At 67.3% G+C, this 57,331-nt stretch carries 45 protein-coding genes, 3 tRNA genes and 1 pseudogene (1 of these 49 cut by a window edge); 20 read left to right on the forward strand and 29 right to left on the reverse strand.

The features are described from left to right. Positions 1 to 562: 562 nt before the first annotated feature. Positions 563 to 1,465, forward strand: coding sequence for a peptidoglycan-binding domain-containing protein (locus B5G02_RS06985; protein ID WP_206383749.1), 903 nt, complete (start codon positions 563 to 565; stop codon positions 1,463 to 1,465). Positions 1,466 to 1,519: 54 nt separating this feature from the next. After that, positions 1,520 to 1,593: transfer RNA gene (locus tag B5G02_RS06990), tRNA-Gln, on the forward strand. Positions 1,594 to 1,642: 49 nt separating this feature from the next. On the opposite strand, the gene B5G02_RS06995 is transcribed toward B5G02_RS06990, so the two are convergent. The 3 genes and pseudogenes from B5G02_RS06995 to B5G02_RS07005 form a co-directional block, all read right to left on the reverse strand. Next, positions 1,643 to 1,924, reverse strand: a complete 282-nt coding sequence (locus B5G02_RS06995) for a DUF2442 domain-containing protein (protein WP_019239933.1) — start codon at positions 1,922 to 1,924, stop codon at positions 1,643 to 1,645. A gap of 9 nt (positions 1,925 to 1,933) precedes the next feature. After that, positions 1,934 to 2,191: pseudogene (locus tag B5G02_RS10315) on the reverse strand (DUF4160 domain-containing protein). A gap of 87 nt (positions 2,192 to 2,278) precedes the next feature. Beyond that, positions 2,279 to 3,100: an ATP-dependent sacrificial sulfur transferase LarE gene (locus tag B5G02_RS07005; protein ID WP_094335711.1), complete on the reverse strand. Its 822-nt coding sequence runs from the start codon at positions 3,098 to 3,100 to the stop codon at positions 2,279 to 2,281. Between the two features lie 152 nt (positions 3,101 to 3,252). Between B5G02_RS07005 and B5G02_RS07010 the strand changes: the two genes are divergently transcribed. Then, complete coding sequence (locus B5G02_RS07010) at positions 3,253 to 3,918, forward strand: HAD family hydrolase (RefSeq protein WP_094335712.1); 666 nt, start codon at positions 3,253 to 3,255, stop codon at positions 3,916 to 3,918. A gap of 83 nt (positions 3,919 to 4,001) precedes the next feature. On the opposite strand, the gene B5G02_RS07015 is transcribed toward B5G02_RS07010, so the two are convergent. Next, complete coding sequence (locus B5G02_RS07015) at positions 4,002 to 5,120, reverse strand: LacI family DNA-binding transcriptional regulator (RefSeq protein WP_094335713.1); 1,119 nt, start codon at positions 5,118 to 5,120, stop codon at positions 4,002 to 4,004. Positions 5,121 to 5,285: 165 nt separating this feature from the next. On the opposite strand from B5G02_RS07015, the gene B5G02_RS07020 reads away from it, so the two are divergent. Then, entirely contained in the window at positions 5,286 to 6,068 is a 783-nt protein-coding gene (locus B5G02_RS07020; protein ID WP_094335714.1) for a type III pantothenate kinase, read from the forward strand. Positions 6,069 to 6,086: 18 nt separating this feature from the next. On the opposite strand, the gene B5G02_RS07025 is transcribed toward B5G02_RS07020, so the two are convergent. Both B5G02_RS07025 and nifJ read right to left on the reverse strand, forming a co-directional pair. Beyond that, positions 6,087 to 6,743, reverse strand: a complete 657-nt coding sequence (locus B5G02_RS07025; protein ID WP_094335715.1) for an NUDIX domain-containing protein — start codon at positions 6,741 to 6,743, stop codon at positions 6,087 to 6,089. Between the two features lie 427 nt (positions 6,744 to 7,170). Further along, positions 7,171 to 10,719 (reverse strand): pyruvate:ferredoxin (flavodoxin) oxidoreductase, encoded by a 3,549-nt coding sequence (gene nifJ / locus B5G02_RS07030; protein WP_094335716.1) that lies wholly within the window; start codon positions 10,717 to 10,719, stop codon positions 7,171 to 7,173. 750 nt (positions 10,720 to 11,469) lie between these two features. On the opposite strand from nifJ, the gene B5G02_RS07035 reads away from it, so the two are divergent. Both B5G02_RS07035 and B5G02_RS07040 read left to right on the forward strand, forming a co-directional pair. Continuing rightward, positions 11,470 to 12,945: an SHOCT domain-containing protein gene (locus B5G02_RS07035; RefSeq protein WP_241146190.1), complete on the forward strand. Its 1,476-nt coding sequence runs from the start codon at positions 11,470 to 11,472 to the stop codon at positions 12,943 to 12,945. Between the two features lie 83 nt (positions 12,946 to 13,028). Beyond that, positions 13,029 to 13,859: a hypothetical protein gene (locus tag B5G02_RS07040; protein WP_094335718.1), complete on the forward strand. Its 831-nt coding sequence runs from the start codon at positions 13,029 to 13,031 to the stop codon at positions 13,857 to 13,859. A 163-nt stretch (positions 13,860 to 14,022) separates the two neighbouring features. On the opposite strand, the gene B5G02_RS07045 is transcribed toward B5G02_RS07040, so the two are convergent. The 6 genes from B5G02_RS07045 to B5G02_RS07070 form a co-directional block, all read right to left on the reverse strand. Further along, positions 14,023 to 14,631 carry a YczE/YyaS/YitT family protein gene (locus B5G02_RS07045; protein WP_094335719.1) on the reverse strand — a complete coding sequence of 203 codons (609 nt, stop codon included), beginning with the start codon at positions 14,629 to 14,631 and terminating at the stop codon, positions 14,023 to 14,025. A 52-nt stretch (positions 14,632 to 14,683) separates the two neighbouring features. Then, a complete protein-coding gene (locus tag B5G02_RS07050) occupies positions 14,684 to 14,953 on the reverse strand; it encodes an HPr family phosphocarrier protein (protein ID WP_019239943.1) in 270 nt (89 codons plus the stop codon). 121 nt (positions 14,954 to 15,074) lie between these two features. After that, positions 15,075 to 16,514 carry a glycoside hydrolase family 1 protein gene (locus B5G02_RS07055; protein WP_094335720.1) on the reverse strand — a complete coding sequence of 480 codons (1,440 nt, stop codon included), beginning with the start codon at positions 16,512 to 16,514 and terminating at the stop codon, positions 15,075 to 15,077. 178 nt (positions 16,515 to 16,692) lie between these two features. Continuing rightward, positions 16,693 to 17,037, reverse strand: a complete 345-nt coding sequence (locus B5G02_RS07060; protein WP_019239945.1) for a PTS lactose/cellobiose transporter subunit IIA — start codon at positions 17,035 to 17,037, stop codon at positions 16,693 to 16,695. Between the two features lie 27 nt (positions 17,038 to 17,064). After that, the gene (locus tag B5G02_RS07065) at positions 17,065 to 18,345 is read right to left on the reverse strand and encodes a PTS sugar transporter subunit IIC (protein WP_019239946.1); all 1,281 of its coding nucleotides are present in this window, start codon (positions 18,343 to 18,345) and stop codon (positions 17,065 to 17,067) included. Between the two features lie 96 nt (positions 18,346 to 18,441). Further along, positions 18,442 to 18,759, reverse strand: coding sequence for a PTS sugar transporter subunit IIB (locus tag B5G02_RS07070; RefSeq protein ID WP_019239947.1), 318 nt, complete (start codon positions 18,757 to 18,759; stop codon positions 18,442 to 18,444). A gap of 231 nt (positions 18,760 to 18,990) precedes the next feature. Between B5G02_RS07070 and B5G02_RS07075 the strand changes: the two genes are divergently transcribed. Beyond that, positions 18,991 to 20,949: a BglG family transcription antiterminator gene (locus B5G02_RS07075; RefSeq protein WP_094335721.1), complete on the forward strand. Its 1,959-nt coding sequence runs from the start codon at positions 18,991 to 18,993 to the stop codon at positions 20,947 to 20,949. A 156-nt stretch (positions 20,950 to 21,105) separates the two neighbouring features. On the opposite strand, the gene recR is transcribed toward B5G02_RS07075, so the two are convergent. The 4 genes from recR to B5G02_RS07095 form a co-directional block, all read right to left on the reverse strand. After that, a complete protein-coding gene (gene recR, locus B5G02_RS07080) occupies positions 21,106 to 21,702 on the reverse strand; it encodes a recombination mediator RecR (RefSeq protein ID WP_019239949.1) in 597 nt (198 codons plus the stop codon). 12 nt (positions 21,703 to 21,714) lie between these two features. Further along, positions 21,715 to 22,035, reverse strand: a complete 321-nt coding sequence (locus B5G02_RS07085) for a YbaB/EbfC family nucleoid-associated protein (protein WP_019239950.1) — start codon at positions 22,033 to 22,035, stop codon at positions 21,715 to 21,717. Positions 22,036 to 22,176: 141 nt separating this feature from the next. After that, positions 22,177 to 24,594, reverse strand: a complete 2,418-nt coding sequence (dnaX, locus tag B5G02_RS10260) for a DNA polymerase III subunit gamma/tau (RefSeq protein WP_094335722.1) — start codon at positions 24,592 to 24,594, stop codon at positions 22,177 to 22,179. 55 nt (positions 24,595 to 24,649) lie between these two features. After that, entirely contained in the window at positions 24,650 to 24,877 is a 228-nt protein-coding gene (locus B5G02_RS07095) for a hypothetical protein (protein WP_019239953.1), read from the reverse strand. A gap of 150 nt (positions 24,878 to 25,027) precedes the next feature. Between B5G02_RS07095 and B5G02_RS07100 the strand changes: the two genes are divergently transcribed. Genes B5G02_RS07100 through pknB form a run of 6 tightly spaced genes read left to right on the forward strand, consistent with a single transcriptional unit; the run spans position 25,028 to position 34,832 of the window. After that, complete coding sequence (locus tag B5G02_RS07100; protein ID WP_162609757.1) at positions 25,028 to 26,914, forward strand: serine/threonine-protein kinase; 1,887 nt, start codon at positions 25,028 to 25,030, stop codon at positions 26,912 to 26,914. Then, positions 26,911 to 28,023 (forward strand): FhaA domain-containing protein, encoded by a 1,113-nt coding sequence (locus B5G02_RS07105; RefSeq protein WP_094335724.1) that lies wholly within the window; start codon positions 26,911 to 26,913, stop codon positions 28,021 to 28,023. Before B5G02_RS07100 ends, B5G02_RS07105 begins: the two co-directional genes overlap by 4 nt. Positions 28,024 to 28,028: 5 nt before the next feature. Then, positions 28,029 to 28,442: an FHA domain-containing protein gene (locus B5G02_RS07110; RefSeq protein WP_019240196.1), complete on the forward strand. Its 414-nt coding sequence runs from the start codon at positions 28,029 to 28,031 to the stop codon at positions 28,440 to 28,442. After that, a complete protein-coding gene (locus B5G02_RS07115; protein WP_241146191.1) occupies positions 28,439 to 29,992 on the forward strand; it encodes a Stp1/IreP family PP2C-type Ser/Thr phosphatase in 1,554 nt (517 codons plus the stop codon). Before B5G02_RS07110 ends, B5G02_RS07115 begins: the two co-directional genes overlap by 4 nt. After that, complete coding sequence (locus B5G02_RS07120) at positions 29,992 to 32,943, forward strand: FtsW/RodA/SpoVE family cell cycle protein (protein WP_094335725.1); 2,952 nt, start codon at positions 29,992 to 29,994, stop codon at positions 32,941 to 32,943. The genes B5G02_RS07115 and B5G02_RS07120 overlap by 1 nt, the downstream gene beginning before the upstream one ends. Before the next feature lie 59 nt (positions 32,944 to 33,002). After that, positions 33,003 to 34,832 (forward strand): Stk1 family PASTA domain-containing Ser/Thr kinase, encoded by a 1,830-nt coding sequence (pknB, locus tag B5G02_RS07125; protein ID WP_094335726.1) that lies wholly within the window; start codon positions 33,003 to 33,005, stop codon positions 34,830 to 34,832. 149 nt (positions 34,833 to 34,981) lie between these two features. Here the strand turns inward: pknB and B5G02_RS07130 are convergent, their stop codons facing one another. From B5G02_RS07130 to B5G02_RS07150, 5 genes are all read right to left on the reverse strand, one after another. Beyond that, a complete protein-coding gene (locus tag B5G02_RS07130; RefSeq protein ID WP_241146192.1) occupies positions 34,982 to 35,239 on the reverse strand; it encodes a hypothetical protein in 258 nt (85 codons plus the stop codon). Positions 35,240 to 35,420: 181 nt separating this feature from the next. Continuing rightward, positions 35,421 to 35,496 (reverse strand) — tRNA-Arg (locus tag B5G02_RS07135). Positions 35,497 to 35,880: 384 nt separating this feature from the next. Beyond that, positions 35,881 to 36,324: an aconitase X swivel domain-containing protein gene (locus B5G02_RS07140; RefSeq protein ID WP_019239959.1), complete on the reverse strand. Its 444-nt coding sequence runs from the start codon at positions 36,322 to 36,324 to the stop codon at positions 35,881 to 35,883. Further along, positions 36,324 to 37,676 carry an aconitase X gene (locus B5G02_RS07145; protein ID WP_094335728.1) on the reverse strand — a complete coding sequence of 451 codons (1,353 nt, stop codon included), beginning with the start codon at positions 37,674 to 37,676 and terminating at the stop codon, positions 36,324 to 36,326. The genes B5G02_RS07140 and B5G02_RS07145 overlap by 1 nt, the downstream gene beginning before the upstream one ends. 90 nt (positions 37,677 to 37,766) lie before the next feature. After that, entirely contained in the window at positions 37,767 to 39,821 is a 2,055-nt protein-coding gene (locus B5G02_RS07150; protein WP_094335729.1) for an FAD-dependent oxidoreductase, read from the reverse strand. Positions 39,822 to 40,038: 217 nt separating this feature from the next. On the opposite strand from B5G02_RS07150, the gene B5G02_RS07155 reads away from it, so the two are divergent. Then, the gene (locus B5G02_RS07155; RefSeq protein WP_094335730.1) at positions 40,039 to 40,671 is read left to right on the forward strand and encodes a TetR/AcrR family transcriptional regulator; all 633 of its coding nucleotides are present in this window, start codon (positions 40,039 to 40,041) and stop codon (positions 40,669 to 40,671) included. Positions 40,672 to 40,939: 268 nt separating this feature from the next. Here B5G02_RS07155 and B5G02_RS07160 read toward each other — a convergent pair whose 3' ends face one another. Next, positions 40,940 to 41,149 carry a hypothetical protein gene (locus B5G02_RS07160; RefSeq protein WP_094335731.1) on the reverse strand — a complete coding sequence of 70 codons (210 nt, stop codon included), beginning with the start codon at positions 41,147 to 41,149 and terminating at the stop codon, positions 40,940 to 40,942. Positions 41,150 to 41,298: 149 nt separating this feature from the next. Further along, on the reverse strand, positions 41,299 to 43,917 hold the full coding sequence (clpB, locus tag B5G02_RS07165; RefSeq protein WP_094335732.1) for an ATP-dependent chaperone ClpB: 2,619 nt from the start codon (positions 43,915 to 43,917) through the stop codon (positions 41,299 to 41,301). Positions 43,918 to 44,222: 305 nt separating this feature from the next. Between clpB and B5G02_RS07170 the strand changes: the two genes are divergently transcribed. Together B5G02_RS07170 and B5G02_RS07175 are read left to right on the forward strand one after the other, a co-directional pair. Further along, positions 44,223 to 45,062, forward strand: coding sequence for an alpha/beta hydrolase (locus B5G02_RS07170; RefSeq protein ID WP_094335733.1), 840 nt, complete (start codon positions 44,223 to 44,225; stop codon positions 45,060 to 45,062). Between the two features lie 167 nt (positions 45,063 to 45,229). After that, on the forward strand, positions 45,230 to 46,126 hold the full coding sequence (locus B5G02_RS07175; RefSeq protein WP_019239966.1) for an alpha/beta hydrolase: 897 nt from the start codon (positions 45,230 to 45,232) through the stop codon (positions 46,124 to 46,126). Between the two features lie 462 nt (positions 46,127 to 46,588). On the opposite strand, the gene B5G02_RS07180 is transcribed toward B5G02_RS07175, so the two are convergent. From B5G02_RS07180 to glmS, 5 genes are all read right to left on the reverse strand, one after another. After that, on the reverse strand, positions 46,589 to 48,517 hold the full coding sequence (locus B5G02_RS07180) for an ABC transporter ATP-binding protein (protein WP_094335734.1): 1,929 nt from the start codon (positions 48,515 to 48,517) through the stop codon (positions 46,589 to 46,591). A 2-nt stretch (positions 48,518 to 48,519) separates the two neighbouring features. After that, positions 48,520 to 50,460 carry an ABC transporter ATP-binding protein gene (locus B5G02_RS07185; RefSeq protein ID WP_094335735.1) on the reverse strand — a complete coding sequence of 647 codons (1,941 nt, stop codon included), beginning with the start codon at positions 50,458 to 50,460 and terminating at the stop codon, positions 48,520 to 48,522. Between the two features lie 105 nt (positions 50,461 to 50,565). Next, positions 50,566 to 51,042: a MarR family winged helix-turn-helix transcriptional regulator gene (locus B5G02_RS07190; protein ID WP_094335736.1), complete on the reverse strand. Its 477-nt coding sequence runs from the start codon at positions 51,040 to 51,042 to the stop codon at positions 50,566 to 50,568. 356 nt (positions 51,043 to 51,398) lie between these two features. Further along, positions 51,399 to 51,704 (reverse strand): hypothetical protein, encoded by a 306-nt coding sequence (locus B5G02_RS07195; RefSeq protein WP_019239971.1) that lies wholly within the window; start codon positions 51,702 to 51,704, stop codon positions 51,399 to 51,401. Between the two features lie 288 nt (positions 51,705 to 51,992). Beyond that, positions 51,993 to 53,852 (reverse strand): glutamine--fructose-6-phosphate transaminase (isomerizing), encoded by a 1,860-nt coding sequence (gene glmS / locus B5G02_RS07200; RefSeq protein ID WP_094335737.1) that lies wholly within the window; start codon positions 53,850 to 53,852, stop codon positions 51,993 to 51,995. A 346-nt stretch (positions 53,853 to 54,198) separates the two neighbouring features. Between glmS and B5G02_RS07205 the strand changes: the two genes are divergently transcribed. The 3 genes from B5G02_RS07205 (at position 54,199) to B5G02_RS07215 (ending at position 55,088) form a co-directional block, all read left to right on the forward strand. Then, positions 54,199 to 54,275: transfer RNA gene (locus tag B5G02_RS07205), tRNA-Met, on the forward strand. Positions 54,276 to 54,492: 217 nt separating this feature from the next. After that, the gene (locus tag B5G02_RS07210) at positions 54,493 to 54,768 is read left to right on the forward strand and encodes a type II toxin-antitoxin system prevent-host-death family antitoxin (protein ID WP_094335738.1); all 276 of its coding nucleotides are present in this window, start codon (positions 54,493 to 54,495) and stop codon (positions 54,766 to 54,768) included. Positions 54,769 to 54,770: 2 nt separating this feature from the next. After that, a complete protein-coding gene (locus B5G02_RS07215) occupies positions 54,771 to 55,088 on the forward strand; it encodes a type II toxin-antitoxin system RelE/ParE family toxin (RefSeq protein ID WP_094335739.1) in 318 nt (105 codons plus the stop codon). A gap of 500 nt (positions 55,089 to 55,588) precedes the next feature. On the opposite strand, the gene B5G02_RS10225 is transcribed toward B5G02_RS07215, so the two are convergent. Further along, positions 55,589 to 56,962, reverse strand: coding sequence for a hypothetical protein (locus tag B5G02_RS10225; RefSeq protein ID WP_241146193.1), 1,374 nt, complete (start codon positions 56,960 to 56,962; stop codon positions 55,589 to 55,591). A gap of 199 nt (positions 56,963 to 57,161) precedes the next feature. On the opposite strand from B5G02_RS10225, the gene B5G02_RS07230 reads away from it, so the two are divergent. Beyond that, positions 57,162 to 57,331, forward strand: partial view of an SLC13 family permease gene (locus tag B5G02_RS07230; protein ID WP_019239997.1) — the 5' portion only. Its footprint extends 1,039 nt past the window's final position; the window shows 170 of its 1,209 coding nt (coding positions 1-170); its start codon is at positions 57,162 to 57,164; the stop codon falls past the right edge of the window.

Consider the following 57,331-nt stretch of genomic DNA (forward strand, 5'->3'; position numbering starts at 1 on the left):
CCGGCAAGGCCCGGGAGGGACCCTTCAAAGCATTCGGTATCCGGTTCTCAAGGTGCTGGTTCCGATAGATCCGGGAATGAGAAAAGCTAGCCTTCAGGTCTTGACTTCATATAGCTGGTCTCCCTTCGCGTCACGACCCATGGTGACAAAAAGATGTCGAGATTTCGTCTACGCGCGGAGCGCGAACGCGATTTTGCGCGCGTTCGCGGCTGCGTTTGTCCCCGCCCAAACACAAAGTGAGCGAAACGAACGGTTTATCGGTACCCCCTCGAGTAGCAAGGGGGTGCGCGCCAACAAAACCGCAGCTAGTTGAGTTGCCGTTTTGGCGGCTACTCGGCCACCCCCTCATAAAACGCTCGTTTCGCGTCGTTTGTTCATCGGAGGACGGCTGATATGCGCCGCGACGTGGCCTCAGGGGTGCGCCACGCGGTTTCGACCGCACGCCGCACGTGGGTTTACCGAGGAAATAGCCGCCACGCGGCGGGGCGCGCCGCCCCATCGGGCGCAGGGCGCGCAAACTTGCTAGACTATAAGGGATATGCAGACGCTAGAAAGAGGCAGCATGGAACCAATCACCACCGGGATGCAGGGGCCGGCCGTCGAGGACGTGCAGGCTCGCTTGGTCGGGCTCGGCTATTCCATCGACGCGACCGAGCTCGATGCCCGGCAGTTCGGCCCCGCCACGGCCTCTGCCGTCGCCGAATTCCGCAGGAACGAGTCGCTCGAGGCGGGCTCCGACGTGGACACCGAGTGCTGGAGCCGGCTCGTGGACGCATCGTATAAGCTCGGCGACCGCACGCTGTACCTGCGCCTCCCGAATTTCCACGGCGCCGACGTTATGGAGCTGCAGCACGCCCTCAATATCCTGGGCTTCTCGTGCGGCAAGGCGGACGGCGTCTTCGGGCCGCACACCGAGGCGGCGCTCCAACAGTTCCAGGAGAACGTCGGGCTCTTCGCCGACGGCATGGCGTTCCAGGACACCTACAGCTACATCAACCGCCTCCACCACATCTGGGAGGGCAAGCCCACGGTGAGCGACACAGAGAACCGCACGGGCTTCGCGCGCGCCGCGAGCGTGCTCGAGCACACGCGCATCGCCGTGATCGGCCAGGATCCCATCGCGCGCAACGTGGCGTCGCGCATGTGGAACATCGCCACGGCCACCACCGACCGCAGCGGCATGGTGCTCTGCGACAGCGAGGCGCCCGAGGACGTTGACGTCATCTTCGAGATCGCCGCCTCGCCGCTCCCCACGGACGCCGCACCGCGCGCGACCATCGTCCTAGCGGACGCTCCGAACATCTCGCAGCGCATCCGCACCGCGCTCGCCGCCGCGTCGGACAAGCCCGCCGTGCTGCGCTTCGAGCTCACGGGAATCACGCATTACGGGTCGTTCACCTCGAGCGATTCGCAGGCGCTCGCGATCCTGCTGCTCGACGGCGTTTGCGATGCACTGAGCGATTAGGTACACTTAGTGCGCTGACGCGCGGCTTTCCCGCGGCGTCGGCATGTGGTTCGTTGGGGCATCGTCCAGCGGCAGGACCCCGGTTTTTGGTGCCGGTTACGGGGGTTCGAATCCCTCTGCCCCAGCCACGATGTACATGCAATTCAAAGCCTGTATATCACATTACAAGTGAGCTCGTCACGCCACGCTTTCGCAATCGGTGTACAGACGCTCAGGCGCGATATCGATATCGCCCGGCCAACAAGCAGTGAAGCCGTCTGTGTACACCTTTTTGAACTCATTTTCATCTGCGAGCGCCTGAAACGCTGGCCATCCGAGATATCCGCTCATATCAAATATGCCACTTGAACGCTTGCGTTCCTTACCAACTTCGAACTCAAGCGCAAGCCTATACCCGTCAAGCGGAGAAACGGAGATGACATTGATCGGGAATGGCAAGGATCTAACGTCAACGTTCATTGCCAGCTCCTAACGCAAAGGATCGATCTTCATGGGATTGTGCCCGCTCTCAGCCAAATCCCAGTTGGCCCTCAAATCCTCGGAATGAATCTCAACCCATGCCTGAATGAGACGCTCTTGCTTCCTGGGCATAAACCCTTCGAGCCTGTTGCCATCGAAATCATAAACAGCTTAGTGCTCCCCATACCTCGCATGGAAATGCGGCGCAGGATGATCGCCCGCATACATGGATATGACAATGCCGAAAAACAGACTGATGGTTGGCATAGCTCCCCTTCCGCTTCCCTCGCTTTGAAATAACTATACCCTGCATGCTGATTACGCCACACGCGCTTGCAACAAGCGATGTCCTTCCTACCACGCGACGGGGCAGCCGGCAAGGCGCTCGAGCTCGGCGCGGAGCTCGCTCGTAAGCTGGTCGCGCTTGCACGCGAGTTCGTCCTCCTTGAACTCCAGCCGCATCTCCCCCGCGCCCAGGCGCGCGCGGACGGAGCGGAACCCGTGCTGGTGCAGCAGGTCCTCGCAGGCGCGCACGATGCCGAGCTTCTCGGCCGTGATGGGCTCGCCGCGACGCACGCGTGTCGCGAGGCACGCCTCCGCGGGCATGTCCCACTGGGCGAAACCCCAGGCGCGCAGCAGTGCGCGCTCCTCCTCCTTGCGCCAGCCCGTCTCCATGAGCGGCGACCGAACGCCCAGTTCGCGCAAGGCGCGGATGCCGGGTCGGTCCTCGAGGGCGTCATCCGCGTTGCTGCCGTCCGCAACGACCGCGATGCCGCGCGCCCGCGCCGCCTCGACGATCCGCTCGAACCCGAAGCGCTTGCACCAATAGCAGCGGTCGGCGGAGTTGCGTGCGATCTGGGGGATGCCGAGCGCGTCGTACGGAATGCCGAGCACCGGCAGGCTGGCGAGCGCGGCGGGTTCCGGCCGCTCCGGGACAGTGCCGTTGCCCGCGCTGCCCAGCGCTCCCTCCGCCGCCGCGCGCTCGGGCGTCGTCGTGAACGGCGTCTCGAGGCGGACGAGGAGCGTCGCCTCGGGGAGCACCCGCGCGCACACCGCCGCGAGGAAGGTGCTGTCCACGCCGCCCGAGAAGCCGATCGCCACCGATCCCCACGAGCGCAGCAGCTCCTCGAGCGCCCGCATCTTCCCCGCAAGCTCCGCGTTATTCCTCAGCTGCACCGCATCCCCTTTCCCGCGCGCCCATCTGGCTCATCATGACGCGATTCTTGTACCCGCGCCGCCGCGTATCTGGCACAATATCCCTGTTGCGACCTCGGCGCCAGCCGCCGTCGCCCGAACCATCCAAACCGTATCGCACCCCGGGAGCCGCCATGATCACCGCTGTCCTCTTCGACCTTGATGGAACACTCGTCGACACCGAAACGCTGAGCGCGGAATCGTGGCGTCGCGTCGCCGACGAGATGGGCTTCACCATCGACGACGAGACGATCTACTCGTTCATCGGCCTCACGCGCCCCGTCATCATCGAGCGCTACGGCGACAAGCTCGGCGGCCACGACCGCGCCGACGCCGCCTTCGACCGGCACTACGAGATCAAGTTCGAGCTCGCGGAGACCGATCTGCACCTCATGCCCGGTGCCGAGGAGGCGCTGCGCACCCTGTCCGCTCGCGGCTTCAAGCTCGGCCTCGCCACGTCCTCGATGCGCGACGTCGCGGAGCGCGAGCTCGCGCCGTTCGGCCTCATGGACATCTTCGATGCGAGCACCTGCGGCACCGAGGCGCCCGCGAGCAAGCCGAACCCCGACATCTACCTCGTCACGGCCGAGAAGCTCGGCGTCGACCCCGCCTGCTGCGCCGTGGTGGAGGATTCCTTCAACGGCGTGCGCGCCGGCCACGCGGCGGGCATGCAGGTCTTCCTCGTCCCCGACCTCGTCGCGCCGACGCCGGAGATCCAGGCGCTGTGCACGGAGCAGCTGGAGAGCCTCGACGAGCTGCCCGCGGCGATCGAGCGCTGGAACAGCGAGGGCGCGCGGTAGCACCCCGGCGGCGGGCGAAAGGCTCGCGTCGCATCCGCACCTCGCGCTCATCCGCGAGCACCGCCCGCGCTGGAGCGGCCGCGCTAGAGGAACGACCCGATATCGAGCTCAGGCACCCCTGCCAGCGCGCCCTCGCTGCGCGCATCCGCGCCCACCGTGCTCTCCCGCTCGAGCAAAAACGGGCGGATGACCTCGTGCGTCGCGCCTTGCCGCTGCTCCACGAGCGCGAAGGCGTCCTGATGCACGTGCACGACCGACTTCTTGGTCTCGGCCTCCTCGATCGAGCGCAGGAGCAGCTGTACGCCCTTGCGACCGAGCTCGTATCCGGCGGGCGAGCAGGTCGTGAGCCTCACCCCGCTCGACCACGCGAGCGGGTTGCCGTCGCACCCGGCGACCATGATGTCGTCGGGCACCGAGAGCCCCCGGGCGCGCACGCCCTCGATGGCACCGGTCGCGAGCACGTCTGACAGGGCGATGATCGCATCCGGCCGGCTCGCCACGTCCCGCCCCGCGAGCAGGGCGCCGAGCCGCGCACCGTCCCCCGTCCCCGCGCTCCGTCCCTCCTCGATGACCTCGACGTTCTCGACCCCCTGCGCCGCGAGCGTGGCGCGGATGCCCACGAGCCGCCCTGCGCGCTGGTAGATGTCCGGCATGCCGATCACCGCGACGCGCTCCGCGCCGCGCGCGAGCACGTGCTCCGCGACGATGGCGCCCTGCGCCTCGTAGTCGGGGGTGACGGCGAGCGCGTGGTAGGGCGCCTCGGACGCGCCGAGGTAGACCGTCGGCATGGGCAGGTCGAGCTCCTCGTAGCGCCGGGGGTTGGCGATGGGCTGCATGAGCACGCCCGCCACCTGCATACCGGCGAAGAACCGCAGGTAGCGACCCTCGCACGACTCGTCGCCGTTCACACAGAGCACGATGACGTCGTAGCCGTGCCGCAGCGCCTCGTTGTGCGCGCCGTTGGCGATCTGCACGCTGCAGCCGTGCGTGAGGCAGGGCAGGATGAGGCCGAAGACCTTGTTCGTCCCGCCCGCGAGCAGCCGCGCGCTCTGGTTGGGCAGGTACCCCAGGCGGTCGATGGTCTCCTCGATGAGCTTGCGCGTATCCGGCCGCACGCGCTCCGGATGGTTGAGCGCATTCGACACCGTGCCGAGCGAGACGCCCGCCTCGCGCGCCACGTCCACGATCCGAACCCTGCCCATGCCGCCCCCCTAGCTGCCCAGGATGATGATCTGATGCGATACGGTAATGTCTTTCACCTTGGTCGCATCTGAGTATAGCAAAGCGTTGAAACGCTTCACCCCGCACGCCGCCAGCGGCGCTGATATACAATGACCGTGATTGACCACCTCGCGCAAAGGAGGGCCATGCTCCTCGCTATCGATATGGGCAACACGCAAACCGGGCTCGGCCTCTTCGACGGGGACGCGCTCGCGTACGCGTGGCGCATGCCCACCGACCGCTCGTTCACCGCCGACGAGCTGCACGTTCGTCTGCTTGGCTACCTGCACATGTACGGCCTTTCGCTCGATTGCATCGATACGGTGGCCTTCGCGGGCGTCGTGCCCCAGCTCTCGCGCGAGTGGGAGCAGGCGGCGCGGCGCATCACCGAGCGCACGATCGCCGTGGGCAGCGCCACCGCCCAGGTGACGAAGCTCCGCGCACCCAACCCCGCCGAGGTGGGCGCGGACCGCATCGCGAACGCCGTCGCGGCCGAAACATGCTACGGCGCGCCCGCCATCGTGGTGGACTTCGGCACCGCCACCAACATCGATGTCGTGGACGAGGACGGTTACTACATCGGCGGGGCGATCGCGCCGGGCCTCCGCATCTCGATGGACGCCCTCGTGGCGCGGGCCGCGCGCATCGCGAGCATCCCGCTCGACGTGCCCGAGCGCGCCATCGGCAGGACGACCACCGAGGCCGTGCAGAGCGGCGCGATCCTGGGCACGGCTGCCATGGTGGAGGGGCTCGTCGCGCGCATACGCCGCGAGCTCGAAGCCCCCGAGGCATGCGTCATCGCGACGGGCGGGCTCGCCGGCCTCGTCGCCAATGCCACCGACGCCTTCGACGTGGTCGACCAGCAGCTCACCCTCAAGGGCATCGCCGAAATCGCCCGCCGCATGGGCATGTTCGAATCTGCTGAATAGGAGCGCGGCGGCGCGCCGTTACGCCTGGGCCGCCTCCGCGGCGAGGCGGTGCGCCATGACGTCGCAGGCGAGCGCGCCCACCACGGTCTTGGCGTCCTCGATCTTGCCGTCGAGCACGGCGTCCACGAGTTCCTGCACATCCACGAGGTCGACGTTCAGGAACTCGTCCTCATCCGGGTTGGCGCCCTCGAACGAGAGCTGCGTGGCCAGGTAGAGATGGATGAGCTCGTCGGAGAAGCCGCATGAGCTCGCGATGGTGGTGAGGTAGGCGATGCGCCCCGGCACGAAGCCCGTCTCCTCCTTGAGCTCGCGCTTCGCGCAGTCGAGCGGATCCTCGCCCGGCTCGAGCTTGCCGGCGGGGATCTCCACCGTCACGCGGTCGAGCGCGGTGCGGTACTGGCGCACGAGCGCGATCTTCCCCGATTCGGTGAGCGCGACGATCGCGACCGCCCCGTGGTGGCGCACCACATCACGGCGCGACACGCGGCCGTTCGGCAGCTTCACCTCCAGGCATTCGACGTCGAAGATCTTGCCGCTCCACGCCGTCTCCTGCGAGAGGATCTCCTCGTGCAGGTCCGCGTCGCGCTCGTCGTCGTCACCGAGCACGAGCTGCGTGTCCTCGGCTTCCGCGATCTCCTCGATATCCTCGATCGGCTGGTCGTCCTGCTCCGCCATCGTGCCTCCCTTTCGTCGCTGCACAGTCAAACGCCTTATACCCAACATGTCGTGCAACGACCCGCGCCGCGCCCGCGCGAACCCGGAGAGCCGATGATAAAATCCAGCCTGTCTGGTTTTTATCATGTCGGAGTGCCTGCAACCTGGTTCGAGCCTCGATACTGTGTGGGATTCTCGATGCGTCGAGTAGACGACCCCTCGGCGCTCGCGTTTCCTGCGGTTTTCCTCGCCAAAACCCCGGTCTACTCGCGCCTTTCAAAATCCCACACAGTATCGAGGCTCGAACGTGCCGGCCGCCCGTCCGACGCGCCCAAATCCTCGCATAACTGCGACCCCTAAACACGAAAAGGGGCTCCCGATCGCTCGGGAGCCCCTTCGAAGCGCTTCGTGCGCTCTCGCTCAGGCGGAACGGCGTCCGCGCGAAGCCTTAGACCTCGGCGTAGAGGTCCTTGAGCTTGAGCAGGTGCTGGTAGCGGGCCAGGGCAGCGTCCTCGTTCTCCTTGAAGAGCTTCTCCACCTGGTCCTCAGGAAGCACGCGCGCCAGCGAGGCGTAGCGGGCCTCGTTCATGAGGAACTCCTGGTACCCGCCCTTCGGCTCCTTGGAGTCGAGGGTGAACTTCTTGCCCACCTCGGCAGCGGGGTTGAAGCGGAAGAGGTTCCAGTACCCGCAGTCCACGGCCTTCTTCATCTCGGACTGGCAGTTCTGCATGCCGCCCTTCTTGATGGAGTGCATCTCGCAGGGCGCGTAGCCGATGATGAGGGACGGGCCGTCGTAGGCCTCGGCCTCCTGGATGGCCTTGAGCGTCTGGGCCGGGTTCGCGCCCATGGCGACCTGCGCCACGTACACGTAGCCGTAGCTCATCGCGATCTCGGCGAGGCTCTTCTTCTTGGTGCGCTTGCCCGCCGCGGCGAACTGCGCCACCTGGCCGAGGTTCGACGCCTTGGAGGCCTGGCCGCCGGTGTTGGAGTACACCTCGGTGTCGAACACGAAGACGTTGACGTTGTGGTCGGAAGCCAGGACGTGGTCCAGGCCGCCGAAGCCGATGTCGTACGCCCAGCCGTCGCCGCCGAAGATCCAGAAGGACTTCTTGGTGAGGTAGGACTTGTCGGCAAGGATCTTGCCGGCCACCGGGCAGCCGTCCTGCTCGGCCTGCTCGAGGGCAGGGATGAGCGCGGCGGCAGCGGCCTTGGAGCCCTCGGCGTCGAAGCGCGCGTCGAGGTAGGCCTGGATGAGCTCCTTGGTGGCCTCGGGGGTCTTGTCGCTCTCGAGCATGCTGTTCAGCTCGACGACGATCTTGTTCTGGACCGCCTCATAGCCGAGGAACATGCCCAGGCCGTGCTCGGCGTTGTCCTCGAAGAGGCTGTTGTTCCACGCCGGGCCGTGACCATCCTTGTTGACGGTGTAGGGCGAGCGCGCGGCCGGGTTGCCCCAGATGGAGGAGCAGCCGGTGGCGTTGGCGATGAACATGCGGTCGCCGCAGACCTGCGTCACGAGGCGCGCGTACGCGGTCTCGGCGCAGCCGGCGCAGGAGCCGGAGAACTCGAGCAGCGGCTGCTTGAACTGGCTGCCCTTGAGGTTCGCGGTCTGGAGCACGGGCTTCGGCGCGACGTGCTCGACGCAGTAATCGAAGGTCTTCTGCTCCTCGAGCTCCTGCTCCTGGGGCACCATGGTGAGGGCGCCCTTCGGGCAGACCTTCGCGCAGTTGGTGCAGCCCATGCAGTCGAGCGGGCTGATGGCCATGGTGAACTTGAGGCCGGTGTCCTTCGGCATCTTGATGTCGAGCGTGCGCATGCCCTCGGGCGCCGCGGCGATCTCTTCCTCGGTGAGGCCGAACGGACGGATCGTGGCGTGCGGGCACACGTAGGCGCACTGGTTGCACTGGATGCACTTCTCGGCGTCCCAATGCGGCACCATGACGGCCACGCCGCGCTTCTCGTAGGCGGAAGCGCCCTGCTCGAACTGGCCGTCCTCGTGGCCGGCGAACGCGGACACGGGGAGCTCGTCGCCCTCCATGCGGTTGATGGGCTCCATGATGGTCTTGACCTGGGCGATGAGCTCGGGGCGACCCTTGAGCTCGGGCGCGGCGTCCTCATCGGCGGCGTCGGCCCACTCGGCCGGGACCTCGACCTTCTGGAAGGCGGTGGCACCGGCGTCGATGGCCTTCCAGTTGGCCTCGACCACGTCCTGGCCCTTCTTGGCGTAGGACTTCTCGGCGGCGTCCTTCATGTACTTGATGGCGTCCTCCTGCGGCAGCACGCCGGCGAGCGTGAAGAACGCGGACTGGAGGATGGTGTTGGTGCGCTTGCCCATGCCCACCTGCACCGCCAGGTCGATGGCGTTGATGAGGTAGAGCTGGATGTCGTTCTGGGCGATGTAGCGCTTCTCAGCGGCCGAGAGGTGCTTCGACAGCTCGTCGAAGTCCCACTGGCAGTTGATCATGAGCGTGCCGCCGGGCTTCACGCCCTGGGCGATCTTGAAGTGCTTCGTGATGTAGCTCGGGTTGTGGCACGCCACGAAGTCGGCCTTCGTGATGTAGTACGGGCTCTTGATGGGCTTGTCGCCGAAGCGCAGGTGCGAGATGGTCACGCCGCCCGTCTTCTTGGAGTCGTACTGGAAGTAGGCCTGGACGTACTTGTCCGTGTGGTCGCCGATGATCTTGATCGAGTTCTTGTTGGCGCCCACGGTGCCGTCGCCGCCGAGACCCCAGAACTTGCACTCGATGGTGCCCTCCGCCGCGGTGTTCGGGGCGTCCGGGTCCATGGGCAGCGAGAGGTTCGTGACGTCGTCCACGATGCCGATGGTGAACTCGCGCTTGGGCTCGTCCTTCTTGAGCTCCTCGTAGACGGAGAACGCGGCCGCGGGCGGCTCGTCCTTCGAACCGAGGCCGTAACGGCCGCCGACGACGGTGATGCCGGTCTTGCCCGCCTCGTAGAGCGCGGCGACGACGTCCTCGTAGAGCGGCTCGCCGATGGAGCCGGCCTCCTTGGTGCGGTCGAGCACGGCGATCTTCTTGACGGTCTCGGGGAGCGCGGCCACGAAGTGCTCGACGGACCACGGACGGTACAGGCGCACCTTCACGAGGCCGACCTTCTCGCCCTGGGCGTTGAGGTAGTCGATGACCTCCTCGAGGGTGTCGCAGAAGGAGCCCATGCACACGACGACGCGGTCAGCGTCCTCGGCGCCGTAGTAGTCGAACAGGTGATAGCTCGTGCCGAGCTTCTCGTTCACCTTGTTCATGTAGTCCTCGACCACCGCGGGCAGGTTGTTGTACGCGGTGTTGCAGGCCTCGCGGTGCTGGAAGAAGACGTCGCCGTCCTCGTGCGTGCCGCGGTTGTGCGGGTGCTCGGGGTTGAGCGCGTGATCGCGGAAGGCCTGGACGGCGTCCATGTCGCACATCTCGGCGAGGTCCGCGTAATCCCACACGGCGACCTTCTGGATCTCATGCGAGGTGCGGAAGCCGTCGAAGAAGTTCAGGAACGGCACCTTGCCCTCGATGGCGGCGAGATGCGCCACCGCGGAGAGGTCCATGACCTCCTGAACGTTGGTCTCGGCGAGCATGGCGAAACCGGTCTGGCGGCAGGCCATGACGTCGGAGTGATCGCCGAAGATGTTGAGCGCATGGCTAGCGACGGTACGCGCGGACACGTGGAACACGGCCGGTAGGTGCTCGCCTGCGATCTTGTACATGTTCGGGATCATGAGCAGAAGACCCTGAGACGCGGTGTAGGTGGTGGTCAACGCGCCCGCGCAGAGCGAGCCGTGGACGGTGCCCGCGGCGCCGGCCTCGGACTCCATCTCGATGACGTTCACCTTCGTGCCAAAGATGTTCTTCTTGCCCTGAGCTGCCCACTGGTCGACATGGTCGGCCATGGGGCTGGACGGCGTAATCGGGTAGATACCCGCAACCTCGGTGAACGCATACGATACGTACGCGGCCGCCTCGTTGCCGTCCATGGACTTGAACGAACGCGCCATATACCCCTCTCCTCTCGTGTAGGTATACAGTCCCCGGTAAGCCCGTGCAAACCGGTGATTCCACGGCGCTTATGGCGTTTCCGCATGTCAAGCATGATTCGGCGAACGCGGCGATTCGTGCCCGGCAGCGGAAATCCACATGCTCCATTATTGTAACGCGTATCGGATGCGCGCGGGAGCAAAACTGGGGGCGCTGGAGGAGTTTGTGCGGGAGCACGAGCGGGACGGAACGGGCGCCCGCGGAGGCGGCGCCCGCAGCGGACGCGGACAACGGGGCGGCGAAATCGCTTCGAGCGCAAACTTGTCAGCTTTAAGCGCGAAGGCCTTTTACAGAAACGCTTCGCGTGTAAAAGCGGCAACTTTGTGCGCGAAGGGCGGCGGGGCTCCGCTCCACCACGCCCCGCTGATCTTTACGCTCGCTCGAAACCCCGAAGATCTATAACACGATGCCCAGCTGCCACGCGGCAAGCTAGAAAAGCGCGGCAACCTCGAAGGCTCGACCGTGAGCGGGCGCATGCGCCGGCGCAGCGTGCGATACGAACTGCGATACGAGCCGGATCTTCCATGGATACAATTACATCAGACCCGTAGCGAGCTGATCGTCGACTTGGAGGAATCATGACCGCCGCGCAGGAGACATCTTACGAAAGCCAGATCGTCCGATACTTCCTAAATCTCGTCTCTACTAAGGGCGAACTCAGTTGTGCTTTGAAATCCTGCATTGCTGCGTGCCCGTCGTGCCCACCGGAGGTGCTGGCGAAGCTTGCGACTGAGGAAGATCTGGTAATTCGTTGGGAACTCTCCCAGAACCCCTCGTGCCCGCCGGAAACGCTGAAGCAGATTGCGGAGGACGCGTTCTACGCGTGGTCGCACGGCGCGGAGGAGATGGAGGGCGACTCCTGGCAAACGTTGACGCTGTGCGCCGGGAACCCCGCGTGCCCGCCGGATTTGCTCAAGAAGCTCGCAAAGGACGGGGACCGGGATGTGTGCCAGGCGGTCGTCGCGAACCCCTCGTGCCCGCCGGACCTGCTCGCGGCGCTCGTGGAGGACGAGGACGAGTGGGTGCGCGGGGCGGTTGCCGAAAACCCCTCGTGCCCGCCGAAAACACTGACGGTGCTCGCGAGTGACGGGGACCGGGATGTGCGCCGGGCGGTCGCCGGGAATCCCTCGTGCCCGCCGGACCTGCGCGCGGGACTCGCAACGGACGAGGACGGGTGGGTGCGCCAAGCGGTCGCCGCAAGACCCTCGTGCCCGCCGGAGACACTGGCAGTCCTTGCGAGGGACGAGGATCAGAATGTACGTGAGGCATGCGCCCGGAACCCCTCGTGTCCGCCGGACCTGCTTGCGCGGCTCGCTGAGGACGAGAGTCACGCCGTACGCGGGTCGGTCGCCAGAAACCCCTCGTGTCCGCCGGAACTTCTCGCGGTGCTCGCGGCGGACGAGGACGGATGGGTGCGCAAGGCATGCGCCGGTAACCTCTCGTGTCCCCTGGATCTACTCAAGAAGCTCGCAAAGGACGGGGACCGGGATGTGCGCCGGGCGGTCGTCGCGAACCCCTCGTGCCCGCCGGACCTGCTCGCGGCGCTCGTGGAGGACGAGGACGAGTGGGTGCGCGGGGCGGTTGCCGAAAACCCCTCGTGCCCGCCGGACCTGCTCGCGCGGCTCGCTGAGGACGAGGACGAGTGGGTGCGCGGGGCGGTTGCCGAAAACCCCTCGTGCCCGCCGGACCTGCTTGCGCGGATCGCTGAGGACGAGAGCCAAGCCGTGCGCAGGGCGGTCGCCAAGAACCCCTCGTGTCCGCCGGACCTGCTTGCGCGGCTCGCTGAGGACGAGAGTCAAGTTGTGCGCGAGACGGCCGCCAAAAACCCCTCGTGTCCGCCGAAGGTGCTGGCGAGACTCGTGGTGAACGAGGATCCTTGGGTGAGCCCGAAGGCCGCAATGAACCCCTCGTGCCCCATAGCAGAGGTTATGCGGCTTGTTCTCGATAAATTCTGCTCTCGGTTCGGTTCGGTAAAGCCTACTCTCGATGAAGCTCGGCAGGATAGAGCCAGATGGCCCCGGACTGCCGAGAACCAGGTTCACCCGACGAGCCCCTCGCCTGAGCTCGCTGGAAGAACGGACGCATCTTTTGTGGACGAGCTCGAGCGGCTTGCCAGACTCCACAGGGAGGGGGCACTCGGCGACGAAGAGTTCGCCGCCGCGAAGCGCAAGCTGCTCGGCGTCTAGCGAGCACTCGGAGAAATTCTCTGTTTGGCATGCATAAAATTACATCAGACCCGTAGCGAGCTGATCGTTGACTTGGAGGAATCATGGCCGCCGCGCAGGAGACATCTAACGAAAGCGAGATCGTCCGAGACTTCCTAGACTTAGACCCCTTCTTGCTCCCGCTCATCCGTGATTTGAAATACAGCATCCCTGCGAACCCGTCGTGCCCGCCGGAAGTGCTTGCTGAGCTCGCGACGGACGAGGACACGTGGATGTGCAGGGCGGTCGCTGGGAACCCCTCGTGCCCGCCAGAAGCGTTGAAGCAGATGGCTGAGGACGCGCTCTGCGCATGGTCGCACGGCATGGAGACCCTTGAGGGCGACTCCTGGAAGAAGCTGAAGCTGTGCGCCGGGAACCCCTCATGTCCGCCGGACCTGCTCGCGGAACTCGCAACGTATACCCACGAAACGCGCGCTGAGAATCCCTCATGGCAGCCGGAAACGCTGGAGGAGCTCGTGGAGTATTCCTTGCAGCACTCAACGTGCGAGGCATGTGCGGGGAACCCGTCGTGCCCGCCGGAGACGCTGGCTGAGCTCGCGATGGACTGTCGCTGGGATGTGCGCAAGGCAGTCGCCGTGAACCCCTCGTGCCCGCCGGAGACGCTGGCTGAGCTCGCGACGGACGAGGATCAGAATGTGCGCCAGGCATGCGTCTGGAATCCCGCGTGTCCGCCGGAACTTCTCGCGCGGCTCGCAGAGGATGAGGATCCATATGTGCGCGAGATAGTCGCCGAAAACCCCTCGTGTCCACCGGAGACGCTGACGAAGCTCGCGATGGAAGGGAATTACCTGATGACCCAGGCGGCCGCAGCGAACCCATCATGCCCCATAGCAGAGGTGATGCGGCTTGCTCGCGATAAAGCCTACTCTCGGTAAAGTAGCCTAATGGCGTAGAGTCATATGACTGCGGGCTGCCGCCAGGTTTACCCGACCCGCCCCTCGCCTGAACCCGCCGGACACGCAGCGCGGGGGAGACGGACCCTCGGCCAACCGCGTCCCAGCAGTGGCGGCTGCGAAAGCCCGGCTCCCCGGCGCCGCGTCAGGCGCGCTCGGCCTCCGTGTGCGCGCCGAAGCCCACCCGGGCGAGCAGGCGCGCGAAGAACTTCACCAGGCTGCCGTTCACGAGCACGAAGAGCACGGTGCCCACGCCGAACACGCCCCCGATGAGCATGCCGCCCACGAGGCACGCGGCGTCGATGACCGTGCGCCACACGGCGTATCCGCCCGGGAGCACGCTGCCGAGCTTCTGGGCGATCGCGTCCGTCACGTTCATGCCGTTGCGCACCGCCTGCAGCATCGCGTACGAGGCGCTCAGGCACACCTGCCCCGCAAGGAGCGCCGCCACGCGCAGCGCGAGGCCCTGCGCGGCGAGGTCCATCGGCAGGATCCAGATGTTGAACAAATCGATGAGCTGGCTCGTCATGATGCCGCCCACCACGCTCAGCACGCCCACGCGGCTGCGGTTCACGATGAACGCGACGATGGTCGTCGCCACCGTGAAGATGAGCTGCGCCTGGCCGAGCGTGATGCCGAGCGTGCGGCTCATGCCGTCGAGGAGGACGTCGATCGAGTCGCTCCCCAGCTCGACGGCCACGAAGAGGCAGATGCCGAGCGCCATGACAGCGGAGCCCAGAAGGGCCTTCGCCACCTCCGGGCTCCACGTGCGCAGAAAGCTGCTTGGGGTGGCGGTAGCGCGGCCGCTACTCACCGCATCCGCTCTCGACGAGCTCGACGAGGGCGTCCACGGCCGCCTGCTCGTCGTCGCCCTCGGCCGAGATCTCGACCTGCGTGCCCGAGCCGATGCCCATGCCCATGAGCATGAGGACGGACTTGGCGTCGCACGTCGCCTCGGTGTCAAGGCGCTTCACGGTGATCTTCGATGCGAACTCGCTCGCCTTCTTGGTGAACACCGCCGCCGGACGGGCGTGCAGCCCGCTCGCGTTCTCAACCGTCGTGGTCTTCGCGTACATGGAAACCCCTTTCTGGAGGTGGTGGTGATAAAAAGGTGACTGACACCTTTTTATCACACCTTTTTATCACGGCCATCGAGCCGCCCCGCAGCCCACCGGGAGCCGCGGGGCGGCAAAAACCTTACGCCAGGTCCGCGCCGTTCGAGGCGATGACCTTCTTGTACCAGGCGTAGCTGTCCTTGAGGGAGCGCTTGCCGGTGCCATGGCCGTAGTCGTCGAGGTCGACGTAGATGAAGCCGTAGCGCTTGCTCATCTCGGACGAGGAGCAGCTCACGAGGTCGATCGGGCCCCACGCGTAGTAGCCGCGCACGTCGACGCCGTCCTCGATGGCCTCGCGCACCTGCTCGAGGTGGGCGCGCAGGTAATCGATGCGGTACGTGTCGTGGATGGAGCCGTCCTCCTCCACCGTGTCGTAGGCGCCGATGCCGTTCTCGGTGATGTAGATGGGCTTCTGGTAGCGGTCCCAGAACTCGTTGAGCAGGATGCGCAGGCCGATGGGATCGATGGACCAGCCCCAGTCGCTCGCCGGGATGTCCGGGTTGCGGATGGCGTCGTTGCCGTTCTCGTAGCTCTCCTTCGTGACCACGCGGGTGTAGTAGTAGGAGAAGCTGAAGAAGTCGGCCGTGTTCTTGAGGTCCTCGAGGTCGCCCTCGGTCACCATGACGTGGATGTCGTGGTCCTGGAAGTAGCGGTAGGCGTAGCCGGGGTAGGTGCCGCGCAGCAGCACGTCGGAGTAGAAGTACTCCATCTGGTTGTGCTTGAGCGTGGCCAGCTGGTCCTCGGGCTTGGCGCTCGCCGCATAGGACGGGCCGCCGCAGAGCATCATGCCGATCTGCATCTCCGGGTGATGCTCGTGCGCGTACTTCGTGGCGCGGGCGCAGGCCACCATCTCGTTATGGACGGCCTGGTACTTGGCGCTCATGAGGTCGTCGACGCGGTCGCTCGCCACGCCCAGGTGGTTGAAGCTCTCGTGGCCGATGAGGTTGATCTGGTTCACGATGATCCAGTACTTCACGAGCCCCGCGTAGCGGTCGAACACGGTCTCGCAGTACTTCGTGAAGAAGTCGATGGTCTCGCGCGAGTACCAGCCCAGGTAGTTCGTGGTGAGGGCGAGCGGCATCTCGTAGTGCGAGATGGTGATCATGGGCTCCATGCCGTTCTTGACGATCTCCTTGAAGAGGTCCTCATAGAACTGGAGGCCGGCCTCGTTGGGCTCGGCGTCGTCACCGTTGGGGAAGATGCGCGACCAGTTGATGGAGGTGCGGAACGTCTTGAAGCCCATGCCGGCCAGGAGCTTCAGATCCTCCTTGTAGGTGTGGTAGAAGTCGATGCCCCAGCGCTTGGGGAACACGCGGTCGGTTGCCTCCATGGCCTCCTTCACGAAGGTGGAGTCGACCTCCTCGTTGTACTTCTTGTCGATGGCGATGTCGTCGCGGAACTCGTTGATGTCGGCGATGCACCAGCCCTTGCCGTCCTGATCCCAGGCGCCTTCGAGCTGGTTCGCGGCGACGGCGCCGCCCCACAGGAAGTCGTTGGGGAAACCGGTGGGAACCCTGTTCATGACTCGAGCCTCCTTGCCCGTGAACGTGCGTGAAACATGTGTGAGAGACGAATGCCCGGCACCGCGCCCGAGACGGTGCGGTACCGGGCGAATCTACGAGAACCGGGACGTGGGTATGGGGAGATGCGCCCCGGGTTCCAAGCGATCGTGCAGGCAGCGCGTGCGCTGCGCCGCGGCTCTACCCAAGCTTCTCCTCGAGCGCGGCGAGGCGCTTCTCGTAGGCGTCGAACACGCCGATGAGCTGCTTGGTGATGTTGATCTCGCTGTTGATGGTCATGAGCGTGTCCTGCGCGTGGGTGAAGAGCAGCGAGTAGCCCTTCCCCTCGCCGCGCGCCTCGCCCTGGATGGCATCGGTCTGGACACGGTGCGCCTCGGTGATCTCGGTGTGCGCGGTCTCCATCTTGGCGCGGGCGCCCTCGATGTCGAACTGGGCGAGCGCTTCCATGGCCTCCTTGCAGGCGACGCGGGCGTCACCGGCGTGGAGGATGATGTTCATGGCGCTCTGAACGGTTTCTTCATCCATTGCAGACAGTCCTTTCCTACGCAGCGGCTATGCAGTGGCCTTGGCGGAAACCTTCTTGGCTTCCTTCTCGGCCTCCTCGTCGCAGCACTGCTGGTCGTACGCCTTCATGAAGGGGAACCAGATGGCGGCAGCGACAAGGAACTCGATGATAACGAAGATGATAGCCGCGATAGAACCGCCGGTGGAAATCCACGTGCCGATGGGGTACGGGCAATACCAAAGCTCGAACTGGATGTTGTTGAACGGGGCGAACTGGATGACCTTGACGCCGAACCAGGTGAGGAGCGGCATCACGATGCCGATGATCCACATGGGGAGCATCATGATGGGGTTCCAGGCGATGGTGCCGAAGACGACGGGCTCGTTGATGTTGAAGATGGCGGGCGCGATGCAGGCGCGGCCAAGGGCCTTGAGCTTCTGGGACTTGGCAGCGAACATCATCTCGAGCACGAGCGGCATGGTGCAGCCGATGCCGCCCCACCACATGTAGGTCACGTACACGAGGGTCTCGGTGTAGATGCCCTGGTTGGCAGCGGTGGCCTCGCCGGACGCGATGAGCGCGAGGTTCGCGGCGATGGTGGCGAGCTTGATGGGCTCAGCAACCGGGGTGAGCACCCAGGAGGAGATGCCCATCGAGTAGATGAAGCAGTAGATGAAGATGATGAGCGTGAAGCCGTACCACGTGTTGGCGATGCCCTGCAGCGGCATGAACAGGTTGACGGCGATCTGGTAGAGGTCGACGCCGAAGATCTGGACGACGGCGAAGAACGCGAACACGGTGATGCCGATGGGCAGGAGCGCGTCGAACCACTGGCGCACGAAGTCGGGGATGACCGAATCCTCCTTGAAGAAGGAGAACTTGCCGAAGAGGTTGAACACGATGCAGACGATGATGCCCGTGATCATGGCGCAGAACATGCCGCCGGCGCCGAGCGCGGAGGAACCGAAGCCGGCCTCGCCCTCGCTCAGCACCTCAGGGGTGATGGAGATGAGGAACGTGGAGATGCCGGTCAGACCCGCGATGAGGCGGCTCTTGCGCAGGCGCTTCTTCTCGCAGAAGTTGAACGGGATGAGGAAGGACACGAAGAGCGACACGAGGCCCATGGTCCAACCGTAGGGCGTCCAGAACGAGAACGGCAGGGTCACGAACGACTCGAGCACCGTTCCCATGCAGAAGATGGAGCCGACGAAGATGAACGGCAGCACCTGGAGCATGGAGTCCTTGAGGGTGAGGATCCACACATTGGTGTTCACGATGTTCATCTTGGGCTGGAAGCTGTTCTCAAGCCAGTTGATGAGCTTTTCCATCCTGCACTCCTTTCCTAAAACGCGGGGGATTCCCCCTTTTCCGTGCTGCGAATCCACGGCGCGCAGCTCGCCGGATCACCGAGGGTGCGCGCGACCCTACTCCTCGCCCATCTCGGACAGCAGGTGGTCGAGGGCGGCGTCGCCGTCGAGGGTGGAGTAGTACTCCTTCTTCATGAGGATGACCTTCACGGGCAGGCCGTGGGTGTACTCGTCGATCTCGTCGAGGATGTAGGCGAGGTGCGGGCCCACCATGAGGGCGTCGATCTCATCCACGTAGGACTCGATCTCGGACTCGCTGCGCGCGACGACCGAGATCTCCAGGCCGCGCGCCTTGGCGGCCTTGCGGATGTTGGCGGCCATGAACCCCGAGCTGGCACCGGAACCGCACACCAAAAGGACGTTGAGCTTCTTCATTGCTTTCCTCCTTAACAAGAAGGTACTGGGACGACACCATAGAACCGCGTTTGCCGGCGACCGTCCAACAGCCTTCTGCCGCCTATCGCGGCAAAAGACGAAACACGGCGGAAGCATAGGGTCTATATACTTATGGTGCGTTGCGGCGAGAGGGGTGGGCCGCGGCGACGACGGCGCGCGGAAGCTGCGGCGCGCCCGGGAGCCGGAACGACCGCCCCGCGAAGGTGGCCCATGGCGCAGCCCAGCTACACAGACCAGGAACTCGAGCTTCTGCGCGCGCTGTTCCAAAGCAACGAGCCCGTTTCGGGCAAGGCGCTCGCAGCGCAGCTGGGCGTGTCCGAGCGCACGGTGCGCAACCGCGTGGGGAGCATCAACCACAAGGGCGAGAAGCCGCTCGTGAAGTCGGGGCGCAGCGGGTACACCTGCGACCGCGTGACCGTCCCCGCCGTGCTCACCCTGGAGGAGCGCGCGCCGTTCAGCCAGCCCACGCCGCAGACGCGCGAGGAGCGCCGCGCGTACGCGCTCAAGCGCATCATCCAGAACCCCGGCCCCCTCAACATCTACGACCTCTGCGAGGAGCTGTTCGTCTCCACCTCCACCATGCGCAAGGAGCTCGGCCGCATGATGCGCACCTGCGCCGAATACGACCTCGAGCTCTCGCACACCGGCGACCTGCTCTCCATCCAGGGCACCGAGAAGAACAAGCGCCGTCTGCTCTCCGGCCTGCTCTACGAGGAGACGAGCGTCAACTTCATGAGCCTCGACACCATCCAGCACGCGTTCCCCGACATCGACGCCGTGTTCATCCGCGACGCCGTGGCCGAGACGCTCGAGCAGGCGCGTTACTTCGTGAACGAATACTCGCTCATCAACCTCGTGCTGCACATCGCCATCGCGCTCGACCGCATCAAGGGCAAGGGCGCGCAGCACGCGACCCTCCCCAAGACGGACGGCGCGCGGGAGAGCGTGCTCAAGCCGCACGAGGCGGACATGGCGGCGAGCATCGCCCGCAAGCTCGAGGATCACTTCGACGTGCCGTTCAGCGGATCGGAGGAATACGAGCTCGCGCTGCTGCTGGCCTCGCGCACCACGACGCTCGACTACAACGCCGACGCGGGCGACGACCTCTCGCGCTACGTGGACGCCGACTGCCTGGCGCTCGTCGACGAGATCATCGGGGACGTCTCGATGTACTACTTCATCGACCTCTCCGAGAAGGAGTTCTACGTCCGCTTCGCCCTGCACATCAAGAACCTGCTCGCCCGCGCGCGCACCGAGTCGTTTGCGCGCAACCCCCTTACGGACGAGATCAAGTCGAGCTGCCCGCTGCTCTACGACACCGCGGTGGGCTCGGCCGGCATCATCAAGCGGCGCACGGGCATCCAGATCAACGACGACGAGATCGCCTACATCGCCTTCCACCTGGGCAGCACCATCGAAGCGCAGAAGCAGCTCAACAGCAAGGTCAAGACGGTGCTGTACTGCCCCGCGTACTACAACATCGACAAGAACCTGCAGGAGTTTCTGAACAAGCATTTCTCGGACGACGTGCTCGTCACGAACATCGTGACCACGGAGCGTGCGCTCGAGCACCTCGCCGGCGCCGACCTCATCATCACCACGAACCCCATCGCGCACGCCCCGGCCGTGCCCGTGCTGCACGTCGGCATCGCGCCGCGCGACACCGACGTGCCGCAGGTGCGCGCCGCCGTGGAGCGCGTGCAGCGCGGCAAGCGGCGCGAGAAGTTCCGGAGGCGGCTCGGCGAGCTCGTCAAGCCGGAGCTCTTCGCCACGGGCGAGCCCGTGCGCACGCGCGAGGAGATCATCCACGCCATGTCCGCGCGCCTCATTGAGCTGGGCTATGTGAACGAGGGGTTCGAGGACGACGTGCTGGAGCGCGAGCACCTGTCGTCGACGGCGTTCGGCGCGGTGGCGGTCCCGCACACCATGAAGCCGTACGCGAACGAGAGCAGCATGTCCGTGCTCGTGCCCGACGAGCCGGTCGCGTGGGGCGACGGCACCGTGTCGCTCGTGATCATGCTCGCGTTCTCACGCGGGCAGCGCGCGACGTTCAATGAGCTCTTCGACCCGCTCGTGTCGATCCTCATCGACCCGCTCAACGTGCGCGAGCTCGCCGGCATCCGCGACTACCAGGCCTTCATCGACCGACTGGGGGACATGCTGGCCTGAGTCATTGGGGACGAGTCGTCGGGGACGGGTGAGACAGTGGGGACGGGTTCAAATGACTCAGCGAGACAAACGAACCCAACCCCATTGACTCAGTGAGTCATTTGAACCCGTCCCCACTGTCTCACCCGTCCCCGACGACTCGATGACTCCAACGGCTCACAGCGCGCGGCGGGCTTCGATGGCGCGGCCGAGCGTGAGCTCGTCGGCGTACTCGAGGTCGCCGCCCACGGGCAGGCCGCTCGCGAGGCGGCTCACCGTGATGCCGAGCGGCTTGATGGTGCGTGCGAGGTAGGTCGCCGTCGCCTCGCCCTCGATGTTGGGGTTCGTGGCAATGATGACCTCTTGGATGTCCTCCTCGCCCAGGCGCGCGAGCAGCTCGCGCACGTGCAGCTGCTCCGGGCCGATCTTCTCCATGGGGCTGATCACCCCGCCGAGCACGTGGTACAGCCCATGGTAGCTGCCCGTCCGCTCGATGGCCTGGATGTCGCGGGGCTCGCCCACCACGCAGATGCGCGTGCGGTCGCGCATGCCGTCCATGCAGATGGGGCATTCGTCCGCCGTGGCGTAGTTGAAGCAGCGCTTGCAGAAGTGGACGTGCTCCTTCACGTCGAGGATCGCCTGCGCCAGGCGGCGCGCCTCCTCCGCATCGGCCTCGAGCAGGTAGTAGGCGATGCGCTGCGCGCTCTTGGGGCCGATGCCCGGCAGGCGCCCCAGCTCGTCGAGCAGCCGCTGCAGATCCTGATTACTCGCCATCTCGCGCAGCCTTTAGAACGGCATCCCGGGGATGTTGAGCCCGCCGGTGATGGCGCCCATCTGGCGGTTCGCGAGGTCGCCCACGCCGCGCAGCGCCTCGTTCACGGCGGCGGTGATCATGTCCTCGAGCATCTCGACGTCCTCGGGGTCAAGCGCCTCGGGATCGATCTTGAGCGAGGTGATCTGCATCTCGCCGTTCACCGTCACCTTGACCATGCCGCCGCCGGCCGACGCGTCGACCGTCGACTGGGCGATGTTCTCCTGAGCCGCCGCGAGCTGCTCCTGCATCTTGCGGGCCTGCTTCATCATCTGCTGCATATTCATCTGAGCCATGCGGAACTCCCTTGCTTGAGCATGCGATTCGTTGCCGAGACATGGTATCACGAACGCATCGGCCGAGCGCCGCGCGGGCACCCGCCGTGGAGGGCCGGCGCAGGCAGCGCTTCGCGCGATGCATCGGATGGGACGGCAGGGCTACTCCTCGTCGGACTCCGGGAACACGACGCCCTCGCCGAAGATCGTGGAGAGGATGTCCTTGATCTCGTCGTTCGCGGCACCGCCTGCGGTCACGGGGGCGGGGGCGGCTTGCGGCTGCGGTGCGGGAGCGGGCGTCGGGGCGGGCGCGCTCGCGGGGGCGGCGCTCATCGCCGGCGCGGGCGCCGGGGCGCTCACGGGCGCGGCGGGCTCAACAGGCGTCGGAGCCGCGGAAACGAACGTCGAAGCAGCGGGCTCGGCGGGGGCTGCAGGCGCCTCGCCGGGCATGTCGAAGGGCGGCATGTCCTCCTCGGAGAAATCGGAGGCGGCGATGTCGTCGTAGGGCACCACGTCGTCGAGCGGGGCGTCGAGCGGCGCGGCGGGCTCCGCGGGGGCGGGCGCAGGCGCCGGGGCCGCCGGAGCGGCGGGCTGGGGTGCGGGCTGCGGGGCGGGCGCGGGCGCTGCCGGGGCGGCAGGCTGGGGCGCGGGCGCGCCGGCGGGCTCCTCGCCCATCACGTACCGCACGAGGCGCGTGCCGAAGACGGCGACCACCTGGGGCTGCACGATGCTCTGCGTATCCGGTCGACCGAGCATGGTGATGGCGAAATTCGATCCCGCGGGGAAGTTCACCGTGATGGTCTCCCCGTCGTCGGCGACGGCGCGCGAGCTCAGGAGCAGCGAGCCGCGGGAGGGCTGCGCCGCCGTCACGAGGCGCACGACCTCGCTCCACTTGCGCTGGAGCTCGCCGGGGTCGCGCACGGCAGCGGCCGATGGAGCTGCGGGCGCTGGCTCCGCCGCGGCGGGGGCGGCACTGGGCTCAGGCGCCGGAGCGGGCGCAGGCGCGACGGGCGCCGCAGGGGCTACGGGTGCAGCGGGGGCGACGCTCCCCTGCTCCGCCGCGACCGTCTGCGCGGCGGCCTGGGATGCGGACGAGATGGGGGCATGGCGCTCGGGCGCAGGTTCCGGCGCGGGCGGCACCGCCTGCGCGGGCGCGCCCCCGAACGGCGACGGCGCGGCGTGCTCCGGCGCAGCCGCATCCCCGCCGGCGGGCGCCACCGGCGCGCTCGCGGCCCGCGGCTCCTCAGCCGACTTCACCGGCTCGGAAACCGCCGGGGCAGCCGCCGCAGCCGCCACCTTCTCAGCACCCCCCGCCGACTCGGCCGAGTGCTCAGCCGCCGCGTGCGCCGTGCCCGCGCCCACGAGCGCCGCCATGTCCGGAGCGCTCAGCGGGGCCGAGGGGATCCCCCGCGCCACCTGCTTCTCGAGCGCGTCGATGCGCTCGGCGAGCGCCTCGAGCGTCAGGTCGGACTCGGGGCGCGCGAGCCGCGTGAGCGCGATCTCGAGCACGAGGCGCATGTCGGCGGCGGAGCGCATCTCGAGCGCGGCGTCGTCGAGCACGATGAGCACGCGCGACAGCCGGTCGCCGCTGCCGAACAGCCCCGCCTCCTCCGCGAGCGCCGCCGCCTCCTCGGGCGTGCCCTCGATGAGCTCGGGGCGCGCGCCGGCCACGTAGACCATGTACACGTCGCGGACGTGCGCCACGAGGTCGCGCGTGAGCTCCATGAGATCCTCGCCGGCATCGACCTGCTCCTTCACGAGCGCGAAAAGGGTCGCGACGTCGCGCGAGGCGAGCGCGTGGCTGAAGCGCGAGAGCACCGTGCCGGACACCTCGCCCAAAAGCGCCCGCGCGTCGGCCGAGCGCACCGCGCCGTTGCCGAACACCGAGAGCTGCTCGAGCGTGGAGAGCGCGTCGCGCATGCCACCGCGGGCGTGCTTGGCCACGATCTCGAGGGCGTCGTCGTCGAACGCGAAGCCCTCCTGCTCGCAGATGAAGCGCAACCGCCCCACGATGTCCTCGTTGCCGATGCGATGGAAGTCGAACCGCTGGCAGCGCGAGAGGATCGTCTCGGGGATCTTCTGGGGGTCGGTCGTGCACAGCACGAACACCACGTGCGCGGGCGGCTCCTCGAGGGTCTTGAGCAGCGCGTTGAACGCTGCCGTGGTGAGCATGTGCACCTCGTCGATGATGTAGACCTTGTACGCACCGCGCACGGGGGCGAAGTTCACCGAGCCGATGATCTCCTCGCGCACGTTGTCCACGCCGGTGCGGCTCGCGGCGTCGAGCTCGTAGACGTCCGGGTGCGTGCCCTCGGCGATGGCCTGGCACTCGGGGCACGTGCCGTCCGGCAGGCACCCCGCCGCGCCCTGGGCGCGCGCCCCCTCGGCGCCCTGGCAGAGCAGCGACTTCGCCAGGATGCGCGCCATGGTGGTCTTGCCCGTGCCGCGCGGGCCGCAGAAGAGGTACGCGTGGGACAGGCGCCCCTCGGTCACGGCGTGCTCGAGCGTGGACACGATGTGCTGCTGCCCCACGACGCTCTCGAACGTGAGCGGGCGGTATTTCCTATAGAGCGACTCCATCGAGACCCCTTCTATCCCATCTGCCTGCGTCTGCGCGCCGCGGCGGCGCGATGCCCTAGAGCCCGCGCTCGCGCAGGCGGCGATCGATATCCTTGAGCGTGGCGCGCGTCGCGAAGAGCTGCCGGTACGTGGCCGACTTCACCTTGCCGGCGGCCTTGAGCTCGTCCATGCGCGCCGTGACGTCCGCGAGCTCCGCGCGCGTGCCGGCGGCGAACGCCTCGTACGCGGCGAGCCGGGCGGCGTCCGCGCCTGCGTCGCTGCCCGTGCTGGCTTCGTTCGGCATGTGCGGCGCCCCCTCCTCGCATCGTCTCGGTGCCACCATGATACCCTCTCGCGCGCGGCGCGGGCGGGGCTTCGAAACATGATAAAATCCAGCCTGTCTGGGTTTTATCATGGATTGTATCAACGCACCATAAACGCACCAAGGACGAGCATGCCGCTGTTCTCGCACCACAACCCATCGCGCCGCACCGTCGCGCCCGCGCCGGGGGCGGCCGTCACGCACCGCATGCCCGAGGCGGTTCCCGCGCCCGGCGCCATGGCGTCGTCGCTGCTCAAGCGCTACCGCCCCATCGAGACGCGCGCCACGGGCGGCTTCGGCTCGGTCGAGGTGTGCATGGACACCCGCCTCCAGCGCCGCGTGGCCATCAAGCGCATCCCGCTCGCCGCCGAGCTGAGCACCACGCCCGAGAGCACCCGCGCCGCGGCGCTCGCGGAGGCGCGCACGGCGAGCATGCTCCAGCATCCCAACATCGTCTCGGTCATCGACTTCACCTACGACGCCGAGTACGCCTACCTGGTCATGGAGTACATCGACGGCATGTCGCTCGAGGAGTTCCTCTCCGGCGTGGACGGCAGCTCCCTCACCTACGACGAGTGCGCCGCCATCGCCGACGCCCTCGTCCAGGCGCTCGCCCACGCGCACGAGAACGGCGTGCTCCACCTCGACATCAAGCCCGCCAACGTGCTCATCGACCACAACGGACATGTGAAGCTCACGGATTTCGGCATGGCCACGCTCACGAGCGCCGCGGGCTTCGGCGGCGCACGCGGCGGGACGATCGGCTACATGCCGCCCGAGCAGCTGCGCGGCGAGGTCGTGGACGAGCGGAGCGACATCTTCTCGCTCGCCGCCGTGCTCTACGAGTCGCTCTGCGCCACCGCGCCGTTCCGCGCCGGCACCCCGGCGGATTCCCTCAGGCGCATCGAGAAGGGCGTGATCTACCCCTCGAGCCTGCTCGCTGACATCCCCGAGAACGCCGAGGAGGCGCTGCTCTGCGCCCTCGACCCCGACCCCGCGCAGCGCATGGCGTCGATGCAGGAGTTCGGCGACTGGTTCCTGCCCGGCCTGGGCAGCCCGCGCGAGGGGCGGCGGAGCCTGGCGCGCATCATCGCGCAGCTCACGTCCGACGACACGGAGGATGCGGAACAGGGCGCCGAGGAGGGCGGCCGCCGGCGCGTGTGGGAGCTCGACCCGGCCGAGGGCTACCTGGGCAGCAGGTCGCCCAAGGCGCGCCGGGCGGTGGTGGGCGTCGTGAGCGCGCTCGCCGTCGCCGGCGGGGCCGCCGCGATCCTGGGCGCCATGGGGCTCGAGGCGGGGGCGGTCGCCGTGGCCGCGCTCGCCATGGGAGTGGCGAGCGGCATCGCGCCGCAGATCGGCTCGGCGCTCCTCGCCGCGGGCTTCGTGACGATGCTTCTGAACGCCACCGACCTCCTCGCCGCCCTGCCCGTGGCCATGGGCGTCTGCGCGCTCTTCATCGGCTGGTGGTATGTGTGGGGCCGCACGCTGCCGGCCGCCTCGGCCGCGCTCTCGGCCTGCCTGGCGCTCGACGCGGCGACGGGCGATCCCGTCGTGCTCGCCGGCGCGGCGGCCGCCTTCGCGGGATACTTCCTCCCGCCCGTGCCGGCGGCGGCGACGCTCGCCCTCGGCGTGCCCTTCGCGCAGCTGCTCATCTCCGCCACGCGCGCGGGCGGCACCCTCGCGGTCGACACGGCGGCGCGCGTGCTCGCGCGGCCCGAGGTCGCGGCCGGTGCCGTGGTGCTCGCGCTCGCGGCCGCCGCGACGAGCCTCGCGCTCGCCCGCCACGCGCGCAACATGCGGGAATCCCGCGGAAACGCCATGCTCATCGTGGGCGGCACCCTGCCCGGAATTATGGTTGTTTTGCTGCTCTGGCTTGCAAACCCTATGGAAAATGCGCTCGTCGCGACCTACGGAGCGGCCATAGCCATCGGCGCGGGAGCCCTATCCTCTATAATTATCTTCATATGCGTATACTCGTTGGGATATCGAAAAGACATGCCAGAAGGTGATCGACCGTGAACTTCCTGAACATCTTCGAGGACCGCGTGGCGGGGATCTTCGGTGCCGCGCGCGCGCCGTTCTCGTTCAAGAAGCTGGCCAAGCAGGCCGCTCACGAGATGGAGGAGCAGACGCTCGTGGTGAACGGCGCGAACACCGCGCCCGCGCTCTACACGATCCTCATCGCGAACGACGACGACGCCTTCATGGCCCCCTACTACCCGCAGCTCGCACGCGAGGTGAGCTCGCTCGTGAAGGCGCAGGCCGAGAAGAAGCGCTACACGTTCGTGGGCGAGCCGCTCGTGCGGTTCATGATCGACCCCGAGCTCAAGGCCGGCAAGTTCTCCGTCTTCGCCGAGAACGTCGACGCCCAGACCCTCGCGCGCCTCTATGAGGAGGAGCGCGCCTACCAGCAGAGCCTCGCGCAGAACTTCCCGGCCTCGGCCGCCGCGCGCAGCCAGCAGGCGCCCATGCCGCGCCAGCAGACCCCGCAGCCCCGCCCCGCGGCGGCTGTCGAGAGCCCCGTGCGGCAGGCAAGCCTCGCGCAGACGCCGAGCCCCGCCGCCGGCGGCTACGCCTCCGCGGCCGCAGCGGGCGCGGGCATGGCGGGTGCCGCCGCAGCCGGTGCCGCCGCGGGTGCCGGCGCCGTGGCCGCGGCCCGCAGCGCCGCCCCCAGCCCGCTCGCCTCCGTCCCCGACGTCCCGGCCGTCGAGGAGGCGCCCATCCCCGTACCCAAGACCGTCACGCGCGAGGCACTCGCCGGCATGGGCGGTGCCGCCGCGACCGGTGGCGCCCTCGGTGCCGCGAGCATCGCCGGCAACCTCGCGAGCGGGCGCGCCGCGGCCCCGGCGTCGGCGCAGCTCGTCGACGTCGTGACCGGCGAGACCCACCCCGTCACCGCGCCGGCGTGCATCATCGGGCGCGAGCGCGCGGCCGCCAACATCGTGCTGCGCGACCCCAACGTCTCGCGCCGCCACGCGCAGATCACGCTCGCGGGCACCGAGTGGTCCATCGAGGACCTCAACTCCACGAACGGCACGCTCGTGAACAACCGCCGCATCACCCGCTGCCCGCTGCGCAACGGTGACGTGCTCACCTTCGGTCTCAGCACGTTCGAGTTCAGGAGCTGAGGCCCATGATCGACGTCATCCTCTTCATCGGGCGCATCGTCCTCGTCGTCCTGCTCTACATCTTCCTGTTCGCCGTCATGAAGACCGGCGTGGGCCTCGTGCGCGGCCAGCGCCGCGACTCCGCCATCTGGACGATCGACGTCGACAAGGGCCCGCGCGGCATCCGCGGCATCCACGTGGACATGCTCGGCCCCGTGATCGTGGGCCGCTCGCCCAGCTCCGACATCTGCATCAACGAGCCGTTCGTCTCGGCGAGCCACGCGCGCTTCTCGCTCCAGGGCCCCGCCCTCGTCATCGAGGACCTCAACTCGCTCAACGGCACGCTCGTGAACGGCCGCCAGCTCCTGGAGCCCGCGACCCTGCGCGAGGGCGACGAGGTGCAGATCGGTGACGTCGTGATGAAGGTGAGCCGCCGATGACGTCCGGGGAGCGCACATTCCCTTCCGAGCCGGCGCCCCAGCCGACGAACGCGCCAATCGGCGCGGCGACGCCCGCGCTCGACCCGATGGCCCCCGCCGAGGCCGACGCCCCGCTCGATGCGGCGCCCGCGGCGATCGGCGCGCATGCGGCCCCGGCGCCCGCCGCCGACCCCGAGCCCGCGCATGCCGCGCCCGCGCCCGCGGCCGAGCCCGTCGCGGCGCCGGCACCCGCCCCGGAGCCCGACCCCGAGCAGACGGCCGGGCCCGCGCGCCCCGACACCACGGCCGAGATCGACGTCGCCGCCGTGGAGCGCAAGCTCACCGACCCCGGCTCCACGCAGAGCTTCCCCGCGGTCACGGAGGAGCGCATCGATACCGATTCCACCTACGACGCCGGCACGAGCACCTCGCTCATGTGGGGCGCCCGCTCCGACGTGGGCTGTGTGCGCACGCACAACGAGGACTCCTACCTCGTGCAGTCGCCGCTGTTCTGCGTGTGCGACGGCATGGGCGGCCACGCCGCCGGCGAGGTGGCATCCTCGCTCGCGGTCGAGACCATCGCGCGCCTCGCGCCGCATGAGGCCGATCCCGCCCGCCTCGCAGCTGCCGTCGAGGCCGCCAACGCCGCCATCATCGAGGCGGCGGAGAACGGGCTCGGCAAGCCCGGCATGGGCTGCACGGCGACGGTCGCCTACATCGAGGGCACGTCGCTCGCCATCGCGCACGTGGGCGACTCGCGCGCCTACCTGCTGCACGAGGGCACGCTCATCCGCGTCACCCACGACCACTCCTATGTGGAGGAGCTCGTCGACGCCGGCGAGATCACGGCCGACGAGGCGCGCGTGCACCCCAACCGCTCCGTCATCACCCGCGCGCTCGGCTCCGACCCCGCCATGTACGCGGACCACTTCCAGCTCAACATCGAGGAGGGCGACCGCCTCATCCTGTGCTCCGACGGCCTCTCGAGCATGGTGCCCGACGCCGACATCGAGGCCATCGCCATGCAGTCCCCCACCGCGCAGCTGTGCGTCGACAACCTCGTCGACGCCGCGCTCGCCGCGGGCGGCGGCGACAACGTGACCGTCGTGGTGGCCGACGTGGTCGACGACGGCCGCATGCGCGACCTCATCCGCCGGCGGCGCCGCAACATCCTCATCGCGCTCGCGGGCATCATCTTCGCGCTCGCCGCGGCCCTGGCCGTCGGCGCGTACGTCGTTTCCAGCTCGCTGTTCCTCGGCGTGCACAACGGGCATGTGGCCATCTACACCGGCGTGCCGGAGTCCATCCTGGGCATCGACCTCTACCGCCTGTACGACGAGACCGCCATCCAGATCGATGACCTGCCCGAGGACACGCAGAACCGCCTGAACGAGGGCATCGGCCAGGCGAGCATGGACGAGGCGCGCGCGACGCTCTCGCAGTACCGCACGCAGATCGATGCCGATAGGACGAGGGCGGCCCAGAACGCCGCCGCCATCGAGGGCAGCTCCACCGACGCCGACGATGCCGCCGGCGCCGAAGCGGCCGGAACCCCGGGAGGTGAGGCGTGATGGGAAGCCGTCGCAACACCGAGCTCATGCTGTTGATCGGGGGCGCGTTCCCCGTCACCCTGCTCTACGCGCTCTATGTGGTCACCACCGGCACCGCGCTCACGTTCAGCACGCTCGCCGTGCCGCTCGGCCTGTTCGCCGCCTTCGCCGCCGCGCACATCGGCGTGCGCTTCCTGGCGCCCGGCGCGGACCCGGCCATCCTGCCGATCGTCTTCGTGCTCTCGGGCATCGGCATCACCTTCGTCTCGCGGCTCGCGCCGTCGTCGGCCATCAACCAGATCATCTACCTCTTCGTGGGCATCGCGCTCATGATCGGCACGCTCGCCCTCGTGAAGAACCTCGACGTGGTGAAGCGCTATAAGTACACGCTCGGCCTCGCGGGCATCGTGCTGCTGCTCCTGCCCATGTTCATCGGCACGGACCGTTACGGCTCCAAGCTCTGGATCGAGATCGGCTCCTTCACCATCCAGCCCGGCGAGTTCGCCAAGGTGGCCATCGTGCTCTTCCTCGCAGGCTACCTCTCGGAGAACCGCGAGCTGCTCTCCATCGCCAACCACAACATCCTGGGCTTCAAGATCCCGCGCCTGCGCCTGCTCGCGCCGCTCTTCGTGGTGTGGGGCGTGTGCCTGGCCATCGTCGCCTTCGAGCGCGACCTGGGCTCGGCGCTGCTCTTCTACACGCTCTTCCTCATCATGCTCTACGTGGCCACGGGGCGCATCTCCTACGTCATCATCGGCATCGTGCTCCTGTTCATCGGCGGCTTCGGCATGTACCAGCTCATGGGGCACGTGCGCACGCGCTTCGCTATCTGGCTCGACCCCTTCGCCGACGCGCAGGGCGGCGGCTACCAGCTCGTGCAGTCGCTCTACTCGCTCGCCGACGGCGGCCTCGTGGGCACGGGCATCGGCCGCGGCATGCCCGACTACATCCCCGTCGTGGCCTCGGACTTCATCTTCTCGGCCATCGGCGAGGAGCTCGGCCTGCTCGGCGCCACCGCCGTGCTCATGCTCTTCATGCTCTTCGCCGTGCGCGGCCTCACCACCGCGGCGCGCGCCAAGAGCGACCTCGCCGCGTTCTCGGCCGCCGGCCTCACCGCCGCCATCTCGTTCCAGGCCTTCCTCATCGTGGGCGGCGTGACGCGGCTCATCCCGCTCACGGGCGTGACGCTGCCGTTCATGAGCCAGGGCGGCTCGTCGCTCCTGGCGAGCTTCATCATCGTCGGCCTGCTCATGCGCGCGGGCGACGAGGCCACCGGCCGCGAGACGGAGCTCACGGGCACGGGCATCATGGCCGCCATCCCCGCCATGGGCTCGCGCGGGGCGGAGGCCGTCGCCGACGGCCTCATGAGCAGCGTGGGCACGCGCATCTTCCACGGCGCGCGCAAGGACGGCGGCGCGTCCGGCCGGGCTGGGCGCACCGGTGCCACCGGCGGCTCCGGCAGCATCGGCGGCTCGCACGCGCGCCCCGGCTCGCGCCTGCGCCGGCGCCTGCTCGACACGCCCGAATCCGGCGTGCTCGGCCGCGTCGCGCTCGCCAAGCGCCTCACCCGCACCGTGTTCCTGTTCACCGCGCTCTTCGCGGTGCTCATCGGCAACCTCACCTACATCCAGGTCATCAAGGCCGACGAGTACCAGAGCATGCCCTCGAACAACCACACCATCATGCGCCAGGCCTACATCCAGCGCGGGTCCATCATCACCTCGGACGGGCTCACGCTCGCCGAGTCCGTGCGCCAGGACGACGGCACGTACGTGCGCTCCTACCCCAACGGCAACATGGCCGCGCACACGGTGGGCTACTACTCCACGCAGTACGGCTCCTCCGGCGTGGAGAGCACCATGAACGACACGCTCACCGGCTCGAAGGACTACTCGAGCTGGGAGAACGCCATCCTGTCGCTCGCGGGCGTGGCGCAGCCCGGCAACTCCGTCGTGCTCACCATCGACTCGCGCATCCAGGCCGCGGCCGAGCAGGCGCTCGCGGGCCGCACGGGCGCCATCGTGGTGCTCGACCCGCGCTCCGGCGCCGTGCTGGCCATGGCGAGCGCGCCGTCCTTCGACAACACCGACATCGACGCCGTGCGCGAGTCCGGCAGCGAGGGCACGGGCGAGTACAACCGCGCCACCCAGGCGCTCTACACCCCGGGCTCCACGTTCAAGGTCATCACGCTCGCCACGGCGCTCGAGACCGGCACCGCCACCCTCGACACCCAGATCGACGCCCCCGGCGAGATCGAGATCGGCGGCGCGAGCGTCACGAACATCGGCGGCACGAACTGGGGCACCATCAGCCTCGAGCGCGCCTTCGAGGTCTCCGCGAACACCGCGTTCGCCCAGATGGCCGTCGAGAGCGGGGCGGACAGCCTCGTGCAGTACGCGCGCGCCTTCGGCTACGGGCAGTCGCTCGGCCAGGACTTCTCCACCACCCCGTCCATCATGCCCGACCCGAGCGAGATGACGGAGTGGGAGACCGCGTGGGCGGGCGCCGGCCAGCCCGTCGGCCAGGGACACACCCCCGGCCCGCAGACCACCTGCATGCAGAACGCCGTGATGGCCGCCGCCATCGCCAACGACGGCATCGTCATGAACCCCTACGTGGTGGGCCAGGTGCTCGCGCCGGACGGCACGGTGGTGAGCACCACGCAGCCGCGCTCGCTCGGCCAGGCCGTGAGCGCCAGCACCGCCGCGCAGGTCGGCCAGGCGATGCTCGGCGTCGTGCAGGGCGGCACCGGCAGCGCCGCGCAGGTGTCCGGCGTCCAGGTGGCCGGCAAGACCGGTACGGCCGAGGCCACCTCGTCCCAGGTGAACTCCACGTTCGTGGGCTTCGCCCCCTATGATAACCCGACGGTCGCCATCTCGGTGGTGATCGAGGATTATTCCAGCGACGGCGGCTCGGCCGCCGAGGTGGCGGGCAAGGTGCTCGCCGCCGCCCTCGCGGCGCAGGGGTCGTGACGCGCCCGTTCCCTATTCCCAGGTTCACTCGTACGATGCAAGGTTTGTGAGGAGTAACGATGCAACAGCAGGTCCTCGGGGGAAGGTACCTCATCAAGGACAAGGTCGGCTCGGGCGGCATGGCCACCGTGTACCGCGCGCAGGACCAGGTGCTCGACCGCACCGTGGCCATCAAGATCATGCTGCCGCAGTACGCGGCCGACGCCACGTTCGCCGCGCGCTTCAAGCAGGAGGCGCAGGCGGCGGCCGGCCTCCAGAGCCCCTACATCGTGGGCATCTACGACTGGGGCAAGGACGGCGACACGTACTACATCGTCATGGAGTACCTGCGCGGCACGGACCTCAAGAGCGGCATCCGCAGCCACGGGGCGCTCGACCCCAAGAAGGTCGCGCAGATCGGCTCGCAGATCTGCGGCGCGCTCTCCGTCGCCCATAAGCACGAGATCATCCACCGCGACATCAAGCCGCAGAACATCATGGTGCTGCCCGACGGCAACATCAAGGTCATGGACTTCGGCATCGCGCGCGCCAAGAACAGCCACCTCACGCAGGACAACAACGTCCTGGGCACCGCGCACTACGTGAGCCCCGAGCAGGCGCGCGGCCAGGAGCTCGGCCCTACGTCCGACATCTACTCGCTCGGCGTGGTGATGTACGAGTGCGCCACCGGCCAGGTGCCCTTCGACGGCGAGGACGCCATCTCCGTCGCGGTGAAGCAGATGAACGAGCTGCCCGTTCCCCCCTCGCAGCTCAATCCCGCCATCGATGCGAACCTCGAGCGCATCATCCTGCGCTGCATGGAGAAGGACCCCGCGAACCGCTTCCAGTCGGCCGACGAGCTGCGCCAGGCGCTCAACGCCTACCTCGCCGGCAGGCAGGTGGACGTCCCGGAGCCCACGCGCGTGCTCGCGGCCGGCGCCATCGGCGGCGTGGGCGGCGCGGGCGCGACCGAGACGCGCGTCATGACGGACAAGACGCAGGCCATGGCGCGCCCGGCCGACCTGGGCGCCACCACGGTGCGCGGCGGCGCGGGCGGGCGTTCGAGCGTGTCCGGCGGCCAGGGCTCGTACGAGCCCGAGCCCAAGCGCGGGCGCGGGGCGAAGATCGCCGCCGCCATCATCGGCGCCATCGCGGTGATCGGCGTCATCGCGTTCATCGCCATGAACGCCCTCGGCGCGGGCGGCGAGGAGTTCCCCGCCCCCAACCTGCTGGGCATGACGCAGCAGCAGGCCGAGGACGAGCTCGAGAAATACGGCCTCGAGCTGGGTAACATCGACCCCGGCTACAGCGACGACTACGAGGTCGGCGAGATCATGGACCAGACGCCGGGCGAGGGCCGCTCCGTGCACAAGGGCGATAAGATCGACATCACCATCGTGCGCGGCCCGGAGACCAAGACCACGACCGTGCCGAGCCTGAGCGGGTGCACGCAGGAGGAGGCCGAGCAGCTGCTCAAGGAGGCCGGGCTCACCGGGCATCCCGTCACCGAGGCGAACGACGCCGAGGAGGGCAAGGTCTTCGACCAGAACCCCGCCGCCGGCGAGGAGGTCGACGAGGGATCGACGGTGACGTACAAGGTCTCCACGGGGCCGGACGCCGAGAACATCCCGGGCGTCGTGGGCTACACCGAGGCCGAGGCCACGAACATGCTGTCCGAGGCAGGCTTCTCGGTGAACCCCGTCTCCGGCGGGTACAGCAGCCGCTATGCAGCCGGCTACGTCATGAGCCAGGATCCCACCGGCCAGGCGAAGCCCGGCAGCACCGTGACGATCTACATCTCCGAGGGCCCCGAGCCCGAACCGGAACCCGAGCCGGATACCCCGGATTCGCCCACGTCGCCGACCTCACCCGAGTCCCCGACGACCGGCGAGGGCGAAGAGACGAGCTAGCGCCGGCCGCGCTGCTCAATCCAGCCGGCAGCAGATGGCGCACGCGATGCGCGCACGAACGGCGGGCACCCCGACGAAGGGGTGCCCGCCGTTTTCATTGCCTGGCGCGGGGCGCGCTGGGACGCGCTGAGGAGGGTGCGGGCGCGCCCTCACCCTTCGCGCGCGACGCGCATGACCACGAACCAGCGCTCGCCGCTCCAGCCCGCCGCATCCTTGTAGAGGCTCGTCATATGCTCGCCGATCTGGATGGCGTACACCCAGCCGCCTTGGAGGCGCTTCTTCGACGTTACGCGAGTTACCTCGAACGCGCGTCCGTCGGGCAGCACGATGGCGCGAGACAACTCGGTGCCGTCGGCGCTCACGCGGACGACGATGTCGACATATGTCCGAATCCCCCTCGGTGGCAACGCTGGCCCCTTCTCCGTATGACTATCGAACGCTTGTTCTTATCATACGAGGCCATGGGGACAATACTCGAAGCCCGGTGTTGCGGGTTTCCGGCGCGGATTTTCCGGAACGTTTTGCGACCCCCCGCCGAAACGAAAACAAGCCAGAGGCAACCACGACCTCTGGCCTGCGAAAATGCTATGGTGCCCCCGGTGCGATTCGAACGCACGGCACCCGCTTTAGGAGAGCGGTGCTCTATCCCCTGAGCTACGGAGGCACGTCCCCTCATTCTAGCAGAACGGCGCAGCCGCGATAGCGAGGCGGGGCGCCACGCCCCGTATAGGGCGCAACATAGGGCGCAAGCACCCACGCACACGCCACCGAACGGTGCACGCCCTTCCGAATCGGCGCCTTCCCGAACCCTCCGGAACCACTCCGCGCACAAACGGCGCGAAACGAACGGTTTATCCGGCACCCCGGAAGTAGCGAGGTGCTGCGCGCCAACAAACCTGCAGGTAGCGAGCTTGCGGTTTCGCCGGCTACTCGGACACCCCCGCATAAACCGTTCGTTTCGCGCCGTTTGTGCACGCCATCCTTCCGAACGCCCCTTCGAACGCCGCGCACCCGGCCTCCGCGAGCCCGAAACCGCCCGCCGTGCCGCCTACGCGACCTCGACCACGCCGCCTTCGCGCACGGTGATCGTCATGCCGTCCTGCACATATGCCAGGAACTCCTCGCCGAGCGAATCCACCACCGGCATGGACACGTCGTCCAGCCACACGTCCGCGAGCACCGCGCCCGCGGCCGCGAGCGAATCGATGGGCTCGGAGAACAGCATGCACGCGGGCTGCCGCTTCATGGCGCACGCGCAGTACAGCACGAGCCCGCCCGTCGTGGAGCCGATCGTCTGCGGCAGGCACAGCGCGCGCCCGGCCATCTGCTTACCGTACAGATCCGGGTTGTTCTGGTCGCCGCACGTCGCCTTCTTGTCGCCGAACTGCAGCGCCTTCTGGAACGACGCCAGCGTGTTCAGCCCGCCATGGCTCACCACGGCCTCGGCGCTCGTCTCGCCCGGGGAAATCACGCGTCCCTTGAACTCCCGCATCAGCGATCGCCTCCCTTCGCGTCGGACTCAGAGCCATCGTGCTTCGCCACCGATGCCGCCACCGCAGCGCCGTCCGCGCAGCCGGTGATCTGCTCCAGGATCTCGTCGTCGGTGTAATAGCGCGCCGTCGTGTACGTGCGCAGCTTGTTGCTCGACGTGATGACCGGCATGCTGCCGCACAACGGGTTGTTCATGTACATGAGCGGGCAGATGTAGGACACGATCACGCCCGTCGCGGCGAGGCGCGCCGCATACGGCGTCTCGTTGAAGCGCTCGACCACCGCAGGCGCCGCCGTGAAGACGGTCGGTACCACCACGCGCTCGCGCCCCGAGACGGCGAGCCCGGCCTCGATCTTATCCGTCCAGGCCTTGAGCTGGTTCAGGCTCATGTGCGGGCAGCCCATGAAGCAGAGCTTGGGTGCGGCGTCGCGCTTCTTCCACACGATGGGGTAGCTGTCGTACACGCGCTGGAGCTCAGCGTCGTCGATCACGTAGGTCTGCGCACCCTCGCGCACGAGGCTGCGCCCGTCGCGCACCGCCTCGGGCGTGATGCCCTCCACGTGGTAGAGGCCCACGGCGCCGTTCGAGGCCGTCGCCGCGCCGAAGTCCTTGAGGTAGTCGCGCGCGTCGTCGTCGAGCTCGCCGAGCCAGCGGTCGAGCCCCACGATATAGGGCACGTCCTCCATGACCTTCATGCCGATGGCCGAGCCCAGGAGCTGCGCCTCGGGCTTCTTGGTGGTGCGGATCTCCACGACCCAGTCCGCGCGGCGCCCGTCATCGGTGAGCAGGCCGAAGTATGGCACGAAGCCCACCACGGAGCCCATGAGGTCGATGATGCCGGAGTTGCGGTTGCACCGCGCGCCCAGCACGGAGTTCGCGTACACCACGGCCGACGACTCGGACCAGCTGAGCACCTCGCCGAGCGCCGGCGTGTTGCCCACCTCGTCCATGTAGCAGGTGCAGGTGAAGGCGTCCTTCTGCATGAGGCCGAGCTTCTGCAGCTGCCCCTCGTAGAAGTCCTGCTTGGAGTACATGAACTTCTTGAACACGAGGTTCTGCAGGAGGTTGCTCGGCACGGCGGGGTCGAGCGGGCGCGGGTCGGCCGAGAACTGCTGCTTCGAGACCGCGCCGGCGCGGATGAGCTGGTCCATGAGGTCGTAGACCGGCGTGAGCGCCTTCAGGCCGAACGATGTGACGAGGTGGTTGTACGTGCTCGTCACGGGCACCATCTTCGTGGCGCCGAAGATCTCGCCGTAGCGCACGAGGGTCTCCATCACGCGGGCGAGCGTGTCGCCGTACACGCCCTCGAGGATCGCCTCCTGTTCCGCGGTGAGCTGCATGGTGTGCTGCATGGGGCTCCTTTCTGGTCGATGCTCCCGGGTGGAAGCGGGGGTGAACAGCAAGCGGCCCGGGCTCTGCGCGAACCCGGGCCGCCGCCTGAGCTAGATGCGCATCGCGGCCTCGTAGGCGCTCCAGATGACGGTGCGGAGGTTGCCCACCTGGGCGCAGTCGCCCACGAGCTGCACGTTCTTACCGCGCGGCGCGAGCGGGGCGCTCACGTAGCCCACCGAGCCGATCACCGAATCGCACGGCACCTCGAACGTGGCGCCGTCCTTGCCGCGGCACACGACCGAGCCGTCGCGCACCTCGGCGAGCGTCGTCTCGAGGTAGACCGGCACCTTGTGCAAGGCGAACCATTCGCGCAGGTAGGAGCTGTTCGCCAGGCACACGCCCTTCTGGGCGATGAGGTCGTCCTTCATCTCCACGATGATGGGCTTCTTGCCCTCGAGCGCGAGCTCGTAGGCGATCTCGCAGCCCGTGAGGCCGCCGCCGATGACCGCGACCGTCTCGCCCACCGGCGTGCCGGTGAGGTAGTCGCACGCCTCGATCATGCGCTCGAAGCCCGGCACGCTCCGCATGACGCGCGGCACCGCGCCCGTCGCCACGATGACCGGCTCGCCGCCGAACTCCTCGACGCTCTTGACCTCGTCGTTCAGGTGCACCTCGATGCCGAGCTCCTCCATCTGCCGGCGATACCAGGCCAGCAGGTCGCGGAGCTTGCCCTTGTACGACTCGGCGCTCGCCGCGATGAACGTGCCGCCGAGCTCGCCCGCGCGCTCGTGGATGACCGGCTTGTGGCCGCGCAGCTTGAGCACGCGCGCCGCCTCCATGCCGCCGATGCCGCCGCCCACGATATGCACCGTGCGCGGGGTCGTCGCGGGCTTGATGTGGTGCTTGTCCCACTGCATGGTCTCCGCGTTCACGGCGCAGCGCGACAGGTGCAGGCTATCGGCCAGGTCCTGGTCGTTCGCGACGCCCTTGTAGTGCGCCATGTTGAAGCAGCCGTTATGGCACAGAATGCACGGGCGGATGTCCTCCGGGCGATCCTCGATGAGCTTGGTGACCCACTCCTGGTCGGCCAGGAACTGGCGCGCGAAGCCGGCGCCGTCGAGCTTGCCCTCCTTGATGGCCTCCGCCGCAACGAAGGGGTCGAGCCTGCCGGCCGCCACCACGGGGATGTCGACGAACTGCTTGATGTGCTCCACGTCCTCGAGGTTGCAGTTCTCGGGCATGTAGATGGGTGGATGCGCCCAGTACCAGGCGTCGTAGGTGCCGTTGTCGCAGTTGAGCATCGCGTAGCCCGCGTCTTGCAGGTAGCGCGCGGCGCGCTCGGACTCCTCCATGTCGCGGCCGACCTCGGTGTACTCCTCGCCCGGCAGCGCGCCCTCGCGGAAGCCCTTCGTCTTGGACACCACGCTGTAGCGCAGCGACACCGGGAAGTCGTCGCCGCAGGCCGCATGGATGGCCTGGACGATCTCGACCGCGAAGCGGTAGCGGTTCTCGAACGAGCCGCCGTACTCGTCGGTGCGGTGGTTCACGTACGGCAGGGTGAACTGGTCGAGCAGGTAGCCCTCGTGCACGGCGTGCACCTCGACGCCGTCGACGCCGGCCTCCTTGAGCAGGCGCGCGGACTCGGCGAACGCCTCCACGAACTCGTGGATCTCGGGCACGGTCATCTCGCGCGACGGCACGTGGTCGGACCAGCGGTTGGGCGCGGGGCTCGCCGAGGCGCAGATCTTCTCGAGGTCCATGACCGGCTTGGAGAGCTTGCGCAGCACGGGGTTCACGTAGAGCTGCTCCATCATGTCGCTGATGGTGAACGACCGACCGAACCCGGCGGTGAGCTGCACGAAGAGCTTCGCGCCGGTCTTGTGGAGCTCGGGCACCCACTTCGCGAGGTCGCGGTACATCTTCTTGTTCTTGTGGAGCCACTGGCCGAACATGGGGTTGTAGACGGGCTGGCACCCCGGCAGCACGAGGCCGACGTTGTTCTTCGCGACCTCCATGATGAAGCGCGCGCCCACCTTGTCGAAGTGGTTCTTCTCCATCCAGCCGAAGAGGTCCGTGCCGCCCATCGACGTGAGCACGATGCGGTTCTTGATCTCGCAGGAACCGATCTTCCAGGGCGTGAACAGGGGCTCGAGTTTTGAATCCACGGGGATCCTCCTTACCGCAGCATGGGGGCCGGAACGGAGCGTGCGGCCCGCCGATACTTCCGACATGCACCCCATTATAGGCACGCCGGGCGCGCAGGGGCGCCCCGCCCGTTAATCGACAATTATAGCTATTTCGTCAATTTATATATTGACGGATTGTCAACGCTAACGCACTCTATGCTTATCCGTGCATAGCCTCTCGAGAGCGGAGCCGACCATGACCGAATCGATGAAGCGCACGCGCGCCGCGCGCCATTCCTACGATGCCCGCCGCGAGGAGATTCTCCAGGCCGTCATCGACGTCTGCGCGCAGGAAGGGATCGGCAAACTCTCGGTCTCGAGCGTCTCGAAGCGCGTCGGTTGCACGCGCTCGCTCTTCTACCACTACTTCCCCAACAAGGAGGATGCGCTCAACGCGGCCCTCGACTATACCATCGATGCGTTCATCGACCGGCTGCGCACCTGGAACGAGCACCGCGTCTTCGGCGACATCGAGGGCGCGCTCGACAGCATCTCCGCGCTGCTCAAGGAGCTCGTGCTCGAGATGCCGGGCATCTCCGGCTCCATCACGGTGGGCGGCGACGCCGTGCTCTACACCGCGTTCGTGAACCGCGTGGCCGAGCGCTGCGCCCGCTACATGTGCGAGTCGACCGTCGTCGATTTCGCACAGCACCACGAGGTGCTCATCGACAACGTCTTCGAGACGTTCTACGTGCTCATCAGCGGGCTCATCCTGTACATCCGCTCGCACCGGGACGTGCCCGTGGAGGTCATCAAGGAGATCATCGCCTGCACCCTGCACATCGAGGGCTACACCGAGAAGTACAAGGATCGCCGGCCGGAGCGGTAGGCGCAGCGGAACGGGCGATTTGCGGCCGATGTGCGGTGCGACGCGAGGCGCGGGCGCGTGAAATCGCCCTTCCCGAACACAAAATGGGCGAAACGAACGGTTTATAGGGGGTACGCCAAGTAGCCGGCAATGAGGCAACTTCGCTACCTGCGGTTCTGTTGGCGCGGAACCCCTTGCTACTTCCGGGGGTGCCGATAAAACGTTCGTTTCGCGTCGTTTGGGTTCGCAACCCGCCGAAAACGCCCTCCGCAGCGGCTCCCGCAGCCGATCAATCCCACGGGTCGCGCTCGAATAGCGGCTCCGGCTCGGGGCGGCGATCGGAATAGGGGTCGTAGCCGTCATCGTCCTCGTTCTCCGCGCGGATGAAGGGGTCGCGCGGGGCGGGAGCGGCAGAGCCTTGCCGCGCGTGCGAGGATTCCCCCACATGATCCGGGGTGCCCGTACCTTCGCGCGTATCCAACTGCTTCTGCGCAGACATAGAGCCTCCTTGTTGCGATCGCATCATAACGAACCCTAGGGTAGCGCATCCCGCGGAAACGCGACGGGGCGGCCCGGCTGCTCGCCAGACCGCCCCGCGGTATCAATCACTCCCGTGCGCGCACGCTGCACGCACGAACCCTGGACGCCCTACTCCTCGGGCACCTCGTACTCCGGCTGCGGCTCGGAGGTCGAGACGAAGAACGTGCCGTCCATGTCCACGTCGACCGTCACGTCGTCGCCCTCGCGCACGCGACCGTCGATGATGGCGCGCGCGACGCAGTCCACGACCTCGTTCTGGATGAGGCGCTTGAGCGGACGCGCACCGTACACCGGGTCGAGGCCGCCCACCGCGAGCATCTGCTTTGCCGCGGGCGTGATCTCGAGCGTGATGCGCTGCTTGGCGAGGCGCTCGCGCACATGCGCCAGCTGGATGTCCACGATCTGCTCGATCTGCTCCATGCCGAGCGGATGGAAGACCACGATGTCGTCGATACGGTTCAGGAACTCCGGCCGGAACGTCTGGCGCATGGCCTCGCTCACGGCCTCCTTGAGCTTCTCCTCGTCCTTGCCGGCGTACTCGGCGATGGCCTGGCTGCCCACGTTCGACGTCATGATGATGATCGTGTTCTTGAAGCTCACCTGGCGGCCCTGGCCGTCCGTGAGGCGCCCGTCATCGAGCACCTGCAGCAGCACGTTGAACACATCCGGGTGCGCCTTCTCCATCTCGTCGAGCAGGATGACGCAGTACGGGTGCCGACGCACGGCCTCGGTGAGCTGGCCGCCCTCATCGTAGCCCACGTATCCCGGAGGCGCGCCGATAAGCCGCTGGACGCTGAACTTCTCCATGTACTCGGACATGTCGATGCGCACGAGCGCGCGCTCGTCGTCGAACAGGCACTCGGCGAGCGCCTTGGCCAGCTCGGTCTTGCCCACGCCCGTGGGGCCCAGGAAGAAGAAGCTGCCGATGGGCTGGTCCGGGTCGGAGAGCCCCGCCCTGCTGCGGCGCACGGCGGCCGCGACGGCGCGCACGGCCTCGTCCTGGCCGATGACGCGCTTGTGCAGCTCGTCCTCGAGGCCCTGCAGCTTCTCGAGCTCGCCTTGCATCATCTTCGACACGGGCACGCCCGTCCACGCGCTCACGACCTCGGCGATCTCGTCGGAGGTCACCTGCTCGTTCAGGCCGCCGCCCTTGTCCTTCTGCGCCTCGACCTCCTCCTCGGCCGCCGACATCTCGCGCTCGAGGCCGGGGATCACCGAGTAGCGCAGCTCACTCGCGCGGGCGAGGTCGCCGTTGCGCGTGGCGCGCTCCTCCTCGCTGCGAGCCTCGTCCAGCTCGCCCTTGAGCTCCTGCACGCGGTCGATGGCGTTCTTCTGGTTGAGCCAGCCGGCCTTCTGCACGTCGAGGCGCTCCTGGACGTCGGCCATCTCCTGGCGCAGCGCTTCCAGGCGCTCGCGGCTCGCGTCGTCGGACTCCTTCATGAGCGCCTGCTCCTCGATCTGCATCTGCGTGAGCTGGCGCTCGGTGGCGTCGATCTCGGCCGGCATGGAGTCGAGCTCCATGCGCAGGCGGCTGGCCGCCTCGTCCACGAGGTCGATGGCCTTGTCGGGCAGGAAGCGGTCGGAGATGTAGCGGTCGGAAAGATCCGCGGCCGCCACGAGCGCGCCGTCGGTGATGTGCACGCCGTGGTAGATCTCGTACTTTTCCTTCAGGCCGCGCAGGATGGAGATGGTGTCCTCCACGCTGGGCTCGCCCACCATGACCGTCTGGAAACGACGCGCGAGGGCGGCGTCCTTCTCGATGTACTTGCGATACTCGTCGAGGGTCGTCGCGCCGATGGCATGCAGCTCGCCGCGGGCGAGCGCCGGCTTCAGGATGTTGCCGGCGTCCATGGAGCCCTCGGTGGCGCCCGCGCCCACGATGGTGTGCAGCTCGTCGATGAACAGGATCACGCGGCCCTCGGACTTCTCGACCTCCTTGAGCACGGCCTTCAAGCGGTCCTCGAACTCGCCGCGGTACTTGGCGCCGGCGACGAGCGCGCTCATGTCGAGCTCGATGAGGTCCTTGTCGCGCAGGGTGCTCGGGACGTCGCCCGCCACGATGCGCTGGGCGATGCCCTCCACGATGGCGGTCTTGCCCACGCCCGGCTCGCCGATGAGCACGGGGTTGTTCTTGGTGCGGCGGCTGAGCACCTGGATGGTGCGGCGGATCTCGTCCGAGCGGCCGATCACCGGGTCGAGCTTGCCGGCGCGCGCGAGGTCGCACACGTTGCGGCCGTACTGCTCGAGCGCCTCGAACTGCATCTTGTCATCTTCCGAGGTCACACGGCTATCGCCGCGGAGCTCCTGGTAGACCTCCTCGACGCGCTCGCGCGTGACGCCGGCGTCGTTGAGCAGGCGGCCGGCATCGCCCTTGTCCTCGGCGAGGGCCATGAGCAGGTGCTCGGTCACCACGAAGTTGTCCTCCATCTTCGCGGCGAGCTTCTCGGCGCGGTCGAGCACGCGGACGAGGTCGTTCGAGAGCCCCATCTGCGTCACGCCGCCCGTCACCTTGGGCGCGCGGTCGATGACCTCCTGCGCGGCGCGCGCGAGCTGCGCCGGGTCCGCGCCGATGCGCTCGACGATCACCGAGATGTTGCGCTCGCCTGCCCCGAGCAGCGCCGCGAGCAGGTGCACGGGCTCGACGGCACCGGCCTGGGCGTCGCTCGCGATGCCGATGGCGGTCTGCAGCGCCTCCTTCGAAGTCATTGCTAGCTTGTCGATCCTCATAGGGAATCCCCTCTCTCGCCCCGCGACGCCTGCCGCGGGCGCGGGCATCGCATGGATGGATGCCCGCCCACCGGGGCGGTCTCGCGAGACGTGCTATTGCCGCTCTACGGAGCGACGTATCTCCTATCGTGCCTATTGTTTCCGCGGGATGGCTTCTCTATACACAAATCTAAGTCTCTATATATAAGATTTTCTAAGTGATAAGGGTATAGATGATACCCTTATGCCGGGTACTGGGTTTTCCCTGCTCATGCCCTGCGATGTATACTTGAAAGACGCGGCAACGCAAACCATAAGGAGGCTGTATGGCCCGACTGAGCGTCGATTACTATTCGCCGTCCCTCATGCGCACCACCACGCTCGACGTGATCCTGCCCATCGACGACCACGGGGCCGCGCTCGCGCTCGACACGCTGCGCCGCAACGACCCCGCGGCCTGGGAGCGCACGCCCTACCTGCCGGAGCAGCCGCCGTTCAAAACGCTGTTCCTGCTCCACGGCATGTCGGGCAACCACCGCGACTTCATCTCGGAGACGCGCATCCGCACCTGGGCGGAGCAGCGCGGGCTCGCCGTCGTCATGCCGTCGGGGTACAACGCGTTCTACCTCGACCATCCGGACGCGCACAACTACTACGGCCGGTTCGTGGGCGAGGAGCTCGTCGAGGTCGCACGGCGCATGTTTCCGCTCTCGCGGCGGCGCGAGGACACCTTCATCGGCGGCATCTCCATGGGCGCCTACGGGGCGCTGCGCAACGGGTTCAAGTACGCCGAGAACTTCGGCTGCATCGTCGCGCTCTCCTCGGCCATGCTCGTCGGCGACTTCAACAGCGTGGTGTCGGACGACCTCTTCTTCCTGAGCCGACCGTTCCTCGAGTCGGTCTTCGGCGACCTCAACGCGGTGGTGGACAGCGACAAGGACCCGCGCCGGCTGGCGGCCGACGTGGTGTACTGCGACCGCCCGCGGCCGCGCGTGTTCATGGCGTGGGGGTCGAGCGATCCGCTCGCCGCGCCCAACCGGGAGCTTGCCACCCGTCTCCGAGATACGGGGATCGACGTCGAGGCGCGCGAGATGCCCGGCGGCCACGACTGGGATTTCTGGAACGTCGCCCTGCCGCAGGCGCTCGACTGGCTCCCGCTCGGGTAAGAATGGGTTGATGGGTTGGTTGGGGACGTGTTCTATCCAACCCATGTGGCTCATTCGGTCGTATTGGCTTCGTCGATTCCATGAACATGGGTTGGATGGAACACGTCCCCAACCAACCCATCCCCAACCTGCTGCAGTCCCGTCCGCCCCGATCGAAGGAGGAACCCATGGCTCTGCTCCGCGCCGATTTCTACTCGAACTACCTCAAGCGCAACGTCATGCTCACCGCCGTGATTCCCGTCGACAAGATGGACGGCGACAAGCGCGCGAAGGGCAGGCGCGGCCCGTACCGCACCGTCTACCTGCTGCACGGCCTCTTCGGCCGCGACGTCGACTGGATCGATAAGACCCACGTGGTCGAGACCGCGGAGGCGCGCGACATCGCGCTCATCATGCCCTCCGGCGCCGACGGCCTCTACCTCAACAAGCCCGAGATCAACGAGTGGCACGGCAAGTTCATCAGCGAGGAGCTCATCGAGGTCACGCGCCACCTGTTCCCGCTCTCGCGCAAGCGCGAGGACACCGCGCTCGCCGGCATCTCCATCGGCGCGTACACCGCCGTGATCAACGGCCTGCTGCGCCCGGACCGCTTCGGCAGCATCATCGCGCTCTCCGGCACGTTCATGCGCGACCGCATCCTCGAGGCCGTCGACTCGCATTCGCCCCGCAAGCGCCGCTACTACGAGCGGTTCTTCGGCGACCTCGACACGGTGATCGGGTCGGAGAAGGACTACGAGGCGCTCGCCGAGCGCTTCCGCGACAACCCCGACCTGCAGAAGCCGCGCTTCTACATCGCGTGCGGCGAGAGCGACAACCTCTGCCAGAGCAACCGCGACTTCGCGGGGCTCCTGCGCGCCAACGGCTTCGACGTGACCTATTGGGAGCCCGAGATCGGCGGGCACGAGTGGCCGTTCTGGAACGCCTGGATCGACTGCGCGCTCGACTGGTTCGCGCCGGGCGAGATGAAGCCCACCACGGCGGGCGGCGACTACACCGCGCTCACGAGCCTGCGCGAGCCGGACAAGCCGATCCCCATGACCGGCGAGAACCCGGATACGCTGTAGCCGGGACGTCATGCGCCGGCGAGGCGGGGCGTTTGGCAGCGGGGCGGGCGTCGTCCCCGTTGGCACGCGCCCCGCTTGCTGTGCGACGGGCTGCGTCGGGCACGTCGGCCGCGTTTTTTCTTCGCGACGCGCTTTTTTTGGCGAGTTTTTTCAGATATGCGCGATGCACGCGTGGCCGAGCAGCCGTTTGGGCGCGGGCGCGATGGGTTGCGACAGCAAAACCCCAGGATTGCGGGAACCGCCCATCCCGAACCAGCGCGCCACGGGGCGTCTGGGCGCGCCCGGAGGTCGCCTCATCGTGCATATCTGAAATTTCTTGCCAAAAAATCGAATCGGGCAATGAAAAACGGGTTCGCCCAGGGGACGAACCCGTTCGATTCCGCCAATCGCGCCGGGAACGGCGGCGCGCAGCCCGCGCGGCGGCCGCACCGCGCCCTCGCCGGGCGCCCCGCGGCGCGCCCCTTACGCGAACTGCGAGTTGTAGAGCTCCGCGTAGGCGCCGCCCGCGGCGAGCAGCTCCTCGTGCGTGCCCTGCTCGATGATCGTGCCGTGATCCATGACCAGGATGAGGTCGGAGTCCACGATGGTCGAGAGCCGGTGCGCGATCACGAAGCTCGTGCGCCCGCTCGTGAGCGCCTCCATCGCCGCGACGATCGCCCGTTCCGTGCGCGTGTCCACGCTCGACGTCGCCTCGTCCAAGATGAGGATCGACGGGTTCGCGAGCAGCACGCGCGCGATGGTGAGCAGCTGCCGCTGGCCCTGGCTGATGTTCTCCGCGTCGTTCGCGAGCTCCGTGTCGTAGCCGTGCGGCATCGTGCGCACGAAGAAGTCCACCTGCGCGGTCTTCGCCGCCTGGACGATCTCGTCGCGCGTCGCGCCGTCGCAGCCGTACGCGATGTTCTCGGCGATGGTGCCCTCGCGCAGCCAGGCGTCCTGCAGCACCATGCCGAAGTTGCGCCGCAGGTCCGCGCGCGTCATGGCGTGCGTGTCCACGCCGTCGAGCGTGATGCGGCCGCCGTCGATCTCGTAGAAGCGCATGAGCAGGTTGATGAGCGTCGTCTTGCCGGCGCCCGTCGCGCCCACGATGGCCACCTTCTGGCCGGGCTCGGCCACGAAGCTCACGTCGCGCATGAGCGGGCGGTCGGGGTCGTAGCCGAAACGCACGTGCTCGAAGGCCACGCGCCCGCGCACCGGCTGCGGCACGCGCGCCGGATGGGCCGGATCGGGCTCGATCTCCGGCTCGTCGAGGATGTCGAAGACGCGCTCCACGGCGGCGAGCGCGCTCTGCAGCTGGTTCATGGTGAGCGAGAACTGCGTGAGCGGCTCGGCGGCGGTGTTCACGTACTGGAAGAACGCCTGCAGCGTGCCGATGGTGAGGCGCCCCGCGATGAGGAAGCCCGTGCCCAGCAGCGCGAGCGCGACCTGCGAGAACCGCACGAGGCAGCGCACCATGGGGGCGGCGGTGTTCGTCATGAAGTCCGTGCGGCGCATGGCATCGGCGAGCTGCTGCGTGGCCTCGCGGATGCGCGCGGCGCTCTCCTGCTCCTGGTTGAACGCGTGGATCACGATGCGCCCGGAGTACGCCTCCTCGACGTGTCCGGTGAGCACGCCCACCGCGCGCTGCTGCCGCGCGGCCAGGATGAGCGTCCGCTTCGCCACGAGACGCGTCATGAGCAGCGCCGCGGCGGCGAAGGCCAGGAAGACCACCGTGAGCACGACGTTGTAGCGCAGCATCATGATGATCGCGCCCACGACCGACCCCACCGCCATGAGCATGGAGAGCAGTCCGCGCTGCAGCACCTCGGAGACCTTGTCGAGGTCGTTCGTCGCGCGGCTCATGATGTCGCCCGGCTTGTTGGCGTCGTAGAACCGCAGCGGCAGCACGTTGAGCTTCTGCGCGATGGCGCGGCGAAGCTTCAGGTTGAGGCGCTCGGCGAAGCTCGCCATCGTGAACGCCTGCAGCGTGTAGAACGCCCAGGCGACCGTCCAGATTCCCAGGAAGATGAGGCACTCGCGCCCGCCGGTGTCCCAGCCGATGCTGAACGTCTCGCCCGCGGCGAAGGCGCGCTGGATGTTCGCCCACAGAAGGTCGATGAGGTGCGCGCTGTACGCCGGCGCGGCGATCTGCGCGATGGTGTAGCACACGATGCTCACGAGCACCACGGCGAAGCGCCAGTGCTCGCCCTTCGACACCGTCCACAGGCGGCGCACCACGCCGAACGCATCGCGCGGCACCTCCGCGTCGGCGTCGGAGGCGTCGGGCGAGCCGGGGGTTCCGGCGGCGTCAGAGCCCTTGGCGGCGTCGATCTCGTCGAGTTGGGCTTGCGCCTGCTCGATGAGCTCCATGGCCTCGACTTCCTCGAGGCTCTTGGTCTCGTTCTCGCGCGGCATGGCTACTCACCTCCCTTCACGGCCGGGGCTTCCGTGGCCGGGGCGCCGCCTTCCGCAGGCGCCGCAGCAGGCGCGTCGGTCGCCGCGGCCGCGGCGTGGACGTCGGCGTGCGCAACCGCAGCGCCGCCCTCGGTCGCAACGGTCACTTCGTCCGCAGCGTTCACCGCGTCCGCCGCGTCCACCTCGTCCGCCTCGAGCTCCACGTCCACGCCCAGCAGCTCCTCGAGCTCCTCCGCGCGCAGCTGGGAGCGGGCGATCTCCTGGTACGCGGCGCACGAGCGCATGAGCTCGCGGTGCGTGCCCAGCCCCTGGATGCAGCCGTCCTTGAGCACGATGATCTGGTCGGCGGAGACGATCGTGTTGATGCGCTGCGCGATGATGAGCACCGCGGCGTGCGCCACCTCGGTCGCGAGCGCGTGGCGCAGCGCGGCGTCGGTCTTGAAGTCGAGCGCGCTGAACGAGTCGTCGAAGATGTAGAGGTCGGCGGGTTTCACCAGGGCGCGCGCGATGGAGAGGCGCTGACGCTGCCCGCCGGAGAAGTTCGTGCCACCCTGCGCGACGCACGTCTCCAGGCCGTCGGGCAGCTCGCGCACGAAGCCGGACTGCGCCACGTCGAGCGCGTGCCACAGCTCCTCGTCCGTGGCGTCGGGCTTGCCGTAGCGCAGGTTCTCGGCGATCGTCCCGCTGAACAGCCAGGCCTTCTGCGGCACGTACGAGATGCGCGTCCGCAGCGCCCGCTGCGTGAGGTCGCGCACGTCGGTGCCACACACCTCCACCGCGCCGTCGCTCACGTCGTGGAAGCGCAGCAGCAGCTTCGCGATGGTCGACTTGCCCGACCCGGTGGGACCGATGATCGCCGTCGTGGTGCCGCGGCGGCAGAAGAAGTTGATGTGGTGCAGCGTGTCCTCGCTCGCGTCCGCGAACCGGAACGACGCGTTGCCGAAGTGCGCGACGATGTCCTGCGCCGGCGTCAGCTCCGTGCCCGGGCCGTCCGCGATGCTCGGCGGGCACTCGATCACCTGGCGGCAGCGCTCGAGGCACACGAGGGCGCGCGGCAGCGTGAGCGCGCAGATCTGCGCCATCATGAGGAAGAACAGGATGAGCATGGCGTATTCCACGCATGCGGAGATGGACGCGATCTGCATGGCGTGTGCGCCCACGCGGTTGCCGCCGAGCCAGATGACGGCGACCTCGGCGAGGTTCATGATGAAGAACGACGAGCAGTCGAACGTCGCGAAGAGCCAGTTCACCTTGATGGCGCTGTCCGCGTAGGCGGAGAAGGCCTCGTCGAGGCTCTTGCGCTCAGCCTCCTCCTTGCCGAAGGCGCGGATGACGCGCGCGCCCGTGATGCTCTCGCGCAGGCGCACGTTCATGCGGTCGATGAAGCGCTGCAGCTTCTGGAAGATGACGGCCGCCTTTTTCACCGTGACCACGGCGATGATCGCCACGACGATGATGAAGCAGGCGAGCATCATGCCCATCTGCTCGTCGATGGACCACGCGAGCGCCACGCCGATCACCGCGGCGAACGGCACGGGCAGCATCATCTGGATGGTCATGGTGATGGCCTGCTGGATCACGTTCACGTCGCCCAGCGTGCGCGTGATCATGGAGCCGGTGCCGAACCGCTCGAAGTCGCCGCCGGAGAACTTGAGCGACGCCTCGTAGACCGCGTTGCGGATGTCGCGCCCCACCTTGGTGGCGAGGTCCGCGCAGAAGTAGTTCGACACGAACGCGCCCGCGCCCGAGAGCACGGCGGCCGTGAGCATGAAGAGCGCCTGGTGGACGATGTAGTCGAAATCGCGCGAGGAGACGCCGATGTTGATCATGTTCGCGAGGATCGTGGGTACGAGCAGCACGCCGAGCAGGTTCACGGCGAGCGCGGCGAGCACGGCGAACGTCTGCAGCTTGTAGGGTTTCAGAAAATGCAGGAGCATCCTCATGGAGCACCGTTCCTTGTTCTCGGTTCCCGCCTCTGGGCTGTTCCGAAGCGGGGGTCTTGAAGCGGGAGTCAGTCTGAGCTTCGAGTGGATCTTCGAGCGACGCGGCTAGGTGTTCGGGGCGTTCGGCGCGCACGTGCTGATCTGCTCCTCGAGCGCGACCGCGTAGCGTTTGACCAGGTGGATGAGGGTGCGGCGCTCATCCGCGTCGAGCGTCTCGAACGCGCGGCGCTCCGCCTCGATGGCGGGCTCGATGCGCTCCCGGGACAGCGCGCGCCCCGCCTCCGTGAGCCGCGCGAGCTTGCTCTTGCGGCTGCCCTCCATGAACGCGAGCTCGACGAGGCCGTTCGCCTGCAGGCTCTTGAGCGCGGAGTTGACGGTCTGCTTGCTGTACGACCACGAGGTCGTGAACCGCGCGAGCGGCAGCTCACCGCCTGCGAGCACGAGGTCGTAAAGCATCCAATACGCGCAATCGGAGAGGCCGCAGCCGCGCGCGTACGCGTGGTAGAGCTTGTCGATCTCGTTGTAGAGCAGGTCGAGCTCGATCGGCGAGCTGCCCAGCCCGTCCGTCGCATCCCGTTCCATCGAAGCATCACCTCCGCGCGCCGTGGATCCCGATTTCGCCGCTAGCTTAGTCCGATTTCGGATTATCGTCAACCTCGAGGCGGCCTCGTTTCCCAAAGTGAGCGAAACGAACGGTTTATCGGCACCCCCGGAAGTAGCAAGGGGTTGCGCGCCAGCGGAACCGCAGGTAGCGAGGCTGCGACTCCACCGGCTACTTTGCCTACCCCCTATAAACCGTTCGTTTCGCTCACTTTGGGAATTGGGGACCCGCACGAGCCGCTCCGCAGGTGCTCGGAGGGCGCCAAAGGCGCACAAATAACGCGGCGGGCACCTCGTTTGAGGCACCCGCCGCGTGAGCACGTCATCGAACGCGAGCGTTAGAGCGACCAGCCCTCCTGGATGGACTCGTAGAACGTCGCATCGGGGAAGAGGTCGTGGATGCTCTTGCCATCGTGCCACGGCAGCTCGATCAGTTCGGACATGGTCGGTACCAGCTCGGAGCAATCCGTGAAGCGACCCTTGTCGTTCAGCTGGGTGCAGTCTTGCACGCGCCAGTATCCATCGGTGTGGGTGATGTAGTATTGGCCATCATCCACGTCCATGAACGCACGCGTCTTCGAGCGCAGGTACCCCAGGAACCCTTCGAAGTCCGTCTCGAGCGCCTCCTCAGCCTTGAGTCCCATGATGTCCTCCCTTGCATCAGGCGCCCGTGAGCGCCGGCCAATAAGTCATCTGGTTTTAGTAAACCCGTGATGCTGGTGAACCATTCGCTCAATTAGGTGGGCGGCGCGGAGTGCGGGGTGGGCGGAGATGACGCGCGCCTCGCGCGGACGCGTTTGCAGTTTCTCCACACAGAACGCCCGGAACCGCAGCGGCCCCGGGCGCTCAGTGAACACGTTTGTGGCTCCCCCGTAACGATGGCGCGGCAGCCAACGGCGACGCGATGCCCCGCGCGGCGGCCCTCCCCGCGCCTACTCCACGGTCACGCTCTTGGCGAGGTTGCGCGGCTGGTCCACGTCGCACCCGCGCATGAGCGCCACCTCGCGCGCCAGAAGCTGCAGGGGCACCGTCGCCGTGATGGGAGAGAACGCGTCGCGCACCGGCGGGATGTAGATCACGTGGTCGGCGATCTGCTTGATGTCCTCGTCGCCCTCCGTTGCCACGGCGATGATCTTCGCGCCGCGCGCCTCGCACTCCTTGAGGTTCGAGACGGTCTTGTCGTACACCGGGCTCTTCGTGGTTACCGCGATGACGGGGAAGCCGGGGTCGATGAGCGCGATGGGGCCGTGCTTCATCTCGCCCGCCGCGTAGGCCTCGGCGTGCAGGTAGCTGATCTCCTTGAGCTTGAGCGCGCCCTCGTAGCTGATCGCCGCGCCCATGCCGCGCCCCACGAAGAGCGCCGAATGCGCGTCCTTGCACGCGAGCGCGGCCTCGTGGATGGCCTCCTGCTGCGTGTCGAAGATCCACTGGATCTGCTCGGCCGTATCGCCGAGCTCGTGGAAGAGCAGCTTCACCTGGCGGGTGTTCATCTTGCCCTTCACCTGCGCGAGCAGCAGCGCCAGCAGCGTGAGCGACACCACCTGGCCGATGAAGCTCTTCGTCGAGGCGACCGCGATCTCCTTGTTCGCCTTCGTGTAGATGACGCCGTCGCTCTCGCGCGCCACCGGGCTGCCCACCACGTTCGTGATGCCGAACACCTTGGCGCCCTTGATGCGCGCGTCGCGGATGGCGGCGAGGGTGTCAGCCGTCTCGCCGGACTGCGACACGGCGACGACGAGCGTCGTGGGGGTGATGATGGGGTTGCGGTAGCGGAACTCGCTCGCCGCCTCGACCTCGCAGGGGATGCGCGCCCAAGCCTCGATGAGGTTGTTGGCGATGAGCCCGGCGTGGTAGCTCGTGCCGCAGGCGATCACGTAGACGCGGTCGATGAGGTCGAGCTCCTCGTAGGTGAGGCCGAGCTCGTCGATGTCGAGCTCGCCGGTGCCCGTGAGGCGCCCCACGAGGGTATCGCGCACCACGCGCGGCTGCTCGAGGATCTCCTTGATCATGAAGTCCGGATGGCCGCCCTTCTCCGCCATGTCGATGTCCCAATCGATGTGCGTGATGGCGGGCTCGATGAGGGCGCCCTCGGCGTCGGTGTAGGTGACGCCTTCCGGCGTGAGGCGCGCGAACTGGCCGTCCTCGAGCACCACGACGTCGCGCGTGGCGTCGATGAGCGCGATGACGTCCGATGCCACGTAGCAGCCGGTCGCGCCCTGGCCGATGACGATGGGGCTGTCCTTGCGCGCGACGGCGATGACGCCGGGCTCGTCGGCGCAGATCGCGGCGATGCCGTAGGCGCCGATCACGTGCGTGCACGCCTCGCGCACGGCCGCGAGCAGGTCGTGCGAGCCGGGCTTGCCGTTGCCGCCCTCGTATGCCTCCTCGATGAGGTGGGCGAACACCTCGGTGTCGGTGTCGCTCGTGAAGCGGTGGCCGCGGCCCTCGAGCTCCTCGCGCAGCTCGGCGAAGTTCTCGATGATGCCGTTATGGACGATGGAGATGCGGCCGTCGCAGCTCGAGTGCGGGTGCGCGTTGGCCACGGAGGGGCGGCCGTGCGTTGCCCAGCGCGTGTGGCCGATGCCGCACGTCGAGGCGAGGTCGAGGTGCTCGAGCTCGGATTCGAGGCCGGAAACCTTGCCCACGCGGCGGAAGACGTCGAGCCCCGCGCCGTCGCCCCGCTCGAGTGCGACGCCCGCGGAGTCGTAGCCGCGGTACTCGAGGCGCTTGAGGCCCCCGATGAGGATGTCCTTCGCCTGCTCGCTTCCGGTATAACCAACGATTCCGCACATGGGCGTATCCTTTCGCGCAGTGTTCTGGGTCGGCCGCGCTCGCGGGTGCGCGAGGGGTCGGCGGCCGCATGGGCAAGAGTGTAGCAAGCGGGATGGGCGTGGCCGGCAGCAAACTGGTATCTACTTTATAACGCCAGAACTTGGGCGGGTGCGGCGGGCGCGGGCGGGGTGAGGGCAAGGGCGACGCGGAGCTGCTGGCGTGGGCGCGCCGGCGTTCGGACAGCCCCCCCCCATCGCTACATCGGCAGGCTTTTGTGGAGACATCGTCACATTCGTGCGCTTCCGCCTTGCAATTCATACGAGAAGGGCGTATTGTTTCTTTTTGCGCACAGGCGCATCCAGACATTGCGGGGTGGAGCAGTCTGGTAGCTCGCCGGGCTCATAACCCGGAGGTCGTAGGTTCAAATCCTGCCCCCGCGACCAAGAACCTTGAACTACCTGCGGAAACGCGGGTAGTTTTTTATTATGTCGAAATGCCGTACGGCATATGTCCCTACCTTTTCCTTCGAACAACATAGCTCCAGCCGTTTCAAGCTCACGCTGCGCTGCTACCCCCCATGTGGCAGCGGCATGCATCTAGCGGATCCCATAGATCCCCTAGGGTATACTTAGAAGAAATTTCTTCTATCGGGAGGTTTCTATGCCCCAGATCGTACCGGTGAGCGATTTTCGGGCAGACGTGAAGAGCGTTGCCCAGTATACGGATGCCGGCGAGGTCGTCGTGCTCACGCAGAACGGGCGCCCCCGTTGGGCGATGGTCGACTACGACGAGTGGAACGCGTCGGCGCGCGAACAGGAGCGCATGATCGCGCGATCGATTCTCGAGACGGAGGCGCGCGAGGCAAAAGGTGAGCTGCATGCGCTGTCGGCGGATGAATGGCGCGCTCGCCGAGCGCAACGACGCGGAGAGCAGTGAGCATGTGGCAGTGGGAAATCACTGAGGACGCAGCATGCGACCTGGAGGACATCTGGGACTACGTGTACTCATACAGCGGGGACGGGGACCGCGCCGATGCGGTGCTCGACGGTCTTGAAGCGCTCTTCGATGCGATATGCCGCAATCCGTACGCGCACGCCATCTACCAGTTTCCCGATGGCTACCTGCCGGCACATGAGTACCGAAGCGCGAACTACGGTCGCTACAAGGCGTTTTATCGAACGGACGAGCATCGCAAGATAGTGCTGATATACCGCGTGCGCCATGTGGCCTCCGACTTTACCCGCGTCGCATTCTAGCCGCTCGGTGCCAACACGTTGTTTCTTTTAGCTCAAAGCTAGCCCTCGATGATCGCCGACGCAGGACCGGGCTCCCACCGCTTTTGTGCGCCGAACAGCCCACTCGCCCGCCTCTGTTCGACCATCCAACTCAATACAACGCCTTGCAACGAAGCTCGGCGCAGAAAATCTGTCTCGACGGGATGCTAGCATCATTTCGCCAGCGAAGTCCGCGTGCGGGCGGCGCTTCTCGAGAGAGGGGCAAAGCCTATGAACACGTTTCTGGAAATCCTTCGTGCCATCGCATCCATCGCGAGCATAGCCCGTTTGATACGCGAACTATGGAAGGAACATAAGCACAAAGCGGATAGCGAAGGGAGATAAAAAAGCCCGGCTGGCACCGGGCTTTTGAATCGTTAGCACCTGCGCCGCCCGCGCCTCGTTAACCACGAACGGGCTTCGCTGGTACTTGTTCGATTATACCCAACCGGGTTCATCGATTACAAGGCTCCCGCTCACCCCTACAAATCCGCCGCCGTGACGATCTCCTGCGGGATGAGCCGATCGGCCTCGAGCAGCGCCTCGAGGTAGCGCGCCTGGTCGTCCGTGAGGTACGGCCGCAGCAGCGCGAGGCCCGGCTCGTAGGGAACGTGCTGGTCGACCGCCTCGTTGTCGAGCGGGTTCGGTCGGCGCTTCATCGCGCGCGCGAGCATGAGCCGGTACGCCGGGACGAACGGCTCCACCGTCACGTCCTCGCGCCCGTCCGTCAGCTCCACCAGGCTCGCCAGCAAATCGAGCCCGGCCCGGTCGAGGTCGCCCCAATACCTGAGCGTGACTTGCTCCGCGCCCAGGCTCTCCAGGCAATCGCGCAGCTTGGAGGCACCTCGCACGAGATGCCCGTTGCCGAAGATCGCCCCGTGCACGCGCTTGCCCAGGATGCGCTTGCGCCCGTGCAGGTAGAGGGCGTCGCGCACGTTGCTCCACGGGTCGAGGTTCTCCGACACCACGAGCTTGAGGTGCTTCTTCGGCTTCGGGACGTAGTACACGACCTCGACTTTCGGCGTCTGCTTGCACCGCAGCAGGTTCGCCACGCCCATGAGGCGGAAGAGCTTCGTCCCCTCGCCCTCGATGGCGAGGAACTTCTCGTTGCCGAAGATGCGATACGAGAGCTCGCGGCGCGTGAGGGTGCCGTCGCCGATGGTCGGCTCGCCGTCGATCGCCGCGCTCAGGGCGCGCAGCTCGCGCTCGAAGGCGGTGTACGCGGAGGGCGTGCTGAGCAGCCAGCCGTTGATCCACAGGCGCGGGTCGAGGTCGATGATCTTGAGGCGGATCGCGTTGAGCTCCGGCGTCTGCTTGCGCACGCACGCCGCCTTCGCGAGGGCGTTCGACTCGCGCGGGCGCGGCGTGGCGGGGTCGCGCGGCGCGGGGGCTCCGGGGCGGTCGGTGGATGTGGGGGACTTGGCGGTGGGCTGATCGACGGGTGCGGGCTGGTTGGCCGACGCGGGCTTCTCGGAGGCATCCCGATCGCCGCGCCGGCTGCGTGCCCGGCGCTTCGCGGGCTTCGCGAGGTCGGTCGAACCCTGGGCGGACGGCCCGGCAAGCTCCGTCGCGCCGCGCACCGCCAGCTGCTGGGAGAGCTCGCCGATCGCGTACCCGCCGTCCACCGCGACGAGCACCCCGGCCTCGACGAGCTGCTCGAGCGCGCTGCCGTCGTCCCCGTAGGCGGCGAGGATGCGCGTGAGCTCGTCCTCGTCCATCGTTTCCTTATGCAGACGCACCATCTTGCTTGCGATTCCGCCCGACGCGCTCCGCAGCGCGACCGGCAGGTTCTTGCTCAGCGCCTTCGTGAGCGCGGAGAGCGTTCGCTGCTCCTGCTCCGTGAGCTTCTGTGCCATGAGGCTCCTTCCTGTGAACCTATCCATGATACCGCCTGAGTCATTGGGGACGGGTTCAATTGACTCAGCGAGTCAATGGGGACGGGTTCAAATGACTCAGTGAGTCAAACGAGCACGTCCCCAATGACTCAGTGAGCCAAACGAACCCGTCCCCAATGACTCATGTGCTAGGATGGCGGCTTGCGGTTAGGAGGAAGCCTTGGACCTGTTCATGCGCATCGCGCTCGGAACGCGCGCGCTCGTGCGGAAAGACCCCGTGCTCGTCATCGCCATCGTGCTTGCGCTCGCGTCGTGCGCCGTCGTCCCGCCCGACGCCGCCTATACCGACTACGTCGACCTCCGCACCATCGGCATGCTCTTCAGCCTCAT

The organism is [Collinsella] massiliensis (assembly GCF_002161605.1).
Lineage (GTDB): Bacteria > Actinomycetota > Coriobacteriia > Coriobacteriales > Coriobacteriaceae > Enorma.

What these genes read in the sequence shown, in the direction of transcription:
- B5G02_RS06985 (WP_206383749.1), top strand. Translation starts at nt 563, where the DNA reads ATGGAACCAATCACCACCGGGATGCAGGGGCCGGCCGTCGAGGACGTG.
- B5G02_RS06995 (WP_019239933.1), bottom strand. Translation starts at nt 1,924, where the DNA reads ATGAACGTTGACGTTAGATCCTTGCCATTCCCGATCAATGTCATCTCC.
- B5G02_RS07010 (WP_094335712.1), top strand. Translation starts at nt 3,253, where the DNA reads ATGATCACCGCTGTCCTCTTCGACCTTGATGGAACACTCGTCGACACC.
- B5G02_RS07015 (WP_094335713.1), bottom strand. Translation starts at nt 5,120, where the DNA reads ATGGGCAGGGTTCGGATCGTGGACGTGGCGCGCGAGGCGGGCGTCTCG.
- B5G02_RS07020 (WP_094335714.1), top strand. Translation starts at nt 5,286, where the DNA reads ATGCTCCTCGCTATCGATATGGGCAACACGCAAACCGGGCTCGGCCTC.
- B5G02_RS07025 (WP_094335715.1), bottom strand. Translation starts at nt 6,743, where the DNA reads ATGGCGGAGCAGGACGACCAGCCGATCGAGGATATCGAGGAGATCGCG.
- nifJ (WP_094335716.1), bottom strand. Translation starts at nt 10,719, where the DNA reads ATGGCGCGTTCGTTCAAGTCCATGGACGGCAACGAGGCGGCCGCGTAC.
- B5G02_RS07040 (WP_094335718.1), top strand. Translation starts at nt 13,029, where the DNA reads ATGGCCGCCGCGCAGGAGACATCTAACGAAAGCGAGATCGTCCGAGAC.
- B5G02_RS07050 (WP_019239943.1), bottom strand. Translation starts at nt 14,953, where the DNA reads ATGTACGCGAAGACCACGACGGTTGAGAACGCGAGCGGGCTGCACGCC.
- B5G02_RS07055 (WP_094335720.1), bottom strand. Translation starts at nt 16,514, where the DNA reads ATGAACAGGGTTCCCACCGGTTTCCCCAACGACTTCCTGTGGGGCGGC.
- B5G02_RS07060 (WP_019239945.1), bottom strand. Translation starts at nt 17,037, where the DNA reads ATGGATGAAGAAACCGTTCAGAGCGCCATGAACATCATCCTCCACGCC.
- B5G02_RS07065 (WP_019239946.1), bottom strand. Translation starts at nt 18,345, where the DNA reads ATGGAAAAGCTCATCAACTGGCTTGAGAACAGCTTCCAGCCCAAGATG.
- B5G02_RS07070 (WP_019239947.1), bottom strand. Translation starts at nt 18,759, where the DNA reads ATGAAGAAGCTCAACGTCCTTTTGGTGTGCGGTTCCGGTGCCAGCTCG.
- B5G02_RS07075 (WP_094335721.1), top strand. Translation starts at nt 18,991, where the DNA reads ATGGCGCAGCCCAGCTACACAGACCAGGAACTCGAGCTTCTGCGCGCG.
- recR (WP_019239949.1), bottom strand. Translation starts at nt 21,702, where the DNA reads ATGGCGAGTAATCAGGATCTGCAGCGGCTGCTCGACGAGCTGGGGCGC.
- B5G02_RS07085 (WP_019239950.1), bottom strand. Translation starts at nt 22,035, where the DNA reads ATGGCTCAGATGAATATGCAGCAGATGATGAAGCAGGCCCGCAAGATG.
- dnaX (WP_094335722.1), bottom strand. Translation starts at nt 24,594, where the DNA reads ATGGAGTCGCTCTATAGGAAATACCGCCCGCTCACGTTCGAGAGCGTC.
- B5G02_RS07095 (WP_019239953.1), bottom strand. Translation starts at nt 24,877, where the DNA reads ATGCCGAACGAAGCCAGCACGGGCAGCGACGCAGGCGCGGACGCCGCC.
- B5G02_RS07100 (WP_162609757.1), top strand. Translation starts at nt 25,028, where the DNA reads ATGCCGCTGTTCTCGCACCACAACCCATCGCGCCGCACCGTCGCGCCC.
- B5G02_RS07110 (WP_019240196.1), top strand. Translation starts at nt 28,029, where the DNA reads ATGATCGACGTCATCCTCTTCATCGGGCGCATCGTCCTCGTCGTCCTG.
- B5G02_RS07115 (WP_241146191.1), top strand. Translation starts at nt 28,439, where the DNA reads ATGACGTCCGGGGAGCGCACATTCCCTTCCGAGCCGGCGCCCCAGCCG.
- B5G02_RS07120 (WP_094335725.1), top strand. Translation starts at nt 29,992, where the DNA reads ATGGGAAGCCGTCGCAACACCGAGCTCATGCTGTTGATCGGGGGCGCG.
- pknB (WP_094335726.1), top strand. Translation starts at nt 33,003, where the DNA reads ATGCAACAGCAGGTCCTCGGGGGAAGGTACCTCATCAAGGACAAGGTC.
- B5G02_RS07140 (WP_019239959.1), bottom strand. Translation starts at nt 36,324, where the DNA reads ATGCGGGAGTTCAAGGGACGCGTGATTTCCCCGGGCGAGACGAGCGCC.
- B5G02_RS07145 (WP_094335728.1), bottom strand. Translation starts at nt 37,676, where the DNA reads ATGCAGCACACCATGCAGCTCACCGCGGAACAGGAGGCGATCCTCGAG.
- B5G02_RS07155 (WP_094335730.1), top strand. Translation starts at nt 40,039, where the DNA reads ATGACCGAATCGATGAAGCGCACGCGCGCCGCGCGCCATTCCTACGAT.
- B5G02_RS07160 (WP_094335731.1), bottom strand. Translation starts at nt 41,149, where the DNA reads ATGTCTGCGCAGAAGCAGTTGGATACGCGCGAAGGTACGGGCACCCCG.
- clpB (WP_094335732.1), bottom strand. Translation starts at nt 43,917, where the DNA reads ATGAGGATCGACAAGCTAGCAATGACTTCGAAGGAGGCGCTGCAGACC.
- B5G02_RS07170 (WP_094335733.1), top strand. Translation starts at nt 44,223, where the DNA reads ATGGCCCGACTGAGCGTCGATTACTATTCGCCGTCCCTCATGCGCACC.
- B5G02_RS07175 (WP_019239966.1), top strand. Translation starts at nt 45,230, where the DNA reads ATGGCTCTGCTCCGCGCCGATTTCTACTCGAACTACCTCAAGCGCAAC.
- B5G02_RS07180 (WP_094335734.1), bottom strand. Translation starts at nt 48,517, where the DNA reads ATGCCGCGCGAGAACGAGACCAAGAGCCTCGAGGAAGTCGAGGCCATG.
- B5G02_RS07185 (WP_094335735.1), bottom strand. Translation starts at nt 50,460, where the DNA reads ATGAGGATGCTCCTGCATTTTCTGAAACCCTACAAGCTGCAGACGTTC.
- B5G02_RS07190 (WP_094335736.1), bottom strand. Translation starts at nt 51,042, where the DNA reads ATGGAACGGGATGCGACGGACGGGCTGGGCAGCTCGCCGATCGAGCTC.
- B5G02_RS07195 (WP_019239971.1), bottom strand. Translation starts at nt 51,704, where the DNA reads ATGGGACTCAAGGCTGAGGAGGCGCTCGAGACGGACTTCGAAGGGTTC.
- glmS (WP_094335737.1), bottom strand. Translation starts at nt 53,852, where the DNA reads ATGTGCGGAATCGTTGGTTATACCGGAAGCGAGCAGGCGAAGGACATC.
- B5G02_RS07210 (WP_094335738.1), top strand. Translation starts at nt 54,493, where the DNA reads ATGCCCCAGATCGTACCGGTGAGCGATTTTCGGGCAGACGTGAAGAGC.
- B5G02_RS07215 (WP_094335739.1), top strand. Translation starts at nt 54,771, where the DNA reads ATGTGGCAGTGGGAAATCACTGAGGACGCAGCATGCGACCTGGAGGAC.
- B5G02_RS10225 (WP_241146193.1), bottom strand. Translation starts at nt 56,962, where the DNA reads ATGGCACAGAAGCTCACGGAGCAGGAGCAGCGAACGCTCTCCGCGCTC.